Annotated in this window: 51 protein-coding genes and 4 tRNA genes (2 of these 55 running past the window's edge); 21 read left to right on the forward strand and 34 right to left on the reverse strand. The window is 69.0% G+C overall.

From position 1 onward, the window contains the following. The 3 genes in view from FBY40_RS10950 to FBY40_RS10960 are tightly spaced (at most 4 nt apart) and all read right to left on the reverse strand, a layout consistent with a single transcriptional unit that may run on beyond the window. A protein-coding gene (locus FBY40_RS10950) for an MFS transporter (RefSeq protein WP_200829977.1) crosses the window boundary here: on the reverse strand, nucleotides 1–520 show its 5' end (the start). It extends 803 nt beyond the left edge of the window; 520 of the gene's 1,323 nt are visible here — the first part of the coding sequence; the start codon lies at nucleotides 518–520; the stop codon falls past the left edge of the window. 4 nt (nucleotides 521–524) lie between these two features. Continuing rightward, on the reverse strand, nucleotides 525–734 hold the full coding sequence (locus FBY40_RS10955; protein WP_141938661.1) for a hypothetical protein: 210 nt from the start codon (nucleotides 732–734) through the stop codon (nucleotides 525–527). Beyond that, nucleotides 731–1,366, reverse strand: coding sequence for an ArsR/SmtB family transcription factor (locus tag FBY40_RS10960; protein WP_141938663.1), 636 nt, complete (start codon nucleotides 1,364–1,366; stop codon nucleotides 731–733). The genes FBY40_RS10955 and FBY40_RS10960 overlap by 4 nt, the downstream gene beginning before the upstream one ends. Nucleotides 1,367–1,457: 91 nt before the next feature. Between FBY40_RS10960 and FBY40_RS10965 the strand changes: the two genes are divergently transcribed. Then, nucleotides 1,458–3,509, forward strand: coding sequence for a M3 family metallopeptidase (locus FBY40_RS10965; protein ID WP_141938665.1), 2,052 nt, complete (start codon nucleotides 1,458–1,460; stop codon nucleotides 3,507–3,509). 58 nt (nucleotides 3,510–3,567) lie between these two features. Here the strand turns inward: FBY40_RS10965 and FBY40_RS10970 are convergent, their stop codons facing one another. From FBY40_RS10970 to FBY40_RS10995, 6 genes are all read right to left on the reverse strand, one after another. After that, nucleotides 3,568–4,554: a serine hydrolase domain-containing protein gene (locus FBY40_RS10970; protein WP_141938668.1), complete on the reverse strand. Its 987-nt coding sequence runs from the start codon at nucleotides 4,552–4,554 to the stop codon at nucleotides 3,568–3,570. A gap of 13 nt (nucleotides 4,555–4,567) precedes the next feature. Beyond that, complete coding sequence (gene clpX / locus FBY40_RS10975; RefSeq protein ID WP_141938670.1) at nucleotides 4,568–5,836, reverse strand: ATP-dependent Clp protease ATP-binding subunit ClpX; 1,269 nt, start codon at nucleotides 5,834–5,836, stop codon at nucleotides 4,568–4,570. Nucleotides 5,837–5,991: 155 nt separating this feature from the next. Continuing rightward, complete coding sequence (locus FBY40_RS10980) at nucleotides 5,992–6,675, reverse strand: ATP-dependent Clp protease proteolytic subunit (protein WP_141938672.1); 684 nt, start codon at nucleotides 6,673–6,675, stop codon at nucleotides 5,992–5,994. A gap of 29 nt (nucleotides 6,676–6,704) precedes the next feature. After that, the gene (locus FBY40_RS10985; protein WP_124293359.1) at nucleotides 6,705–7,295 is read right to left on the reverse strand and encodes an ATP-dependent Clp protease proteolytic subunit; all 591 of its coding nucleotides are present in this window, start codon (nucleotides 7,293–7,295) and stop codon (nucleotides 6,705–6,707) included. A 178-nt stretch (nucleotides 7,296–7,473) separates the two neighbouring features. Further along, the gene (gene tig, locus FBY40_RS10990) at nucleotides 7,474–8,907 is read right to left on the reverse strand and encodes a trigger factor (protein ID WP_141938674.1); all 1,434 of its coding nucleotides are present in this window, start codon (nucleotides 8,905–8,907) and stop codon (nucleotides 7,474–7,476) included. A gap of 70 nt (nucleotides 8,908–8,977) precedes the next feature. Beyond that, nucleotides 8,978–9,054 (reverse strand) — tRNA-Pro (locus FBY40_RS10995). Nucleotides 9,055–9,182: 128 nt separating this feature from the next. Here FBY40_RS10995 and FBY40_RS11000 point away from each other — a divergent pair. After that, nucleotides 9,183–9,256, forward strand: a tRNA-Gly gene (locus FBY40_RS11000). A 6-nt stretch (nucleotides 9,257–9,262) separates the two neighbouring features. On the opposite strand, the gene FBY40_RS11005 is transcribed toward FBY40_RS11000, so the two are convergent. Both FBY40_RS11005 and FBY40_RS11010 read right to left on the reverse strand, forming a co-directional pair. Beyond that, nucleotides 9,263–9,814: a gamma carbonic anhydrase family protein gene (locus FBY40_RS11005; RefSeq protein ID WP_141938676.1), complete on the reverse strand. Its 552-nt coding sequence runs from the start codon at nucleotides 9,812–9,814 to the stop codon at nucleotides 9,263–9,265. A gap of 32 nt (nucleotides 9,815–9,846) precedes the next feature. Further along, entirely contained in the window at nucleotides 9,847–11,982 is a 2,136-nt protein-coding gene (locus FBY40_RS11010; protein ID WP_141938678.1) for an acyltransferase family protein, read from the reverse strand. 153 nt (nucleotides 11,983–12,135) lie between these two features. On the opposite strand from FBY40_RS11010, the gene FBY40_RS11015 reads away from it, so the two are divergent. Next, nucleotides 12,136–12,621, forward strand: coding sequence for a Dps family protein (locus tag FBY40_RS11015; RefSeq protein ID WP_124293363.1), 486 nt, complete (start codon nucleotides 12,136–12,138; stop codon nucleotides 12,619–12,621). An 88-nt stretch (nucleotides 12,622–12,709) separates the two neighbouring features. Here the strand turns inward: FBY40_RS11015 and FBY40_RS11020 are convergent, their stop codons facing one another. From FBY40_RS11020 to FBY40_RS11040, 5 genes are all read right to left on the reverse strand, one after another. Then, nucleotides 12,710–14,215: an amidohydrolase gene (locus tag FBY40_RS11020; RefSeq protein WP_141938680.1), complete on the reverse strand. Its 1,506-nt coding sequence runs from the start codon at nucleotides 14,213–14,215 to the stop codon at nucleotides 12,710–12,712. Beyond that, nucleotides 14,212–14,859 (reverse strand): FMN-binding negative transcriptional regulator, encoded by a 648-nt coding sequence (locus FBY40_RS11025; protein ID WP_141938682.1) that lies wholly within the window; start codon nucleotides 14,857–14,859, stop codon nucleotides 14,212–14,214. The genes FBY40_RS11020 and FBY40_RS11025 overlap by 4 nt, the downstream gene beginning before the upstream one ends. Before the next feature lie 65 nt (nucleotides 14,860–14,924). After that, the gene (locus FBY40_RS11030) at nucleotides 14,925–15,923 is read right to left on the reverse strand and encodes an Fpg/Nei family DNA glycosylase (protein ID WP_141938683.1); all 999 of its coding nucleotides are present in this window, start codon (nucleotides 15,921–15,923) and stop codon (nucleotides 14,925–14,927) included. 5 nt (nucleotides 15,924–15,928) lie between these two features. Next, a complete protein-coding gene (locus FBY40_RS11035; protein WP_141938685.1) occupies nucleotides 15,929–16,489 on the reverse strand; it encodes a ribose-5-phosphate isomerase in 561 nt (186 codons plus the stop codon). 62 nt (nucleotides 16,490–16,551) lie between these two features. Next, nucleotides 16,552–17,757 carry a ferrochelatase gene (locus FBY40_RS11040; RefSeq protein WP_141938687.1) on the reverse strand — a complete coding sequence of 402 codons (1,206 nt, stop codon included), beginning with the start codon at nucleotides 17,755–17,757 and terminating at the stop codon, nucleotides 16,552–16,554. 122 nt (nucleotides 17,758–17,879) lie between these two features. Between FBY40_RS11040 and pepN the strand changes: the two genes are divergently transcribed. The 4 genes from pepN to FBY40_RS11060 all read left to right on the forward strand — a co-directional run bounded on the left by pepN (nucleotide 17,880) and on the right by FBY40_RS11060 (nucleotide 23,728). Then, the gene (gene pepN, locus FBY40_RS11045; protein ID WP_141938688.1) at nucleotides 17,880–20,426 is read left to right on the forward strand and encodes an aminopeptidase N; all 2,547 of its coding nucleotides are present in this window, start codon (nucleotides 17,880–17,882) and stop codon (nucleotides 20,424–20,426) included. Between the two features lie 67 nt (nucleotides 20,427–20,493). Next, nucleotides 20,494–21,603 carry a mechanosensitive ion channel family protein gene (locus FBY40_RS11050; protein WP_141938689.1) on the forward strand — a complete coding sequence of 370 codons (1,110 nt, stop codon included), beginning with the start codon at nucleotides 20,494–20,496 and terminating at the stop codon, nucleotides 21,601–21,603. Nucleotides 21,604–21,650: 47 nt separating this feature from the next. Continuing rightward, nucleotides 21,651–22,061: a globin gene (locus FBY40_RS11055; protein ID WP_141938691.1), complete on the forward strand. Its 411-nt coding sequence runs from the start codon at nucleotides 21,651–21,653 to the stop codon at nucleotides 22,059–22,061. Continuing rightward, nucleotides 22,061–23,728, forward strand: a complete 1,668-nt coding sequence (locus FBY40_RS11060; protein ID WP_141938692.1) for an FAD-binding dehydrogenase — start codon at nucleotides 22,061–22,063, stop codon at nucleotides 23,726–23,728. The genes FBY40_RS11055 and FBY40_RS11060 overlap by 1 nt, the downstream gene beginning before the upstream one ends. A gap of 24 nt (nucleotides 23,729–23,752) precedes the next feature. Here FBY40_RS11060 and FBY40_RS11065 read toward each other — a convergent pair whose 3' ends face one another. Continuing rightward, a complete protein-coding gene (locus tag FBY40_RS11065) occupies nucleotides 23,753–24,430 on the reverse strand; it encodes a hypothetical protein (RefSeq protein ID WP_141938694.1) in 678 nt (225 codons plus the stop codon). 144 nt (nucleotides 24,431–24,574) lie between these two features. Here FBY40_RS11065 and FBY40_RS11070 point away from each other — a divergent pair, with 144 nt between their 5' ends. Then, nucleotides 24,575–25,426, forward strand: a complete 852-nt coding sequence (locus tag FBY40_RS11070; protein ID WP_141940140.1) for an acyl-CoA thioesterase — start codon at nucleotides 24,575–24,577, stop codon at nucleotides 25,424–25,426. A 17-nt stretch (nucleotides 25,427–25,443) separates the two neighbouring features. Here the strand turns inward: FBY40_RS11070 and FBY40_RS11075 are convergent, their stop codons facing one another. The 4 genes from FBY40_RS11075 to ssb all read right to left on the reverse strand — a co-directional run bounded on the left by FBY40_RS11075 (nucleotide 25,444) and on the right by ssb (nucleotide 28,873). Continuing rightward, nucleotides 25,444–25,968, reverse strand: coding sequence for an acyl-CoA thioesterase (locus FBY40_RS11075; RefSeq protein WP_235014803.1), 525 nt, complete (start codon nucleotides 25,966–25,968; stop codon nucleotides 25,444–25,446). Then, the gene (gene ettA / locus FBY40_RS11080) at nucleotides 25,961–27,640 is read right to left on the reverse strand and encodes an energy-dependent translational throttle protein EttA (protein WP_141938697.1); all 1,680 of its coding nucleotides are present in this window, start codon (nucleotides 27,638–27,640) and stop codon (nucleotides 25,961–25,963) included. The genes FBY40_RS11075 and ettA overlap by 8 nt, the downstream gene beginning before the upstream one ends. Nucleotides 27,641–27,741: 101 nt before the next feature. Then, nucleotides 27,742–28,272, reverse strand: a complete 531-nt coding sequence (locus tag FBY40_RS11085) for a DUF6993 domain-containing protein (protein ID WP_235014805.1) — start codon at nucleotides 28,270–28,272, stop codon at nucleotides 27,742–27,744. A gap of 46 nt (nucleotides 28,273–28,318) precedes the next feature. Further along, complete coding sequence (ssb, locus tag FBY40_RS17325) at nucleotides 28,319–28,873, reverse strand: single-stranded DNA-binding protein (RefSeq protein ID WP_160141389.1); 555 nt, start codon at nucleotides 28,871–28,873, stop codon at nucleotides 28,319–28,321. Nucleotides 28,874–29,075: 202 nt separating this feature from the next. Between ssb and FBY40_RS17330 the strand changes: the two genes are divergently transcribed. After that, nucleotides 29,076–29,336: a hypothetical protein gene (locus FBY40_RS17330; protein WP_160141390.1), complete on the forward strand. Its 261-nt coding sequence runs from the start codon at nucleotides 29,076–29,078 to the stop codon at nucleotides 29,334–29,336. A 5-nt stretch (nucleotides 29,337–29,341) separates the two neighbouring features. Here the strand turns inward: FBY40_RS17330 and yczR are convergent, their stop codons facing one another. Continuing rightward, entirely contained in the window at nucleotides 29,342–30,766 is a 1,425-nt protein-coding gene (gene yczR / locus FBY40_RS11095) for a MocR-like transcription factor YczR (protein ID WP_141938700.1), read from the reverse strand. 61 nt (nucleotides 30,767–30,827) lie between these two features. Here yczR and yczE point away from each other — a divergent pair, with 61 nt between their 5' ends. Then, nucleotides 30,828–31,484 (forward strand): membrane protein YczE, encoded by a 657-nt coding sequence (yczE, locus tag FBY40_RS11100; protein WP_235014808.1) that lies wholly within the window; start codon nucleotides 30,828–30,830, stop codon nucleotides 31,482–31,484. Between the two features lie 43 nt (nucleotides 31,485–31,527). Here yczE and FBY40_RS11105 read toward each other — a convergent pair whose 3' ends face one another. After that, the gene (locus FBY40_RS11105) at nucleotides 31,528–31,740 is read right to left on the reverse strand and encodes a methyltransferase (RefSeq protein ID WP_141938701.1); all 213 of its coding nucleotides are present in this window, start codon (nucleotides 31,738–31,740) and stop codon (nucleotides 31,528–31,530) included. Between the two features lie 108 nt (nucleotides 31,741–31,848). On the opposite strand from FBY40_RS11105, the gene FBY40_RS11110 reads away from it, so the two are divergent. The 6 genes from FBY40_RS11110 (at nucleotide 31,849) to FBY40_RS11135 (ending at nucleotide 33,892) form a co-directional block, all read left to right on the forward strand. Further along, nucleotides 31,849–31,921: transfer RNA gene (locus FBY40_RS11110), tRNA-Arg, on the forward strand. Nucleotides 31,922–31,973: 52 nt separating this feature from the next. After that, complete coding sequence (gene orn, locus FBY40_RS11115) at nucleotides 31,974–32,600, forward strand: oligoribonuclease (protein ID WP_141938703.1); 627 nt, start codon at nucleotides 31,974–31,976, stop codon at nucleotides 32,598–32,600. Between the two features lie 37 nt (nucleotides 32,601–32,637). Then, nucleotides 32,638–32,713, forward strand: a tRNA-His gene (locus FBY40_RS11120). Nucleotides 32,714–32,748: 35 nt separating this feature from the next. Then, entirely contained in the window at nucleotides 32,749–33,099 is a 351-nt protein-coding gene (locus tag FBY40_RS11125) for a metallopeptidase family protein (protein WP_141938705.1), read from the forward strand. 8 nt (nucleotides 33,100–33,107) lie between these two features. Continuing rightward, a complete protein-coding gene (gene clpS / locus FBY40_RS11130) occupies nucleotides 33,108–33,392 on the forward strand; it encodes an ATP-dependent Clp protease adapter ClpS (protein WP_141938706.1) in 285 nt (94 codons plus the stop codon). Continuing rightward, nucleotides 33,389–33,892 carry a DUF2017 family protein gene (locus FBY40_RS11135; RefSeq protein ID WP_235014812.1) on the forward strand — a complete coding sequence of 168 codons (504 nt, stop codon included), beginning with the start codon at nucleotides 33,389–33,391 and terminating at the stop codon, nucleotides 33,890–33,892. The genes clpS and FBY40_RS11135 overlap by 4 nt, the downstream gene beginning before the upstream one ends. A 4-nt stretch (nucleotides 33,893–33,896) precedes the next feature. Here the strand turns inward: FBY40_RS11135 and FBY40_RS11140 are convergent, their stop codons facing one another. Genes FBY40_RS11140 through gatC form a run of 6 tightly spaced genes read right to left on the reverse strand, consistent with a single transcriptional unit; the run spans nucleotide 33,897 to nucleotide 39,416 of the window. After that, the gene (locus FBY40_RS11140; RefSeq protein ID WP_235014815.1) at nucleotides 33,897–34,490 is read right to left on the reverse strand and encodes a hypothetical protein; all 594 of its coding nucleotides are present in this window, start codon (nucleotides 34,488–34,490) and stop codon (nucleotides 33,897–33,899) included. After that, nucleotides 34,465–34,785, reverse strand: coding sequence for a hypothetical protein (locus tag FBY40_RS11145; protein WP_141938708.1), 321 nt, complete (start codon nucleotides 34,783–34,785; stop codon nucleotides 34,465–34,467). The genes FBY40_RS11140 and FBY40_RS11145 overlap by 26 nt, the downstream gene beginning before the upstream one ends. Before the next feature lie 25 nt (nucleotides 34,786–34,810). Next, the gene (dinB, locus tag FBY40_RS11150; protein WP_141938710.1) at nucleotides 34,811–36,049 is read right to left on the reverse strand and encodes a DNA polymerase IV; all 1,239 of its coding nucleotides are present in this window, start codon (nucleotides 36,047–36,049) and stop codon (nucleotides 34,811–34,813) included. A gap of 33 nt (nucleotides 36,050–36,082) precedes the next feature. Further along, entirely contained in the window at nucleotides 36,083–37,597 is a 1,515-nt protein-coding gene (gatB, locus tag FBY40_RS11155; RefSeq protein ID WP_141938711.1) for an Asp-tRNA(Asn)/Glu-tRNA(Gln) amidotransferase subunit GatB, read from the reverse strand. After that, nucleotides 37,597–39,120: an Asp-tRNA(Asn)/Glu-tRNA(Gln) amidotransferase subunit GatA gene (gene gatA / locus FBY40_RS11160; RefSeq protein WP_141938712.1), complete on the reverse strand. Its 1,524-nt coding sequence runs from the start codon at nucleotides 39,118–39,120 to the stop codon at nucleotides 37,597–37,599. Before gatA ends, gatB begins: the two co-directional genes overlap by 1 nt. Then, complete coding sequence (gene gatC / locus FBY40_RS11165) at nucleotides 39,117–39,416, reverse strand: Asp-tRNA(Asn)/Glu-tRNA(Gln) amidotransferase subunit GatC (RefSeq protein ID WP_124293389.1); 300 nt, start codon at nucleotides 39,414–39,416, stop codon at nucleotides 39,117–39,119. Before gatC ends, gatA begins: the two co-directional genes overlap by 4 nt. Before the next feature lie 85 nt (nucleotides 39,417–39,501). On the opposite strand from gatC, the gene FBY40_RS11170 reads away from it, so the two are divergent. Further along, nucleotides 39,502–41,229 (forward strand): long-chain-fatty-acid--CoA ligase, encoded by a 1,728-nt coding sequence (locus FBY40_RS11170; protein WP_141938715.1) that lies wholly within the window; start codon nucleotides 39,502–39,504, stop codon nucleotides 41,227–41,229. On the opposite strand, the gene ligA is transcribed toward FBY40_RS11170, so the two are convergent. From ligA to FBY40_RS11185, 3 genes are all read right to left on the reverse strand, one after another. Beyond that, on the reverse strand, nucleotides 41,230–43,476 hold the full coding sequence (gene ligA, locus FBY40_RS11175; RefSeq protein WP_141940143.1) for an NAD-dependent DNA ligase LigA: 2,247 nt from the start codon (nucleotides 43,474–43,476) through the stop codon (nucleotides 41,230–41,232). A gap of 104 nt (nucleotides 43,477–43,580) precedes the next feature. Continuing rightward, nucleotides 43,581–44,687, reverse strand: coding sequence for a tRNA 2-thiouridine(34) synthase MnmA (mnmA, locus tag FBY40_RS11180; RefSeq protein ID WP_141938717.1), 1,107 nt, complete (start codon nucleotides 44,685–44,687; stop codon nucleotides 43,581–43,583). 9 nt (nucleotides 44,688–44,696) lie between these two features. Then, nucleotides 44,697–45,896, reverse strand: coding sequence for a cysteine desulfurase family protein (locus FBY40_RS11185; RefSeq protein WP_141938719.1), 1,200 nt, complete (start codon nucleotides 45,894–45,896; stop codon nucleotides 44,697–44,699). Between the two features lie 72 nt (nucleotides 45,897–45,968). On the opposite strand from FBY40_RS11185, the gene glgX reads away from it, so the two are divergent. Genes glgX through glgB form a run of 3 tightly spaced genes read left to right on the forward strand, consistent with a single transcriptional unit; the run spans nucleotide 45,969 to nucleotide 52,387 of the window. Continuing rightward, nucleotides 45,969–48,056: a glycogen debranching protein GlgX gene (glgX, locus tag FBY40_RS11190; protein ID WP_141938721.1), complete on the forward strand. Its 2,088-nt coding sequence runs from the start codon at nucleotides 45,969–45,971 to the stop codon at nucleotides 48,054–48,056. Between the two features lie 57 nt (nucleotides 48,057–48,113). Beyond that, complete coding sequence (locus tag FBY40_RS11195; RefSeq protein WP_200829978.1) at nucleotides 48,114–50,201, forward strand: alpha-1,4-glucan--maltose-1-phosphate maltosyltransferase; 2,088 nt, start codon at nucleotides 48,114–48,116, stop codon at nucleotides 50,199–50,201. Next, entirely contained in the window at nucleotides 50,198–52,387 is a 2,190-nt protein-coding gene (glgB, locus tag FBY40_RS11200; RefSeq protein WP_235014817.1) for a 1,4-alpha-glucan branching protein GlgB, read from the forward strand. The genes FBY40_RS11195 and glgB overlap by 4 nt, the downstream gene beginning before the upstream one ends. A gap of 60 nt (nucleotides 52,388–52,447) precedes the next feature. Here glgB and FBY40_RS11205 read toward each other — a convergent pair whose 3' ends face one another. After that, entirely contained in the window at nucleotides 52,448–53,407 is a 960-nt protein-coding gene (locus FBY40_RS11205; protein WP_141938725.1) for a tetratricopeptide repeat protein, read from the reverse strand. Continuing rightward, nucleotides 53,404–55,287: a glycosyl transferase gene (locus FBY40_RS11210; protein WP_141938727.1), complete on the reverse strand. Its 1,884-nt coding sequence runs from the start codon at nucleotides 55,285–55,287 to the stop codon at nucleotides 53,404–53,406. Before FBY40_RS11210 ends, FBY40_RS11205 begins: the two co-directional genes overlap by 4 nt. Before the next feature lie 192 nt (nucleotides 55,288–55,479). Here FBY40_RS11210 and FBY40_RS11215 point away from each other — a divergent pair, with 192 nt between their 5' ends. Next, a protein-coding gene (locus FBY40_RS11215; protein WP_141938729.1) for an AI-2E family transporter crosses the window boundary here: on the forward strand, nucleotides 55,480–56,515 show its 5' portion. Its footprint extends 38 nt past the window's final position; 1,036 of the gene's 1,074 nt are visible here — the first part of the coding sequence; the start codon lies at nucleotides 55,480–55,482; its stop codon lies beyond the right edge, outside the window.

Below are 56,515 nucleotides of genomic sequence, written 5' to 3' on the forward strand. Positions count from 1 at the left end.
CCACCGGTTGCGCCAGGAAGCTGTCGATCGTGATCTGCGCGGCCTGGATCCTGCCGTTCGCGCGATCCAGGCCGTTGGGCGCCACGAGCGCGGGGACGACCGCGTTCGTGGCGTTGTCGAACAGGGTCTCCCCCAGTCCGAACACCAGCACTCCCGCGAACAGCGCCCAGATGGTCAGCTCATCGGTGACGGTGAGGATCGCCAGAGCGACCGCGGCACCTCCGCGGAGGATGTTCGCGCCTGCCATGATGATCCGCCGGTCGAAGCGGTCCACCAGCATCCCCGCCGGGAGGCCGAACACCAGCCAGGGCAGGAACGCCAGGGCGCCGACGGCGGCGATCGCGAGCGGATCGGTCGTCAGTGTCGTCGCGATGAGCGGAACCGCTGTGCGGCCCAGTCCATCGGCCAGGTTACTGAAGGCCGCCGCGGTCCACAGTCGGCCGAAGTCTCGGCCGAGGGGCGAGCGCCGCGGGGGGATCGGTCCGAGGTCGGGAATGATCTCGGACGTCGTATCGGTCACCGTTTCAGCCCGGGAAGAGGCCGATCACGCCGCGCGCGACCGCCCGATGACGGCGCTCGACGAAGGTGGCGAGCACGGCGGCGCTTCTTCGACCGACCGGACCGGTACGACGTTCGACACGGCGCGCCACCGCGCCCCGGGCGGCATCGGCAGCGACCAGGATCAGGCGTTCGATACCCGTGGTCGCGGTTACTGGGGTGGTGAGAGTGGTCATGAGACACCTCCGATGTCGGGAAGCGGAAAGACGTCGGCGCGGATCGTGACGGGTCGCACGTCCTCGCCCTCCTGGTTGCGGTAGCGGTCGACGGTCTCGTCGATGATCGCCATGATGCGGTGGGTGAGCTCCGCGCTCTGAACGGGAGTCAGACGCGCGGTCGCTGTCGAGATGAGGCTCGCGTCCTTCCACTCGTCCTCCTCCAGCCCGATCGCGTGGTCGTGGAAGTCCAGGAGGGCCTGCTGACGCAGACGGAAGAACTCGCCGGTGACCAGCTGAGTGACCGCTCGCGCAGCCGGCGTCTTCGCCGCGCCCGCGGCACTCATCGTCACTCCCCCGACCGGACGCTCCCACCAGCGTTCTCGGCCCGTCCCCTGACCGGGGCGCTCGCGGATGAGATCCTGCTTCGCCAGCGCGCGCAGGTGATAGCTCGTCGAGCCCGTCGACTCCCCCAATCGCTCTGCGAGCGAACTGGCCGTCTGCGGACCGTACTGACTCAAGATGTCGTAGATCCTCACCCGGAGCGGGTGCGCCAGAGCGCGAAGGGCCTGCGGGTCCAAAACCCGATCGTTCGCGTGGCGGGATTCGACCCGCTCGGCCGCATCCGATTCATGCTCGTCCGGAGTGCTCATGTTGCAAGAGTATCTTTGCAAAGACTGCTTTGCAAGCATTAGTTTGCAAACACTCGGTTGGACCCCGCTCCCCCTCACCTAGAGTGAAGGGATGACCGACGACAACCCGCTGCTCACGTCCTCGTCCCTGCCCTACGGATTGCCGGAGTATCGCCGGATCGCGGCGGCCGACTACCTCCCGGCGTTCCGCGCCGCGTTCGCAGCGCATCGAGACGAGGTCGCGCGCATCGCTGCGGATCCCTCCGAGGCGACATTCGCGAACACCGTCGTCGCACTGGAGGAGTCGGGTCATCTTCTCGGCGACATCGCCCGCACGTTCTACACCGTCTCTTCCGCCGACGCCACCGAAGACATTCAGGCGGTCGAGGAGGAGCTCGCTCCCCTCATGGCGGCGCATCAGGACGCCATCCAGCTCGACCCCGCCCTCTATGCCCGCGTGCGCCACGTTTACGACGGCCGTCAGAACGAAGACCTGACACCCGAAGACCTGTATCTGGTCGAACGGCGCTATCGCGAGATGACCCACGCAGGTGCGGCGCTGGGAGACGACGCGAAGGAGCGACTGACCCAGCTCAATCAGCGACTGTCGACTCTCACGACGACCTTCGAGAAGAACCTGCTGGCTGACACGAACGACCTCGCGGTGGTGTTCGACGACGAGTCGGAGCTCGCCGGCCTCACGGAGGGGGAACTCTCCGCGGCCGCTCGGGCCGCTGCGGACCGGGGTATGGAGGGGAAGTACGTCGTGACCCTCACCCTGTTCACGGGCCACCCCTACCTCTCGAGCCTGACCGATCGCGAGAGTCGGCGTCGCATCATGGCCGCGTCGCAGGCACGAGGCTCCCGCGGAAATGCCAACGACAATCGGGAGGTGCTGCGCGAGATCGTGCGCCTGCGCGCTGAGCGCGCCCAGCTCCTCGGGTACGACTCCCACGCAGCGTACGTCACAGCGGACGAGACCGCCGGGTCTCCCGAGGCCGTGCGCGAGCTGCTGTTCCGGTTGGCCGGACCGGCCGCCCGCAACGCTCGACAGGAGCAGGACGCCCTCCAGAAGATCATCGACGCGTCCGGCGAATCGTTCCCGCTGGCCGCGCATGATTGGGCGTTCTACACCGAACGCGTGCGCGAAGCGGAATACGACCTCGACCGGGCGGCGCTTCGACCCTGGTTCGAGGCCGAGCGGGTTCTGCAGGACGGCGTGTTCCGGGCCGCCACCGACCTCTACGGCGTGAGTTTCACCGAGCGACCCGACCTGCCCGCCTACCACCCCGAGGCGCGGGTGTTCGAGGTCCACGATGCCGACGGCACCCCCGTCGGGCTCTACATCCTCGATCTCTACACCCGCGACACCAAGCGAGGCGGCGCGTGGATGAACTCGATCGTGGTGCAGTCGCGCCTGCGAGGCACGGCGGCCGTGGTGGTGAACAATCTCAACGTCCCCCAGCCCTCCCCTGGGCAGCCGACTCTCCTCACCCTCGACGAGGTCACCACGCTCTTCCACGAGTTCGGCCACGCTCTGCACGGCCTTTTCGCAAGGGTGACCTACCCGTCCTTCGGAGGCACGAACGTCTTCCGCGACTTCGTGGAGTTCCCGAGCCAGGTCAACGAGATGTGGATCTACTGGCCCGAGATCCTCAGCTCGTACGCCCGTCACGTCGACACCGACGAGCCGCTGCCCGCAGACGTCGTCGAGAGACTGCACGCATCAGAGGCGTTCAATCAGGGCTTCTCCACCAGCGAGTACCTGGCCGCGTCCTGGATCGATCAGGCCTGGCATCGCCTCGGAGCCGAAGACGCGGCGGCGGGCCTCGATGTCGCGACCTTCGAAGCCCGCGCCCTGGCCGAGATCGGGCTCGACAACCCCGCCGTGCCGACCCGCTACTCCTCCGCCTATTTCGCCCACGTGTTCTCCGGCGGCTACAGCGCCGGGTACTACTCCTACATCTGGAGCGAGGTGCTCGACGCCGACGCGGTCGAATGGTTTCGCGAGAACGGGGGGCTCACCCGACAGAACGGGGATCGGTTCCGTCAGCGGCTGCTCGGAGTCGGTGGGTCGAAGGATCCGCTCGAGGCGTACCGCGACTTCCGGGGCCGGGATGCCGAAATCGCTCCGCTGCTGCGCCGACGCGGCCTCGCCGCGTGAGTTCAGCGCACGTGTGAGCTGGGGGCGGTGTCCGCGGGGTCAGCCCGCCGATACCGCCTCAGCCCGCGGCGGCCGCCGGCCGTCCGAGCACCTGGTCCATGAGGTCACGGGTGCGCGCGAAGGTGCGGACGGCGACATTCGCGAGGCCGGTGACCGTGGTGCCGGATGCGACGTGGCGTCTGCTCACCGCCGTGACGCCGTGGTCGCCTCCGGCCATGACGAGATCCTCGCCGTCGATCCACAGGCCACGACCGTAGCCGAGCCCGTCGCCGGTGTCGGCGGTCGTCGGCGTGATGAGAAGATCCACACCCGCCCGGCTCAGGATGCGTCCGGCGAAAAGCGCCTCCCAGAAGCGGTGGAGGTCGGCGACCGTGGAAAACGCGCCACCGTCTCCCGATCCCACGACGGGGAGCGCGAACACGTTCGTCCGTCCGTCGTCTCGGTACCCGGTCGCCGTGCCCGGCGGCAGGTGATCGGACCGAGGGAACCCTGAGTCCGTCATGCCCGCAGCCTGGAAGACACGAGTCTCGACGAGCTCGGCGAACGAGCTGCCGGAGACGCGTTCGGCGAGGACGGCAAGCAGGACGTAGCCGCTGTTGCAGTAGGAGAACCGCTCCCCCGCGGGGAACTTGGCGGGGTGCCCGTCGAGGAGGGGAAGGTAGGCCGGCGTCGAGTCCAGCTGCTGGACGGGAATCGGGAGCGGCGCCAGGGCGTCGACCTCTTCGTCGAGGTAGTCGCCTATCCCGGACGTGTGGGTCAAGAGGTGATCGACCGTGACGTCGGGCCCGACCAGCGGGAGGTCGCCTCCGAGGATGTCGCGTGCCCGCGTCTCCCGGGACAGCGAACCATCGTCGACCAACGCCAGGACGGTGGCCGCGGTGAACATCTTCGTGCCGCTTGCCAGCCCGAATCGGGTGGCGACGGTGTTCGGCGTCTGCGAGGTGCGGTCGGCGAGTCCCCCTGCCCACTCACCGAGTACCGCATCTCCACGTCGGAGACTGAGGACACCGCTGAAGTCGGCCAGCGACGGGGCGGGAAGACTCATCGCACGCGGCGGGTCAGGCGCTCTTCCGCTTCTCCCGGAGGACGAACGTCGGCGCGGCACGGTCCTCGACGGCGGCCCGCGTCACGATGACCTTGTCGACATCTTCGCTCGACGGGATCTCGAACATGATCGGTCCGAGGACGTCTTCGAGAATGGCGCGGAGCCCGCGGGCACCGGTCTTCCGCTCGACCGCGAGGTCGGCGATCGCCTCGAGGGCCTCGGTGTCGAACTCCAACGACACTCCGTCCAGCTCGAACATGCGCTGATACTGCTTGACGAGGGCGTTCTTCGGCTCGGTGAGGATCTCCATCAGCGCCGCCTGATCGAGCGGGTTGACCGACGCCACGACGGGGAGGCGGCCGATGAACTCGGGGATCAGTCCGAACTTGTGAAGGTCTTCGGGTCGAACCTCGCTGAACAGGTTCAGATCCTGGCCCTTGCTGTGCAGCGGCGCCCCGAACCCGACACCGTGCTTGCCGACCCGGGAGGAGATGATGTCCTCGAGACCGGCGAATGCCCCGGCGACGATGAAGAGCACGTTCGTCGTGTCGATCTGGATGAACTCCTGGTGGGGGTGCTTGCGGCCCCCCTGCGGAGGTACGGAGGCCACGGTGCCCTCGAGGATCTTCAGCAGCGCCTGCTGCACTCCCTCGCCGGAGACGTCGCGAGTGATCGAGGGGTTCTCCGCCTTGCGGGCGATCTTGTCGACCTCGTCGATGTAGATGATGCCGGTCTCTGCCCGCTTGGTGTCGAAGTCGGCCGCCTGCAGGAGCTTCAGCAGGATGTTCTCGACGTCTTCGCCGACGTAACCGGCCTCGGTGAGTGCCGTGGCGTCGGCCACCGCGAAGGGCACGTTGAGGCGCTTGGCCAGGGTCTGGGCGAGGTAGGTCTTCCCGCAGCCGGTCGGACCGAGCAGAAGGATGTTGCTCTTGGCGATCTCGACCTCGTCAGCGCGTTGCTCGGCGGGCTGAAGAGTGCCCTGGGCGCGCACGCGCTTGTAGTGGTTGTACACCGCGACCGACAGCGCGCGCTTGGCATCTTCCTGACCGACGACGTACTCCTCGAGGAAGGAGAAGATCTCCCGCGGCTTGGGGAGGTCGAACTCGGAGACGACACCGGTCGAGGACTCGGCCATCCGCTCTTCGATGATCTCGTTGCACAGCTCGACGCACTCGTCGCAGATGTACACACCGGGGCCGGCGATCAGCTGTTGCACCTGCTTCTGGCTCTTTCCGCAGAAAGAGCACTTGAACAGGTCGGCGCTTTCACCGATGCGTGCCATTGCGGCTCCTCTTCGTCGCCCCGGGGATGCCTCCCCCGTCGTCACCGTCGAGCCTAACCTCTGCCGGGGACATGCGCGGGGATTGAGTCGGCGTGAACGCGATGACGCCCCCGTCGCCGGAGCGCGGGGGCGTCATCGTCGGGTTCGTCAGCGCGTCAGCGGGTCAGCGCCGGCGTGCCGGCCGTCCGCTTGCGGGTGGTCAGGACCTGATCCACGAGGCCGTACGCCACCGCATCCTCGGCCGAGAGGATCTTGTCGCGGTCGATGTCCTTGTTCACCTCGTCGATGGTCTTGTTCGAGTGCGCTGCGAGGGTCTGCTCGAGCCAGGTGCGCATCCGCATGATCTCCGCCGCCTGGATCTCGATGTCCGACGCCTGGCCGTGGCCGGCCTCGCCCATCGCGGGCTGGTGGATCAGGATGCGGGCGTTGGGCAGGGCCAGACGCTTGCCCGGTGCACCCGCTGCGAGCAGGACGGCCGCGGCAGAGGCCGCCTGGCCCAGCACGACGGTCTGGATCTGCGGCGAGACGTACTGCATCGTGTCGTAGATGGCGGTCATGGCCGTGAACGAGCCGCCGGGCGAGTTGATGTACATCACGATGTCACGGTCGGGATCCTGACTCTCCAGCACGAGGAGCTGGGCCATGACGTCATCGGCGGACGCGTCGTCGACCTGGACGCCGAGGAAGATCACTCGATCCTCGAAGAGCTTGTTGTACGGGTCCTGTCGCTTGTAGCCGTACGCCGTGCGCTCCTCGAACTGGGGCAGAACGTAGCGGCTGCCGGGCATCTGAAGGCCCTGCGGCGCCGACGGGGCGCCTCCGAAGGTGGGGGTCTGCATTCCTACTTCTCTCTCTTTCGCCGTCGAGCTCAGCTGTCGGTGGCGGTTCCGCCGCCGCCGATGACGTCGGTGGCGGACTCGCGGATGTGGTCGACGAAGCCGTACTCGAGCGCCTCTTCAGCGCCGAACCATCGATCCCGGTCTCCGTCGGCATTGATCTGCTCGACGGTCTTGCCCGTCTGCTTGGCCGTGATCTCGGCGAGGCGCTTCTTCATGTCGAGGATGAGCTGCGCCTGCGTCTGGATGTCGCTCGCGGTGCCGCCGAACCCGCCGTGCGGCTGGTGGAGCAGAACACGGGCATTGGGCGTGATGTAGCGCTTGCCCTTCGTGCCCGCCGTGAGCAGCAGCTGCCCCATCGAGGCGGCCATCCCGATGCCGACGGTGACGATGTCGTTCGGCACGAACTGCATGGTGTCGTAGATCGCCATCCCGGCCGTGATCGAGCCGCCGGGTGAGTTGATGTAGAGGTAGATGTCCTTCTCGGAGTCCTCCGCGGCGAGAAGCAGGATCTTGGCGCAGATCTCGTTGGCGTTCTCGTCACGCACCTCCGACCCCAGCCAGATGATGCGGTCCTTGAGCAGCCTGTCGAAGACGCTCGTCGCGACAAGTGGTTCGGCCATGTGTACTCCTGTTTCCGTGGTCGTGTCCTCGAATCTACCGGCGCGTGAATCGCGCCCCGCCCGTGTTCGCCGTCGGCAGATCGAGCGCGTCGCGCCTGCGTCGAGCCGGCGCCGTCGGACAGAAGAGCGAGGGACGGATGCCGCGGCATCCGTCCCTCGCTCCTGTCGGCGTGTGCGCTTACTCGGCGGCGTCCGCCTTCTTCGCGCGGCTCTTGCGAGCGGGCTTCTTGGCGGCCTCGGCCTCCTCGGCGGCGACGACCTCATCGGCCTCGGCGGCGGCGTCCGCGATCTCCTCGGCCTCCTCGACAACCTCGTCCTCGGCGGTCTCCTCGTCCTCGAGCGCGACGAAGCCGGTCAGGTCGACCGTCTTGCCGTTGGTGTCGACGACGGTGACCTTGCCGAGTGCGACCGCGAGGGCCTTGTTGCGGGCGACCTCGCCGACCATGGCCGGGAGCTGGTTGCCCTGCTGCAGTGCATTGATGAAGTCCTGCGGGGACATGCCGTACTGCGCCGAGGACTGGATGAGGTACTGGGTGAGCTCGTCCTGCGAGACCTGCACCTCGTACTTCTCCACGACGGCGTCCAGCAGCATCTGGGTGCGGAACTGCTTCTCGCTGGCCTCGGTGACCTCGGCACGGTGGACGTCGTCCTCGAGGCGGCCCTCGCCCTCGAGGTGGTTGTGCACCTCGTCCTCGATGAGCTGCTGCGGCACGGGGATCTCGGCGCCGGCCAGGAGCGTCTCGATGAGCTTGTCGCGGGCCGCAGACCCCTGGGTGAAGACCGACTGCTCGCCGGCACGCTCGCGAAGGCTGTCGCGCAGTTCGGCGATCGTGTCGAACTCCGACGCCATCTGTGCGAAGTCGTCATCGGCCTCGGGAAGCTCGCGCTCCTTGACCGCCTTGACGGTGACGGCGACCTCGGCCTCCTGGCCGGCATTGTCGCCGCCGATCAGCGTGGAGCGGAAGGTCGTCTCCTCGCCTGCGGTCAGCGAGTCCACGGCCTCATCGATGCCTTCGAGCAGCTCGCCCGAACCGACCTCGTACGACACGCCGTCTGCACGATCGACCTCGTTGCCGTCGATCGTGGCGACGAGGTCGAGCTCGACGAAGTCACCCGTGGCGGCCGGACGGTCGACGGTCACCAGGGTGCCGAAGCGCGAGCGCAGTTTGTCGAGTTCGGCGTCCACCGCCGACTCGTCGACCTCGACGGCGTCGACCTCGATGGTCGTGCCCTCGAAGTCGGGAAGGTCGAACTCGGGCCGGACGTCGACCTCGACGTCGACCAGCAGGTCGCCGCTGAAGTCCTTGGCGTCGGGCCACTCCACGACGTCGGCGCTCGGGCGGCCCATGACCCGGATCTCGCTGGCCGTGACAGCCTCGCGATAGAACGTGTCGAGCCCTTCGCTGACGGCGTGCTCGAGCACCGCGGTACGACCGACGCGCTGGTCGATGATGGGTGCGGGCACCTTCCCCTTGCGGAAGCCGGGGATCTGCACGTCCTGGGCGATGTGCTCGTAGGCGTGGGTGATGCTGGGCTTCAGCTCTTCCGGGCTGACCGCGATACGGAGCTTCACGCGAGTCGGGCTCAGCTTCTCGACGGTGGTGGTGACCATGCCTTGTGTCTCTCCTCGTCTGCCACCGCACGCGGACGCGTGGGCGTAGGTCTTCGTGATGGGGGGCCGATGGTCGGGGCGACAGGATTTGAACCTGCGGCCTCCCGCTCCCAAAGCGGGCGCTCTACCAAGCTGAGCTACGCCCCGGGCGGGTGCGCACGCACGCGTGCGCCGATCGGGCCTGTTGCAGTCTAGCCGACACTCCCGGAAGCCTGATCGACAGGCGGCACCTCGCGCGTCCCTTAGACTGGACGGACCGCGGATGTTTCCGCCGCGGGGATGTAGCTCAATGGTAGAGCCTCAGTCTTCCAAACTGATGGTGCGGGTTCGATTCCCGTCATCCCCTCCATGGCCCTCACGGGCCGCTCTCCCCGATCGATTCGGCAGCCCGGTGTGTCTCCAGGTGCTGCAGGTAGATCGCCGCGTTCCGCCGGATGGCGTCGCGCTCGTCCTCGCTGAGGGGCCTGCGCACCTGGGCGGGTACGCCCGCCACGAGCGACCCGGGCGGCACGACCGTGCCCTGCAGCACGACGGCCCCGGCCGCGACGAGGCATTCTCCCCCGATCTCCGCGCCCGAGAGCACCACGCTTCCCATCCCGATGAGCGAGCCGTCGCCGATCGAGCATCCGTGCACGACCGCATTATGACCGACCGACACGTTCGCACCCAGCACGACCGGGTGGTCGGCATCGACGTGCACCGAGACGTTGTCCTGCAGATTGCTGCCCGGGCCGATGGTGATGGGGGCACTGTCCCCGCGCACAACGGCGTTGTACCAGACGCTGGCACCCTCCCCCAGCGTCACATCGCCGATCACCCGCGCGCCCGCGGCGATGAAAGCCGAATCGGGGAGCGACGGGCGCCGGTCGCCGAGGGAGAGGACGGATGCCGTGGGGTCGATGCTCATGCCAGGGAGCCTAGACGTCCCACCGCCCGCGATCACCGAGAGGCGAGGGCGTCGCGGATGGCCGCTTCGTACCAGGGTTCGAGGCTGTCGGCGAAGGTGACCGTCAGGTGGTCCTGGTCGCGGTAGACGTTGGCTCCGCCGATCACCGGGCGACACACCTCGTCATCGCAGAAGACATCGGTGAAGTCCAGCAGGGTCACCCCCGCCATCCCCTCCGCCGCCTCGCGGAGCGGATCGTCCGCCACGAGCACGTCGGCGCGCGGCCCGTCGCACTCGGCGGCGTCACGCGTGCGCAGGCACTTGTTCGGATCGGTCTCCCACACCGGGTTGTCCACCACCGTCACCACCGGTGTGCCGCGATCGATCATCTCGCTCCACGCCTCGCGGTAGCCCGCGACCGCGGCGTCGCGGGACGAGTCGAACCCCTCCGAGGCGTACGGCGTCGTGGCGAGGGCGGAGGTGAAGACGACATCGATCTCCCGGTCGGCGAGGGCCGAGGCGACGCCCTCCCGCCAGTCGGTGCACGCCGCGCCGAAGGCGCCCGGCGTCGAGAGGGGTGTGGTGTTCCAGGGGCACGCCCCCTTGAAGAACGTCGTCAGGTGCCAGCCGTTGCGCTGCGCCATCCGCTCGAAGGTGGGCAGGAGCTGGAAGGCGTGACTGTCGCCGATGAGTGCCACGCGCGGGGCGTCGGCGGCGTCGGAGCCGAACTCGCACGACACCGGGCGGGAGTCGTTCAGCTGCACGAAGCATTGATCGTCGGATGGTCGGTCCGCGCCCGCGAAGCCCGGCGCGGGCAGGATCGTGTCGGGGGTCGCGGCGTCATCGCAGGCCGGATCGAGAACCGATGCCGCGCCGAAGCATTCCGGCGGATTCTCGCGCAGCTCCGCGAGGGCCCGCACACCGGCGTTGTACGCGGGGGCGTTCACCGCCCAGGCGGCGCCCGCGGTGCTCGCCACCAGGAGCATCGCCACCAGCGACGCCCACAGGGTGACCCGCGGCGGACGAGAGGTCAGCACCTTCCAGCTGCGGAAGGGATCCTCGACGAAGGTCTTCGTCAGCCAGGCGAGCAGGAAGCAGAGGGCGAGCAGGGCGACGCGATGGTAGATCGTCAGTCCCCAGAACGGCACCGACGGCGCGATGATGATCAGCGGCCAGTGCCAGAGGTACAGCGAGTAGGAGATCCCCCCGATGAACTGCGCGGGCCGGACGGACAGCACGCGGGTCGGGTACCACCAGCGCTCGGTGTTCGATGCCGCGATGATCAGGCCCGCGCCGAGCGTCGGCACGAGGGCGGCGTACCCGGGGAACGGGGTCTGCCCGTCGTAGGCGAAGGTCGCCCAGAGGAGCGCGGCGATCCCGGCCCAGCCCGCCACGAAGCTCGCACCCGCGGAGCGCAGCCGCAGCATCGGCACGAGCGCGATGAGGGCACCGACGCCGAACTGCCACATCCGACCGAAGGTCACGAAGTAGGCCGGCGCGGGATCGGTGATGGTGAAGACGACGCAGAAGACGAAGGATGCCGCCGAGACGACCGCCAGCACCGCGATGACGCTCCGGCGCACCGCGCCGCGCGCCCATTTCACCGCGGCCCAGGCGGCGAGGAGCATCAGCAGCGGCCAGATGACGTAGAACTGCTCCTCGAGCGAGAGCGACCAGTAGTGCTGGACGGTGGTGGGGTCGCCGCCGTTGTTGAGATAGTCCGCGGACGTGATCGCGAGGTACCAGTTCTCGACATAGAAGGTCGACGCGAGGATCTCGCGCACCTCGTTCGGCAGTGCGGAGGTCGGGGTGAGGTACGGGGTCATCGCGACCAGCGCGCAGAAGAGCAGCACGAGCAGGGATGCGGGAAGCAACCGGCGTGCACGTCTGGCCCAGAACTGGCCGAGACGCACGGTGCCGGTGGCGGTGAGCTCCCGCATCAGGTGCGAGGTGATGAGGAATCCCGAGATGACGAAGAAGATGTCCACGCCGATGTAGCCGCCGGGGAACCGCCCCGGCCAGAAGTGGTAGAGCACCACGCACAGCACGGCGATGGCGCGCAGGCCCTGCACGTGCGGAAGGAATCGCGCGGGTTCGGCATGCTCGGGTGAGCCCTGTGCGCGACGGCTGCGCCGCCCTTCGGCGTCGCCGGGCAGGCGCGGCTCGAGGGCGGGATCAGCGGATGGCACGGTAAGACGCTAACCCCTGACGGCAGCCGTCTTGCTCAGCGACCTGCCAGTGTGACGGGTTAGCGGAGCCTTCTCTTGCTTGCGGAATAGGGGGCGCGCACTAGCGTTGGGTTCACTGGACCGCCGCGTGGCGGTTCGAAGGGAGCCGACAGAATGACCGACATTCAGACCACCCCCGCCACCGCCGCCGATCCCACGGTCGCCGCCGGCTCGGCGCAGTTCCTCACCCCGGTCGTGCTGGGACTGCAGGCTCTGGCCGTGAACGGCAAGCAGGCGCACTGGAACGTGCGGGGCGCGAATTTCATCGCCATCCACGAACTCCTCGATCAGATCGTCGACCACGCCCGGCAGGCAGCCGACGACGCTGCGGAGCGGATCGTCGCGCTCGGACTCCCGATCGACGCCCGCACGTCGACCATCGCTCAGAAGGTCGCGCCCACCGCGGTTCCCGCCGGGTTCACCCCGTGGCAGGAGATCGTCCGCGACATGATCGCCGACATGGACGCCGTGATCGTCGATGTCAAGACCGCCATCGAGGGACTCGACGAGGTCGACCTCACCAGTCAGGACGTGGCGCTGGCCATCATGCAGACGCTCGAGAAGGACCGCTGGTTCCTCTTCGCCCACCTCGCCGAGTGACCTCGCCGACGTGACGCCTCAGGGCCCCGAATCCTCTCCGGAGGATCGGGGCCCTTCGTCGAGGCCGGCGGTGCGCCCGCGTGTGCGCTCAGGCCAGATGCGTCAGCCGACCCGCGAGAAGCGTCGCTGACACCGTCATCTCGCGCAGCTCGCTGTCGGTCGCGGACAGCGGGTCGCCGTCGCACAGCACCAGATCACCCGGGGAGCCGGGGCGGATCGCCGCCGGATCGGTCGAACCACCCCTCGTCGACGCCGCCAACGCCGTCTGCGGGTCCAGGGCCTGTTCGGGGCGCCATGCCGGGCGACCCCCTCGGGTGCGGTGCACTGCGGCAGCCAGCGCGGCCCACGGATCCAGAGGTGAGACCGGGGCGTCCGACCCGAACAGCAGAGTGGCGCCGGCGTCGGCGAGGGCGCGAAGCGGATAGGCAGTGGCGGTCTGCGCCGCCCAGATCTCGTCGGTGAGGTCGCGGTCGTCGACGGCGTGCTCGGGTTGTACGCTCGCGCCGACGCCGAGCCGAGCGAATCGCGGGATGTCCGACGCGCCCACGAGCTGCGCGTGCTCGACGGTGCCGGTCGCTCCGCTGAGCGCGAAGGCGTCCAGGGCGTGGGAGTTGGCGACATCCCCGATGGCATGGATGGCGCACGACAGGCCCGCCGCGGTCGCCCGGGTCATCATCTCGACCAGCGCGGCCGGCGCGACGGTGAGCATGCCACGGTCGTCGGGAGAGCCGGCGTACGGGTGCGAGCACGCGGCGGTGCGAGTCCCGAGCGAGCCGTCGGTGATGACCTTGAGTGGTCCGACGTGGACGAGATCCGATCCCCCGCGGAGGGGATCACCCGTGCGAAGGCCCGCGGCGATCGCGCGATCGAGGTGCTCGGGGTAGATGCCGAACGACACCCGCATCGTGTCGAACCCGCCCGCCACGCGCCGGACCCACGCGTCCTCGTTCCAGGCCATGTCGAGATCCACCAGGCCCACGACACCCCGTCCGGCTGCGCGCCGTGCCATCGCCGCGACGAGGGCATCGGCGTGCGCGGCGGGGACGGCGTTCAGCCGGCGCGACACCTCGAACGCGGGCGCCTCCCGCAGGATGCCGCTGTCGTCGGCCGACAACGACTCTCGGCGCAGCGCGGCGGAGTTGAGCCACACGCTGTGGACGTCGGCGTTGATCAGGTAGGTGGGGATGTCTCCGGTGTGCTCGTCCAGCAGGGCCACACTCGGCGAGTCCGCCCACAGCGCGTCGCGGAAGCCGACCCCGACCCGTCGGCCGTCGGCGAGGACCGGCGACGCCGCCACGCGGCGTGCGGCCTCCACAGCGGTGGTCGCATCGACGACCGAGACACGTTCCGAGGCGAGAGCCCACTGTGTGACGTGCACGTGATGATCCCAGAGCCCCGGGACGAGGAAGCGTCCGTCGGCCTCGAGCACCGACCCTGTCGGACGGATGACGCCTGCCGGTGCGATGTCGACGATCGCGCCGTCCGAGAGGAAGACATCGACGCGGTCGTCAGCATCGGCGACCGGCAGAAGCTCGCGGCCAGGACCTCTGACCCGGGCGCCTCGGATGACGGCGACCTGCTCGCCGACGTTCACGCGATCCCTCCGGCGTCGGCTCGCGCCTGCAGCGCGCGCTCCATCTCTGCGGCGAGGGCGGGATTCTGGTGCGGGCCCTCGTGAGCGAGGCCGTCGATCACGGCGCGGACGACCTCGGCCGGCTTGTTCTGGCTGAGCTTGCGCTTCGCCACGATGCGGGTCGGGTTCAGCCGGAACCCGACGGTGCCGCGCTCCAGACGTTCGACGAAGGCGGCGTCGTTGGGCCGCTCCCACAGAAGTCGGGGCGCGGGCATGCCGGCCTCGAAGCGGGCCACGAGCCGGTCGAGGACCCGGAGGTTCTGTTCGGCATCGAGGATCTCGGGGACACCGGTGAGGTGGACCGAGGAGAAGTTCCACGTGGGAACCGAGGGCGTGTCGCCGTACCACCCTGGCGAGACGTACCCGTGCGGCCCCTGGATCACGACGAGCAGCTCGCGCGTGCCCAGACCGTGGATGAGGTCGTCCGGCTTGCCCACATGACCGACGATGGTGAGGTCGTCGCGGTCGTCGTCGAGCAGCACGACGTAGTGGGAGGCGACCAGCCCTTCGTCGCCGGCGCTCACGATCGTCGCCCACGGGTTGAGGTCGACCAGGCGGCGCAGCTCCGCGACATCCGTCATCGCGAAGCTCGGATTCTGACGCATGCTCCCAGCCTAGGACGAGCGCGCGGATCGCCTCGTCGCGCCCGATCGCCGGGCGGCGATGCCGTTCACGCCTGACAGGACGGGCACCAGTAGAGCTTGCGCGAGGCCGCCTCCTCCACCACAACGGAGGTGCCGCAGACTCGACACGGCAGTCCCGCTCGCCCGTAGACCCAGTGCCGGTGCTCACGGCGGGCCATCGCACTGCGCCGCTCCTTCGCGGTGAGTCCGTCGCGCGTCATCATCTGGCCCGTCTCGACGCCGATGACCAGGAGCCGCGACCAGTCGCGCCAGATCTCGCGCACCGTCTCCTCGGGGACCTCGCGGCCCGGGGTGTGGGGGTTGAGACTCGCCCGGAACAGCAGCTCCGCACGATAGACGTTGCCGATTCCGCTGACCACGCTCTGATCCATCAGCAGCAGTCCGATGGGCGTCACGGTGCGCCGCACACGCGCGACGAACCGTTCCTCCCCCTCGCGGGCGTCGTCGACGAGCGGATCGGGCCCGAGCTTCGCCAGGGACTCCTCCACCTCATCGGGAGTCTGGATCACGCACGCGGTCGGTCCGCGCAGATCCGCGCAGGTGAGATCCGTGAGCAATCGCAACCGCACCTGGCCGCGCACCGGGGGCGGCCACTCCTCGGAATCGGCCTCCCCTGGCAGACCCGTGGTCTGCTCCGACATCCGCACGCGGCCGCGCGCGCGACGAGGTGCGCCGATCGAGGTCAGAGAGTTCTCCCCGGCCGCATCCAGGATCGCCTCCGGCGTCCCGCGCTGATCGGTCTGACCCATCCGCCCGTTCGACGCGGCGATCGTCGGATCGGAGACGATCTCGCCGGCGAAGTCCCACGCGCCGTACAGACCGAGGTGCACGCGCAACCAGAGGTCGCCGTCGAACGCGACGAACATCTGCTTTCCGACCGCCCGGGATTCACGCGCTTCGCGCCCGTCGATGAGTGACGCGCCCTCGGCGAAGCGTCCCTGAGGGCTGGATGCCGCAACCGTTCGCCCGACGAAGTTCTGCGCGATCTGTCGGGCGATGCGGTGGACGGAATGGCCCTCGGGCACCGGTGTCAGCCGGCCTCGGGATCGAAAGAGCTCGTCTCGTCGGCCAGGACATCGGCCCGCGCGGCACCCGTCCCCGCTCCGGTCGCTCGCGGATCGGGGGCGAGGCTCCCGTCTCGCTCGAATGCGGCGATCTGCGCGATACGGCGTTCGTGCCGCTCCTCACGGGAGAACGGCGTCGCGATGAAGCGGTCGATGAACGCCGACGCCTCGTCGAAGGTGTGCTGGCGGGCACCGATCGCGATCACGTTGGCGTCGTTGTGCTCGCGCGCGAGTTCTGCTGTCGCGATGCTCCACACCAGCGCAGCGCGGATGCCCGCGACCTTGTTCGCGGCGATCTGCTCGCCGTTGCCCGATCCTCCGAACACCACGCCGAGCGACTCCAGACCCGCGGCCTGGTCTCGCACGACGGCCTGCGCCGCCCGGATGCAGAAGGCCGGATAGTCATCGAGCGCGTCGTACTCGATCGGGCCGTGATCGATGACCTGATGCCCCTGCGCGGCGAGGTGATGCTGCAGCTGCGTGGAGAACTCGAGACCGGCGTGATCGGTGGCGATGTGGATGCGCATGGCCTTCATCCTAGGGAGGCGGAAACGGACGGAACGGCGCCGGTCCTCGCGGCGCCGGCGGCTTACGGAGCGATGCCCGACGCCGCCGGCTTGAAGCCCGCCCGGACGTTCTCGCAGCAACCCGGTCGGCACACATCGAACCACGGCCCCAGATCGGTGCGATGCGGCCGGTCCGCTGCGGGAGTGCCCTTCAGCCTTTCCTCGATGAGGTCGACGAGCCCACGCACGTAGGCCGGGTCGATCCCCGGGGTCTGCGTCCGCACGGCACGCAGACCGGCCTGTTCGGCAGCCTCCATCGCCTCGGTGTCGAGGTCCCACATGACCTCCATGTGGTCGCTGACGAACCCGAGCGGAACGATCACCACCGCCTGCGCTCCGACCTCGGGAAGCCCTTCGATGACGTCGACGACGTCCGGTTCCAGCCAGGGCTGAGACGGCGGGCCCGATCGGGACTGGTAGACGAGCTGCCACGGTACGTCGGCTGCCGCCGGGATCTCCGCCGCGATGTCGGCCATCACCACCTCGGCGACCGCGAGGTGCTGGGCTTCGTAGGCACCCCCCGGACCGAAGTCGCGGTCTCGGGGGCCCGAACGCTCGGCATCGGCGGTGGGGATGCTGTGCGTGGAGAACAGCACGCGGATCCGCGACGGGTCGATTCCGTCGTCGAGCAGGCCCGAGATCGCGCCGTGCACTCCGTCGACGAACGGCCGGACGAAACCGGGGTGGTCGAAGAACTGACGCACCTTGTCGATGGTCACGGTGTCACCCAGACCCGTTTCGTTCAGAGCACGGGCGAAATCCTCGCGGTACTGCCGGCAGCTCGAGAAGGAGCTGTACGCGCTGGTGGCAAGTCCCAGGAGCGTCGTGTGTCCGGCGTCGGCGGCCTGGCGGACGGCCTCGTCGAGGTAGGGCGCCCAGTTCCGGTTGCCCCAGTACACGGGCAGATCGATCCCGCGGGAGGCGAGCTCCGTTTCGAGAGCGGCCTTCAAGGCTCGATTCTGCGCATTGATGGGGCTGACGCCTCCGAAATGGCGGTAGTGGTGCGCGACCTCTTCGAGGCGCTCGTCGGGGATCCCCCGTCCGCGGGTGACGTTGCGGAGGAAGGGGATGACATCGTCCTGACCTTCCGGGCCGCCGAAGCCGGCGAGGAGCACGGCGTCGTAGGCGACGGGTGTCTCGACGTGCGGCGCTCCCGAGGCGGCGGCCGGGGAGGCGAACAGAACCGTGGGGGTGTCGGAGCTGGTGTCCTGGGGGGCGAGATCGGTCACCCTGCCATCCTCGCACCGCGCGACGGCACTGGCGCCGGGCGTAGGCTGGTGCAGTTGTCAGCGGTGCCGGTGCCACAGGGCCGGGCCGCTCCGTCTACCCCCACGACCCCGGGAGAACAGCCGTGCCAGGAGAGAACCTCACCCGCCTCGAGGCCCAGGAGCGTCGAGCCGTCGTCGACACCGACTCCTACCAGGTCGATCTCGACCTCACGCGGGGTGCGGAGATCTTCGGTTCGCGGACGGTCGTCCGATTCCGCGCGCAGCCGGGGAGCTCGACCTTCATCGACCTGATCGCCCGCGACGTCCGGGAGATCACGCTGAACGGCCGTTCGATCGACCCTGCCACGGCCTTCGCCGATTCCCGCATCGCGCTGGACGATCTGGCCGAGGACAACGAGCTGGTCATCGACGCTGACTGCGCCTACACCAACACCGGTGAGGGGCTTCACCGCTTCGTCGATCCCGTCGACGGCGAGGTCTACCTCTACTCGCAGTTCGAGGTTCCCGACTCCCGGCGCATGTTCGCCGTCTTCGAGCAGCCCGACCTGAAAGCGACCTTCCGCTTCACCGTGACGGCTCCGGAGGCGTGGGAGGTCGTCTCCAACTCCCCCACGCCCGAGCCGGCCCGTCACGGGAACGGCACGGCGACCTGGGATTTCGAGCCGACGCCCCGCATCTCCTCGTACATCACCGCCCTCATCGCCGGGCCCTACGAGAAGACCTTCTCCGAGCTGACCAGCGCCTCGGGTCGGGTCATCCCGCTCGGTGTCTACGCTCGCAAGAGCCTGTGGAACCACCTCGACGCCGACTACGTCTTCGACAAGACGCGCCAGGGCTTCGCCTACTTCGAGGAGAAGTTCGACTACCCCTACCCGTTCGCCAAGTACGACCAGCTGTTCGTTCCGGAGTTCAACGCCGGCGCGATGGAGAACGCGGGAGCGGTGACCTTCACCGAGACCTACGTGTTCCGCAGCAAGGTGACCGACGCCGTCCGGGAGCGCCGCGTGGTCACCATCCTGCACGAGCTCGCCCACATGTGGTTCGGCGATCTCGTCACGATGAAGTGGTGGAACGACCTCTGGCTGAACGAGTCGTTCGCCGAGTGGGCGTCCACCATCGCCACCGCCGAGGCGACCGAATGGACCGAGGCGTGGACGACCTTCAACGCGATGGAGAAGACCTGGGCCTACCGCCAGGATCAGCTCCCGTCCACCCACCCGGTCGTCGCCGAGATCAACGACCTCGAGGACGTCCAGGTCAACTTCGACGGCATCACATACGCCAAGGGGGGCTCGGTCCTCAAGCAGCTCGCTGCCTGGGTCGGGATCGAGGCCTTCTTCGCCGGGGTGGCGGCCTACTTCAAGAAGCACGAGTGGTCCAACACCGAGCTGTCGGATCTGCTGACCGAGCTCGAGGCGACGAGTGGTCGCGAGCTGACCACCTGGTCGAAGAAGTGGCTCGAGACCGCCGGGGTGAACACCCTCTCCCCCGTCATCGACGAATCTCCCGACGGGACGATCCGGCGATTCGCGATCATCCAGACGGCGCCGGCGGACTACCCCACGATCCGCCCCCACCGCCTCGGCGTCGGCTTCTACACCCTCCAGGACGGCGCCCTGGTGCGCACCCACGGGGTGGAGCTGGACGTCGACGGCGACCGCACCGAGGTGCCGGAACTGGCGGGCCTGGTGCGCCCCGACCTGGTGCTGCTCAACGACGGAGACCTGGCTTACGCCAAGATCCGCCTGGACGAGCGTTCCCTCCAGACCGCCATCGACCACCTCGCGGGGATCGCCCACCCTCTCGCGCGTTCGCTGGTGTGGGGCGCCGCATGGGACCAGACGCGCGATGCCGAGGCATCGGCCACCGATTACGTCGATCTCGTGCTGCGCAACATCGCCTCCGAGACCGAATCGACCACGGTGCGCACGACGCTGGCACAGCTGCTCCTGGCCGCCACCTCGTACGTCGCCCCCGAGAAGCGGGATGACACCCGTCGTCGCGTGGCCGGGCACCTGTGGGCTCTCGCGCAGAACGCCACGGCCGGCAGCGACAGCCAGCTGCAGTTCGTCACCGCCTTCGCGGCGGCGGCCTGCACCCCCGAGCAGTGGGCGGCGGTGAAGAGCCTCCGAGACGGGGACATGGTTCTCGACGGTCTGCAGATCGACACCGACCTCTCGTGGCAGCTGCTGGTCTCCCTCGCCGCCGGTGGGGTCGCCTCGATCGGCGACATCGAAACCGCCCTGGCCGCGGACAACACCGCCAAGGGCGGCGAGTTCGCCGCCCAGGCCCGCGCCGCGTTGCCCTTCCCCGAGGCCAAGCGCGCCGCGTGGGCGTCGCTGGTCGACCGTGACGACCTTCCCAACACCGTGGTCCGATCCGCATCCCTCGGATTCGTCAACCCCGCCGGCCGCGACCTGCTCGCCGACTACGTGCAGCCCTACTTCGACATGCTGCTGCCGGTCTGGGAGTCGCGCACCTACAAGATCGCGGAGTACCTGATCGCGGGGCTCTATCCCTCCCCGCTGGCGAACACGGCGCTCCGCGACGCCACCCGCGCGTGGCTCGCTGACCATGCGGACGCACCGGCCGCCCTGCGCCGACTCGTGCAGGAGAACCTCGCCGGCGTCGAGCGGGCGCTGGCTGTGCAGGAGCGCGACGCGCAGTAAGCAGCATCCCTTCCGATCCGCGGCCCTCAGGAGATCCTGGGGGCCGCGTCGTTAGGATCTGAGACCGATGACTGCCATCCCTGTCTCCGCGTCCGCAGCGCCCGCACTCCCCGCACCCTGGGATGTCGTCCTGCCCGTCCTTCAAGAGGTCGGGTGGCGGGCGCTCCAGGTCGCGATCATCGTCGTGGCCGCCCTGCTCATCGCCATCATCCTTCGCGCCGTCATCCGCAGGGTCGTCGATCGCATCGTCTCGGGTGCGAAGAACCGCGCCCGCGTCGACGACACCCAGGCTCTGGAGCGCTCCCCCGTCGCACAGGTGCGCGTCGTCCAGCGCACCCGCACGCTCGGCTCGATCCTGCAGAACATCGTCGGGGTCACGATCATCGTCGTGGCACTGCTGCTCATCGTCTCGGTGATCAACCCGAACATCCTCGGGTCGCTCACCCTCCTCACCGCGGCCATCGGCGCCGGCCTCGGCTTCGGCGCCCAGAACATCGTGAAGGACGTTCTCAACGGCATCTTCATCGTCGCTGAGGACCAGGTGGGGATCGGCGACGTCGTCGATCTGGGACTCGCCACGGGCATCGTGGAATACGTCAGCGTCCGGGTCACCCACGTCCGTGACGTCAACGGCACGCTCTGGTACGTCCGCAACGGCGAGATCACCCGCATCGGCAACCTGTCGCAGGGATGGTCTCGGGTCATCGTCGACGTCGGGGTACCCGTCGACTCCGACATCGACGAGGTCGAACACGCGCTGCAGGATGCCGCGGCGGGCCTGGCGAAGGATCCCAAGTGGCGCTCCCGGATCGTCGACCGCCCCGAGGTCTGGGGATTGGAGGCGGTCACCGGCGAGACCCTGGTGCTCCGGGTGGTGATCCGCACCCGCGCCCACTCGAAGGACGATGTCGCCCGGGAGCTGCGTGTCCGCGTGAAGCGGGCGACCGATGACCTGGGGCTGAGCGCCACCATCTCCTCGGTGCGGCTCGAGGGCCATGACGGCGCCCACCGGGTGCGCGGCGCGAACCCGCCCAAGACGAAGCCGACCCCCGTGCCCATCGCCACCGAGCGACCGGTCTGGCGGCCGAAGCTTCGCCCCCGGCGGCCGCGCGAGACCCCGCCGCCGGGCACGACACCGCCCCCCGGGAGCACCACCTCGCCCGACGCGGACGCGTAGATTGGAGGCTGGCGCCGCGGCGGCGCCTGCGGAAGGAGCCCCGAGCGGTGAGTGACGCCGAGACATCGCCACGGTCGTTCTACGACGAGGTGGGCGGCCACGACACCTTCGTCCGCCTCGTGGACGTGTTCTATCGGGAGGTGGCCGCCGATGAGGTCCTGCGCCCGATGTACCCCGAGGAGGACCTCGGACCGGCCAAGGATCGCCTGACGCTGTTCCTCGAGCAGTACTGGGGCGGCCCGGCGACCTACAGTCTCCAGCGGGGCCACCCGCGGCTGAGGATGCGCCACGCCCCGTTCCACGTCAATCCCGACGCGCGGGACCGGTGGCTGCGCCATATGCGGACCGCCGTCGACGAGCTACGACTGCCTCCCCTGCAGGAGGAGACCCTCTGGGATTACCTGCACCGCGCGGCCTTCGCGATGGTGAACACCTTCGAGCCGACCAAGAGGTCGTGATGGCGTCGAGGGAGGTCCTGCAGGCCGATGTCCTCGTGATCGGGTGGGGCCTGGCGGGTCTTGTCGCGACCACCGAGGCGGTGAGCGCGGGAAAGCGCGTGGTTCTGCTCGATCAGGAGCCGCGCAGCAACCTCGGCGGTCAGGCCTGGTGGTCTTTCGGCGGCCTCTTCCTGGTGGACTCCCCCGAGCAGCGACGGATGGGAGTGCGGGATTCCCTGGCCCTCGCCGAGCAGGACTGGTGGGGCACGGCCGGCTTCGACAGACCCGAGGACCTCTGGCCCCGCCGGTGGGCCGAGGCCTACCTCGACTTCGCCGCGGGCGAGAAGCGGGCGTGGTTGCGCGGCAAAGGAATGTCGTTCTTCCCGGTCGTCGGCTGGGCCGAACGCGGAGGCTACGGCGCGACCGGACCCGGCAACTCCGTCCCGCGATTTCACATCACCTGGGGGACGGGCCCCGGCGTCGTGGCGCCCTTCCTCCGAGACGTCGAACGCGCGGAGGCGGAGGGGCGCGTGACGATCCTGCCCCGCCACCGGGTCACAGGGCTCCTCTCCCGTGACGGAGCGATCGGCGGTGCCCAGGGCCAGATCCTCGCGCCCTCCGGTGCCGCTCGCGGGCGTCCGAGTTCTCGCGAGGTGGTGGCCGACTTCCAGATCACGGCTGGGGCCACCATCGTCGCGTCGGGAGGAATCGGCGGCAACCACGAGCTCGTTCGCCGGGCGTGGCCGGATCGACTGGGCACACCGCCGGAGCGGATGCTCGCGGGGGTCCCCGCCTACGTCGACGGGTCGATGATGCAGACCGCGGCGGCCTCGGGAGCGCGCGTGATCAACGGCGATCGGATGTGGCACTACGTCGAAGGGCTGCACAACGTCGACCCGGTCTGGCCCGGCCACGGGATCCGTATCCTGCCCGGCCCCTCATCGCTGTGGCTGGACGCCCGAGGAACCCGCCTCCCCGTACCGCTGTACCCCGGTTTCGACACCCTGGGGACGCTCGCCCACCTGCGCCGGACCGGATTCGATCACTCGTGGTTCGTGCTCTCCTCCCGCATCGTGGAGAAGGAGTTCACGCTGTCGGGAAGCGAGCAGAATCCCGACCTGACCGGCAAAGACCTGCCGCTGCTGATCCGTTCCCGTCTCGGAAAGGGGGCCGCCGGGCCCGTGCAGGCGTTCCTCGACCACGGTGAGGACGTCGTGGTGCGCGACACCCTCGACGATCTGATCGCCGGCATGCGGGCCCTTCCGGGCGGCGACGTGCTGGACGGCGCGCAGGTACGACGCGAGGTGGAAGCCCGCGACCGCGAGGTGGAGAACCCCTTCACCAAGGATGCACAGATCGCGATGCTGCGTTCCGCGCGTGCATTCCGCGGTGACCGGCTGATCCGCACCGCCGCGCCGCACCGACTGCTGGACCCCAAGGCGGGCCCGCTCATCGCTGTGCGTCTCGGCGTCGTCACCAGGAAGACCCTGGGCGGCATAGAGACCGATCTGGACGGCCGTGCCCTGGGCGAGGCGGGCTCCGCTGTGCCGGGGCTGTTCGCCGCGGGTGAGGCGAGCGGCTTCGGTGGGGGCGGTGTCCACGGATACCGGGCGCTGGAGGGGACGTTCCTGGGCGGATGCCTCTTCAGCGGCCGCGCAGCGGGACGGGGCGCCGCTGCAGCGGTGTGAGCGGAGGCGGTCGACGCTGACCGTTCAGGCGTCCGTGCGACCGGTCGCACGGACCGCCGTGAGCCCCTCGCGGGGCGGGCGTCGGACCAGCACATGCCCGCGCCGAAGACTCAGCCGCGTCCACGACGGTGCGGTGAAGACGCGTACCGTCTCCTCGCCGCCGATGAAGCCCAGCCCGAATGCGGCGAAGGCGACGCCGAGCGGCAGATCGGCGAGCTCCTCCGCGGGTGCTCCCCAGACATCCGATCTGATCACGCGCACCACGTCCTCGCCGGCGTCGGCCGGGAGCTTGTTGGCCACGGCCGCCATCCCCCACTGCGCACGTGAGGCGAGATCGGATGCTGCGATCTCGCCGCCGGGCTCCCACCCACCCTGTGGCGGCGAGATACCCGCCCATGCGGGGGCGAGGGCCGTCGCGGGCAGAGCGAGGGCCCGGTCGTCGGCGGCGTCCACAGCGAGTGCCGCCGCGTCCACGACGAAGTCGCACTCCAGTTCGGGGTCGGCGCGGATCGCACGCATTCCGAGGATGGTGGGCGTGCTGTCGAACAGTCCTCGCGGCGCCAGCACAGCCGCCCACATCGTCAGGGTCCCCGCAGACGAGCGCAGCCGCACGGCACCGTCGCCGAGTCGGGCGGCGCGGCCGGCAAAGGTGAGGGCATCGGCGACAGCGTCGCGATCGGCGAGAAGGAGGCGCTCGGACATCCGACCTAAACTACCAACGAACGGGCGCCGCGCCCGGACAGGAGGAACAGGCGCGTGAGCGAGCCCGACCACCCCGCGCACTCCGCCCAGCCGGCGCACCCGGATGCGGAACACCGTGGAACCGACGCCGACCCGGTCGCGTCCATGCTGGCCGTCCTCGATCTGGAGGACTCCTCAGCCCGGACCACGGAAGACATCTTCACCGGGGTGTCACAGCGGATGCCGCTCGGCCGCGTCTACGGCGGTCAGGTGCTCGCGCAGTCGCTCGTCGCCGCCGAGCGCACCATCCCCGAGGGCCGGACGGTCCATTCGATGCACGGCTACTTCCTCCGTCCCGGCGACGCAGGTCAGGGGATCACCTTCTCGGTGGATCGCATCCACGACGGCAGATCCTTCTCCACGCGACGCACACAGGCGTTCCAGTCCGGCGTGCCGATCTTCTCTGCGATCGCCTCCTTTCAGGATGACGATCCCGGGCTCGAGCATCAGACAGCCTTCCCCGACGACCTTCCCGCTCCGGAGGATCTGCCCGACATCGAGGAGCAGCTGACCGGACTCCACCCGATGTCCAAGCGGCTGTTCACCGATCGCCCCGTCGACGTGCGCCACGTGCCGTCGTCGATCTACATGCGGGTCGAGGGCGATTGGGCCCCGCGGCAGGCGGTGTGGCTGCGCACCCGCCGCGCCCTGCCGGACGAACCCGGCCTGCACCGGGCCGTCCTCGCCTACCTCAGCGACCTGACCATTCAGGAATCGATCCTGCGAGCTCACGGGGTCGCCTGGGCGACACCGGGTCTGAAGGTGGCGAGCCTCGATCATGCGATGTGGTGGCATCGTCCGGCACGGGTCGACGAGTGGCTGGTGTACGTGCAGGAATCGCCGAGCGCCCGCGGCGGCCGCGGCCTCGCGCAGGGCAGGATCTTCACCCGCGACGGCGTGCTCGTCGCAAGCGTGGCTCAGGAGGTCATGGTTCGGGTTCCGGACACGGACGGCTGACGTGCCGTGGGGCGTGGCTATCGTCGGTGCGCGTAGATGAGCGGCGGGCCGACGTACGGCTCCCACGCCGCCCGCTCCTCGGCGCTCAGCCGGATCGGGGCGCCGGAGCGGGCGTCGACCTTGACCACGACCGTCGTCGCCCGCGCATAGACGGTCTGGGTTCCGTCGGGCGCGGCGGTCTCTCGCGGGCTGCACACTTCGTAGCAGACCTCGATGCTCGAGCCGCCCAGTCTCCCGAACCACATCTGCACGTCGAGGGGGTGGCGCTGGTACGGCACCGGCGCCAGGTACTCGATCTCCTGACGAGCGATGAGCGTGAGGACACCGGCGGAGATGCCGGAGGACAGCACCGCAGTGTCGGGAGCCGTCTCGCCGGGATCGGGCAGCCAGAATGCTCGGACGCGCGCCTCTTCCAGGAGCTTCAGCATCGCTGTGTTGTTGACGTGGTTGAACGCGTCGAGATCGCCCCACCGCAGGGGGATCGGTATGTGCAGCCGGAGGCCGAGGGGTGTCGCCTCGGCGGCGACGACGGGATCAGTCACGGGTGAGCTTGCGGTACGCCGAGCGGTGCGGGGTCGCGGCGTCGGGACCGAGCCGGTCGATCTTGTTCTGCTCGTAGGCATCGAAGTTGCCCTCGAACCAGTACCACTTGTCCGGGTGCTCCTCGGTGCCCTCGTAGGCCAGGATGTGGGTGGCGATCCGATCGAGGAACCACCGGTCGTGGGTGATGACCACGGCGCAGCCGGGGAACTCCAGCAGCGCGTTCTCCAGCGACTGAAGCGTCTCGACATCGAGGTCGTTGGTCGGCTCGTCGAGGAGGAGCAGGTTGCCGCCCTCCTTCAGCGTCAGCGCGAGGTTCAGGCGGTTCCGCTCGCCTCCGGAGAGCACGCCGGCTTTCTTCTGCTGATCGGGCCCCTTGAAACCGAACTTCGAGACGTACGCGCGTGAGGGGATCTCGGTCTTCCCCACCGTGATGATGTCCAGACCGTCGGAGACGACTTCCCACAGCGTCTTCTCGGGATCGATGTTGGCGCGGGACTGATCGACGTAACTGATCTTGACCGTCTCGCCGATCTTCAGCGATCCGCCGTCGAGCGGTTCCAAGCCGACGATCGTCTTGAACAGGGTCGTCTTGCCGACGCCGTTGGGACCGATGACGCCGACGATGCCGTTGGGCGGGAGGCTGAAGCTCAGCCCGTCGATGAGCGAGCGATCGCCGAAGCGCTTCTGCAGGTTCTTCGCCTCGATCACGATGCCGCCCAGACGCGGTCCCGGCGGGATCTGGATCTCCTCGAAGTCGAGCTTCCGGGTGCGATCGGCCTCGGCGGCCATCTCCTCGTAGCGCGCGAGGCGGGCCTTGGACTTCGCCTGCCGGCCCTTGGCGTTGGAGCGGACCCACTCCAGCTCCTCCTTGAGGCGCTTGGCGAGCTTGGCATCCTTCTTGCCCTGCACCTCCAGCCGCTCGCCCTTCTTCTCCAGGTACGTCGAGTAGTTGCCCTCGTACCCGATGAGGCGGCCGCGGTCGACCTCGGCGATCCACTCGGCCACGTTGTCGAGGAAGTAGCGATCGTGCGTGATGGCGATGACGGCGCCGGGATACTTCTGGAGGTGCTGCTCCAGCCAGAGCACACTCTCGGCGTCGAGGTGGTTGGTGGGCTCGTCCAACAGCAGGAGGTCGGGCTTCTGCAGCAGGAGCTTCGTCAGTGCGACCCGACGCTTCTCGCCCCCGGACAGCGGCGCGATCGCCGCCTCTCCCGGCGGGGTGCGCAGCGCGTCCATCGCCTGCTCGAGCTGGGACTCGAGGTCCCAGGCATCGGCGGCATCGATCTCCTCCTGCAGCGTGCCCATCTCGGCCAGAAGCGCGTCGAAGTCGGCGTCGGGATCGGCCATCAGCGCGGAGATCTCGTTGAACCGGTCGAGCTTGGCCTTGATCGCGATCCCGTCCTGGATGTTCTCCAGCACGGTCTTGGACTCGTCCAGCTCGGGCTCCTGCATGAGGATCCCGACGGAGAACCCGGGACTGAGCTTGGCCTCACCGTTGGAAGGCGTGTCCAGACCCGCCATGATCTTGAGGATCGTGGACTTCCCCGCGCCGTTGGGGCCGACCATTCCGATCTTCGCCCCCGGGAGGAAGGCCATCGTGACGTCGTCGAGGATCAGCTTGTCGCCGACCGCCTTGCGTGCCCGGACCATCGAGTAGATGTATTCAGCCATACCGTTCGCAGCTTCCCTTCGCGTCCCGACGTCAGCGTCCCAGCCTAGCCGGTCGGTCCTCCCGCCCCACGATCACTCGACCCCGGGGGTCGGTCTGCGACTCACCAATCGATCGGGCGCGTCTCCCCCAGAAGGCACGCTCCGTCCGGGAGGGCCCCGAGCACGGTCGTGACCGGCTCGCCGGTCGCCTCACCCACCTGACCGATCAGGCACTGCTCTCCCCATCGGACCGACACCTGGATGCTCTCGGCGGGGTTGCCCACGGTGGAGGTGTCCGCGGTGACCTGCATCGCGCCCTTGTCGAATCCGCCGCCCACCAACGCGTCGACGTACGCCCTGCCGGCGCCGCGGCCGTCGCTGTTCCACACCGATCGGATGATCTGGGAGAAGTACGGCAGATTGTCCTCCGCCGACCCCTCGGGGAGGAGGGCCGGGCCGGCCGGGGTGGGTTCGGCCGACGGCGTCGCTTCCGCGACCGGACCTGTCGGAGTCGGAGTGGGAACGGGAGTCGGCGTCGGGGTGCACGCTGTCAGCAGCAGCGCGACGGCGGCGCCGAGCGCGAGATCTTGAGGCCGAGGTCTCCGGCGCAGACGACGACGGCCGGCGTGGTGGTCCGGTTTCCGCAGAGGCACGCGCCGAGTCTACGTCGTGGCTTCACCGGCTCCTGGCGCCCCGATCTCAGAAGGGCGTCTCCCCGGCGCCCGACAGAACCGGAGCGGCGGAACCGGTGTCGTCGGCGTCGCCCTCGGCGGAGCCCTCGCCGGAACCCGGGACACTCGTCGCCCATCCATCGGTCGAGACCGAAGGGGTCGCGTCGGCCGAAACCCCGGGGGCGGCCCATCCATCCGCCGGAGCAGCGTCGCCCGCAGGTCGCGACGCCGTGGAACGGGTGAAGCGCGACGTGCCGAATTTCAAGTCATGCCCGATCGCATCGGCCTCGAGCTCGACCGTCGTCCCCCTGCGCGTTCCGTTGTCCCATTCGCGCACCTTCAGCCGGCCGGTCACGATGACGCGGTCGCCGCGGCTGAGAGAGAGCACGGCGTGTTCGGCCAGCTGCCGGAACAACTGGACGGTGTAGTAGCTGGTCTCGCCGTCCACCCACTGGCCTGTCGCCCTGTCCAGGCGCCGGTTCGAGGTCGCCACCCGGAACGAGGTCACCGCGACCCCGTCCAGGATCTTCTTGTGCTCGGGGATCGTGGCGATGTTGCCGGTGAGGGTGATCGTGTCGGTCATGATGCTCCTTCGTCGTGTGGATGTTCGGCTGTGCCGGTGTCCGGGTGCCCGGCGGACACCGGCACGGCTCCATGGTGACCACGATGACGTCGGCAGGGCTGAACACGCGGTCGATCGGTGGAGAACCGCCGAACGGACGCGGTTGTGCAGGAGAGGAGTGCGATGTCGGATGCCGTAACTATCTTCGATACAGGAGGTAGCCATGACCACTCTCACCGACCGTACGGGGCCCCTGGCAGAACCGACGTCGCACCACGGGCTGCGGCTCGTCGACGCAGGCGGTCGGATGTGGCGGGTCGTCGACCGTGGCGGACGCATCGTCGGGCACGTTCAGACCTTCCGCGATGCGGACGTTCTGCAATACCACGCCCTCCGCTACTCGACTCGGATCCGGCGCTTCTTCGAACTGGGGCGCTTCTGGACCTTGGACGAGGCGGTGTCGTGCCTCCACTACTCCCGGTGACGGACTCAGACCATCGCTTCTTCGCGCAGCAGAGTCGGGGGCGCGGCGCGCGAGACGGTCGACCACGATTCGACGAGGATGTCCGCCGCACGGAGCAGCGTTTCCGGAGCGGCGGTGAAGGGCATCCGGAGGTATCGATCGTGGCCGCCGTCGACCGAGAACCGAGGTCCCGACGTGAGCAGCAGGCCGCGATGACGCGCGTCCATGACCAGCGCCGCGCTGAGGGGGGCATCCATTTCGATCCAGAGGGAGACCCCGCCCTGGGGGCGGGGAACGGTGAAGCGCGGCAACCGCTCACGGAGAGCGGCGATGATCACGTCCCTTCCCTCCCGCAACATATGCCGGCGCTGGGTGACCACATCGCCGAAACGATCCAGGACAGCCGCAGCGATGACCTGCTCGAGCTCGGGCGTTCCGAGATCCTGTGCGCTGCGCAGCGCGACGAGACGGCGGATCAGCTCCGGTGCCGCACGAATCCACCCGACCCGGAGCCCGCCCCAGACGGTCTTCCCGAGCGAGCCGATGCGGATCACCAGACTCGGATCGATCCGGTCGAAGCCGCGGGCGAGGGGCCCTCGGTCGATGTCGAGATCCGCCGTGGTCTCGTCGAGGATCAGCGTGGTCCCCGCGCGCTCGGCTGCGCGGGCGAGGGCGTCGCGTTCTGCCGCACTCATCGATCGACCGGTGGGATTGTGGAAGTCGGGCATCACGTAGGCCGCCACGGGGAGCGTCCGTTGCGAGACCTGCGCCGCGCGTTCGATGTCCCATCCCTCGCGGACGGTGACCGGAACCGCGGTCAGCCGCGCGCCCGCCTGGCGGAGCGCCTCCGCCGCGTGCGGATAGGTGGGAGTCTCGACGAGCACGCGGTCGCCGCGGGTGATCAGTGCACGGGCGAGAAGATGAATCGCACTCTGCGCACCGGTGGTGATGAGGATCTCATCCGGGGAGGTCGCAAGGCCCCTCGCGGCATACTGCTCGGCCACCCGCAGTCGGAGCTCGTGCCGTCCCACGATGTCGTAGCCGGTTCGGGCGACGATCGCGGGTGCGTCGGCCACCGTCTCGGCGATGAGACCGGCCAGCCCCGGCCACGCGGCCGGACTCGCCTGCTGGAGATCGATGTCATCGCGGTGGACGCCGGAGGTGACGCCTGGGTCCCTTCTGAGAAGGGGGAGTGTGATGCTCCCTGATCCGCGAACGCTGTGGATGTGACCGGTGTCGCGCAGGCTCCGGTAGGCCGCGGCGACCGTGCTGCGGCTCAGGCCCAGCGCCCCCGCCAGTTCCCGCTCAGCGGGCAGAGATGTCCGCGGCGCCAGTCGGTTGTCCAAGCACAGGAGTCGGATGCCGTCGGCCAACGCCTCATAGGTGGGCTCTCGAGTGCGCCACCCCCCGAGGGCGTGGGAGAGCGAGCGCGCGGAGATGCGAGAGTCCATCCGTCCACTTTAGGTGAATTGGCTTGTCTGCTGCAGTCCAATGTGATGCTGAAATATCAGGGTGATCAATCGCGTGCTGCGGCTCCTCATCGGCCTCGTCCTGTACGGCGCCGGATGTGCGCTCACTATCGAGGCGGGTCTCGGCGTCGACCCGTGGACCGTGTTCGCCGAAGGGCTCTCCCGCCAGTCCGGCCTCGGGATCGGGTGGGTGACCAATCTCGTCGGACTCGGCGTCCTTCTGCTGTGGATCCCGCTGCGCCAACGACCGGGAGTCGGGACCATCGCCAACATCCTGCTCGTCGGCACGAGTATGCAGGTCACCCTCGGACTCATCCCGCCCGCGCCGGACCACATCGTGGCGCAGGCCGCCCTGCTCGTCGGCGGCATCCTCGTCGTGGCGGTCGGGTGCGGCCTGTACATCGGCGCCCGCTTCGGGCCGGGCCCGCGCGACGGTCTCATGACCGGCATGCACGCACGCTTCGGCTGGCCCATCTGGGCGTGCCGGGGCGGCGTCGAACTCAGCGTGCTGCTCATCGGCTGGCTGCTCGGGGGGACGGTGGGGGTCGGCACCGTGGTGTTCGCCGTGGCGATCGGACCGCTGGTCCACATCACGCTGCCGATGTTCGACACCGCCCGCGAAAGCCGTTCCGCGGCGCCGACCGCGGCCGCTGATCATGGCGCGCCGGTGACCCCCGTCGACCTCACGCGCGACGCGTGAACAGCAGTCGACGCGCGCGACGACGTCCCGAGGCCGTCGAGACTCAGTGCTCCTCGAAGGTCGGCCAGGCACTCCCCGGCCGCATCCGGGCGTGCAGGGCGTTCTTCGCGACATCCATGGTCGGATAGGTGCCGGCAGTCTCTTCGGCACCGGCCATCGTCACGGTGTAGCCGTCACGCGACTTGCGGATGCTTCCCACCACCCCGCCCGTCCCGTATGCCACCCAGAGGGTCGAGTGCGTGTCGGTTGTGCTCATCGTCGAACTCCTTCCGATGCTCCGACGCTACGCCACTGCCCGGTCCGCCGCCAGATGTCGGGAGCGATTCCCGCCCCTCTGTTCTCGGCCGCTACCCTTGTCTGGCGACCCCCAGTAGCTCAGTGGATAGAGCAGCGGCCTTCTAATCCGCCGGTCGCACGTTCGAATCGTGCCTGGGGGACCGACTTTCCGCGAATCGGAGCGGCGTCTGCGCCCGTCATTAGGATGGGCCCATGGTGGGTGCTTCCGAGAACGACCGGCTCGTATGGATCGACTGCGAGATGACCGGCCTCGACCTCGCGGTCGACGAACTGGTCGAGATCGCGATCGTGGTCACGGACTTCGAGCTGCGACCGTTGGACCCGGGATTCCAGGTCGTCATCAAGCCGGATGCCTCCGCGATGGAGAACATGAGCGATTTCGTGCGCACCATGCATGAGACCTCAGGCCTTCTGGAGGAGATCCCCGGCGGCGTGACGGTTGCCGACGCGGAGTTCCAGGCGTTGGAGTACATCCAGCGCTTCGCCCCCCAGGAGGGCAAAGCGCCGCTGGCCGGGAACACCATCGGAACGGACAGGATGTTCCTGGCGAAGTACATGCCGCGCGTCGATCGATGGCTGCACTACCGCAACGTCGACGTCTCCAGCATCAAAGAGCTCTCGCGTCGCTGGTATCCCCGCGCCTACATCCACGCGCCGGCGAAGAACGGCGGCCACCGCGCGCTCGCCGACATCCGCGAGTCCATCACCGAGTTGGCGTACTACCGGCAGGCGGTGTTCGTGCCCGAACCCGGACCCACCAGCGACGGAGCCCGCGCAGCGGCCGCATCCGTGGTGTCCGCGTTCTCCCCCGGTGTATGAGAGAATCGTTGGGTTGTCCCGCCGATGCGGGACCACGGTGGCTGTAGCTCAGTCGGTAGAGCACCTGGTTGTGGTCCAGGGGGCCGCGGGTTCAAGTCCCGTCAGCCACCCCAATCTCGCAGGCCCTCTGGGCCCGTATCGTGGAGTCATGCTCGAGATGGATGCGGACGCTTTCGAGCGTCTCGTGATCGAAGAGCTCGACCTCCTCCCCGACGACATGGTCGACGGCCTCGACAACGTCGTGTTCGTGGTCGAGGACCGGCCCGAGGACCCCGCGCAGGAGCTGTTCGGCCTCTACGAGGGGTGGGCGTTGACCGAGCGTGATCGGTACGGCATGGGAGAACTGCCCGACCGCATCGTGCTGTACCGCGAACCCCATCTCGCGGCATGCACCGACGAGCAGGCTCTGCGTCATGAGGTGCACACCACCCTCGTCCATGAGATCGCCCATTTCTACGGCATCGACGACGACAAGCTGCACGAGCTCGGGTGGGCGTGATGGCGTCCATGACGCAGACTCAGGAGCACCTCGATCGGATGATCGAGGAGACGACGATCGGTCCGTGGCAGACGGTGGTCTGGAATGATCCGGTCAACCTGATGAGCTACGTCACCCATGTCTTCCGAGAGTATTTCGGCTTCCCTGCCGCCACTGCCGAGAGGCTCATGCTGGCCGTCCACCACGTCGGTCATGCCGTTGTGGCGGAGGGCGCGAGGGAGCAGATGGAGTTGCACACCCAGGCGATGCACGACTACGGCCTGTGGGCAACCGTGAGAAGGGCTCCCGCATGAACACCGTCCCTCTCGTCATGCAGATCACGCGCCTGGAGGCGACCCACCTCGGTGATCTGGTCGACCAGTTCGCCGAGCTCGTCGGCGACCCCTCGGGTGACGACCCTGCCGTGCTGCGGCTCGTCCCCGATGCCTACACCGACGACCCCGAGGCGGCACGAGAGTTCCGCGACGTCACCGAACGAGACCTGCTTCGCCGTCGCCACCGTGATGCCCAGCTCGTGCGAGCCAGCCTGTCTCCTGCGGCGACACTCGCATCCGTCGCCACGGCCGGAGCCGAGGGCTGGGAAGAGGTCGATCTCGTTCTGGACCCCGAGACCGTGCAGGCCTGGATGCGAACCCTCGCTGCAGTGAGACTCGTCATCGCCTCCCGGCTCGGCATCACCGACGAAGATCAGCACGATGACGGCGATCCGAGATTCGGCGTGTACGACTGGTTGGGGTATCGCCTGGAAGGCCTGATCCGGGCCATCGACGACGCAAAGACCGCCGAGCGCTGAAAGCTCAGGGGATCGCGAACAGGTGCGTGGCCAGCTGAGCAGGCCGATCATCGACCAGGTGTTGCTCTTCCTGCCGGGCCCACCTGTCCCAATGGGGCCGGTACGTGTCACCGTCGCGCGTGAGGGCGCGGTCTCGGCGCGCTCGAGCGGGGGATTCGAGCCAGATGCGGATGTCGGCGAGCGGCGCGGTGCCCGCCGTCAGCAGCCCAGAGCCCTCGACGATCAGCGGCAGAGACGGATCGACGGCGTGCGCCTCGGCGTACTCCCCTCGCTCCCAGTCCCAGCGTTGCCAGACGCCGATGACACCTCTCGCGTGCGGTCGGAGTATCGCCTCCTGTGCCGTCCGCACACCCTCAGCCAGTCCGTCCCAGCCGGGATAGATCGCGTCGAGCGCCACCGATTGGACCCGACCGCGGAGCGGCCAGGCGCCGATGAGCTCTCGCGCGAGTGAGGTCTTTCCCGCGCCGCTGCGGCCGTCGATCAGGATCACCGGGTTGGCTGCGGCGACGGAGAGGACGGCGTCGCGCGCGAGCTCGACCGCCGCCCTCAGTGCCCGGCCGACCGGGTCGGACTCACTTCTTGAGCGCGCGGATGACACGGCTGAGCGCGCGACCGGCCACCCAGACGAAGGGGATTGCGACCGCCAGGAGCGACACGACATTCGGCTCGAACCGCAGGTCGTCGCCGCGGCGGATGTAGGCACCGAGCGGAATCGCGTACCCGCCGCCGCCACCGCCGCCGTTTCCGGCTTCGTCGGATCCTCCCCCGAAGGCGGTCCAGGTCAGGGCGACCGGGACCAGCCGGACACCGTCGACGTCCTGCTGCTCGCCGTAGACGGATGTGACGCCGAAGTCCGCGGACTGCTTGCCGAGGTCGAGTGCGATATTGGGCATGCCCCCACGCTACTCGGCACCACCTTCATTGCACAGTCTTGCCACGATGCTTGACCTGACCGTCGAGAAGTGTTGCACGGGTGATGCTTCCGCGTCCGAACTTCGCAGCAGCGCCATCGAGAACACCCTCGACCCGCCGCCAGTCGTCGTCATCGTCCCACAGTGTCGGCACGGCGGTCGCGGAGGGTCGGAGCTTTTCGGCCCGGACGCCGAGCAGCCGAATCGGGGCGCGTCGCTCGAGTGCGTCGAACAGGTCGATGGCAGCTGCCCCGATCCGCTGCCCGACCGCCGTCGTCTCCGGGAGGGACTGCGCACGTGTCACGGTGCTGAAATCGGCGAAGCGCACCTTGATCGACACCGTGCCGGCCTCCCATCCGGATTCCCTCAGACGCGCCCCGACCCGGTCGGCGAGACGGCGCAGTTCCACCCGCAGGACACCAGGGTCATCGATATCGTCGGCGAAGGTCTCTTCGTGTCCGACGCTCTTCTCGACACGTGTCGTCTCCACCTCGCGGGGATCCACACCGCGGGCCAGCTGGCGGACCCGTGCACCGAGCGCGGCACCGAGCACGCGATCGATCACCGCGGGAGGAGAGTCGATGATGTCGGCGACCGTGCGGATGCCACGCGTCGCCAGCGCATCAGTCGCCTTGGGTCCGACGCCCCACAGCTCACTCACCCTGCGACCGGCCAGAAAACGAGCCGTCGCTGCGTCGGGAACGATGAGGAGTCCGTCGGGTTTGCTCAGCGTGGACGCCATCTTCGCCACGTGCTTGGTCGCCGCGGCCCCCACCGAGCAGGGGAGTCCGACCTCGTCGCGCACCCGCGCACGCAGGAGGCGTGCGACATCGCCCGGGCTCCCCCACAGTCGCCGCACCCCGCGCACATCCAGGAAGGCTTCGTCGATCGACAAGGGCTCGACCAGCGGCGTGATCTCGTGGAAGAGCGCCATGACCTGGGCCGAAAGCTCGAGGTAACGCGGGAATCGCGGTGGGATCACCAACGCGGCAGGGCAGAGGCGGAGCGCCTGCGAGACGGGCATCGCCGAACGGACGCCGAAGCGCCGCGCCTCGTAGGACGCGCTGGAGACGACCGAGCGACTCTCGGGGGCTCCGATGATCAGCGGCTTACCACGCAGGGTCGGGTCATCCAGCACCTCGACGGAAGCGTAGAACGCATCCATGTCGACGTGGAGGATACCGGCCCCCGTGTCATCTGCACCCTCCGGTGAGACAAGCCGGCCGCTGCCGTCACCGCGACCCATGCATCCATTGTCGGCGAAGCCGCCGACATCCGGTCACTGAGACGCGCGCTCGAGGATCAGCTCGCGGACGCGCGCGGCATCCGCCTGTCCTCGCATCGCCTTCATAACCGCACCGATCACCGCTCCGGCGGCCTGGACCTTGCCGTCGCGGATCTTGTCCAGCACGTCCGGCTGCGCAGCCAGCGCCTCATCGATCGCGGCGATCAACGCGGTGTCGTCCGAGACGACCGCGAGTCCCCGCGAGGTCACGACCTGGGCCGGGTCTCCCTCGCCGGCGATCACACCCTCGAGCACCTGGCGCGCCAGCTTGTCGGTGAGCGTCCCCTCGTCGACGAGCCGCTGGAGCTCGGCGACCTGCGCGGGGGCGACGAGCTCTCCGGGCTCACGGCCCTCGGCGTTGGCGATGCGGCTGATCTCGCTCATCCACCACTTGCGGGCGGCGGCAGGAGCCGCGCCGGCTGCGACCGTGGCCTCGACTTCGCTCAAGAGGCCGGCGTTGACCACACCCCGGAATTCGATGTCCGCGAAACCCCAGTCCGCCTTCAGACGCCGCCGGCGCACGACGGGCTGCTCCGGCAGGGCCGCGCGCAGCTCCTCGATGAGCGACTCCGCGGGGGCGACGGGAAGCAGATCCGGCTCGGGGAAGTACCGGTAGTCGTCCGCGTCGGACTTCGGTCGACCCGGCGAGGTCGTGCCGGTGTCCTCGTGCCAGTGGCGCGTCTCCTGCGTGATCGTCCCGCCTGCGGCCAGGATCGCCGCCTGACGCTGGATCTCGTAGCGGACGGCGCGCTCGACCGACCGCATCGAGTTGACGTTCTTCGTCTCGGTGCGCGTTCCGAGCTTCTCCTGACCACGGGGACGCAGCGAGACATTGGCGTCGCAGCGGAGGTTCCCCCGCTCCATCCGCGCGTCCGAGATCCCCAACGCGAGCACGATGTCGCGGATGGTCTGAACGTAGGCCTTGGCGATGTCGGGCGCTCGGTGCTCCGCTCCGAAGATCGGCTTCGTGACGATCTCCACCAGGGGCACGCCTGCACGGTTGTAGTCGACGAGCGAGTATTCCGCCCCCTGGATGCGACCGGTCGATCCGCCGACGTGCGTGAGCTTGCCGGCATCCTCCTCCATGTGGGCTCGCTCGATCGGAACGGTCACGACCGTTCCGTCTTCCAGCTCGACCTCGACGGACCCCTCGAACGCGATCGGCTCGTCGTACTGGGAGATCTGATAGTTCTTGCCGAGGTCGGGGTAGAAGTAGTTCTTCCGCGCGAATCTGCTCGACGGTGCGATCCGGCATCCGAGGGCGAGCCCGAGGCTGATCGATGCGCGCACGGCCTCCTCGTTGACGACGGGCAGGGCGCCGGGAAGCCCCATGTCGACCGGCGCGACGAGCGTGTTCGGTGCGGCGTCATGGTTGGCGCTGTGCGCCGGGTTGGGTGCCGCCGAGAACATCTTCGTGCGGGTGTTCAGTTCGACGTGCACCTCGAACCCGAGCACGGGCTCGAAACGCTCCAGGGCCTCGTCGAATTCCATCAGCTTGTCGCGACCCATCAGGCGACCCCTCCCCGAAGCGGCATGCGGTCCAGCAGGGGACCACCCCATCCATCGACCAGCAGCGCCTCGACCGCAGCCCCCACCCGGTAGAGCCTGGCGTCCTCACGGGCAGGGGCCAGGAACTGGATCCCCACCGGCAGCCCGTCCTCGGGGGCGAGCCCCGCAGGGATCGAGATCCCGGGGACACCCGCGAGGTTCGCCGGGATGGTGGTGACGTCGTTGAGGTACATCTGCAGCGGATCGTCGAGCTTCTCGCCGAGCCGGAACGCCGTCGTGGGAGCCGAGGGAGTGGCCAGCACGTCGACCTGGGCGAAGGCGGCGTCGAAGTCCGACTGGATGAGGGTGCGGACCTTCTGCGCGCTGCCGTAGTAGGCGTCATAATAGCCCGCGGACAGCGCGTAGGTTCCGAGGATGACGCGTCGCTTCACCTCGTCGCCGAGCCCCGCCTCGCGCGTGGCCGCCATGACCTCTTCGACGGTTGCCCCGGCATGGGGGATCACCCGCATGCCGAACCGGACCGAGTCGAACTTGGCCAGGTTGCTCGATGCCTCCGCGGGGAGGATGAGGTAGTAGGCGGCGACCCCGTACTCGAAGTGCGGGGCACTGACGTCGACGATCTCGGCCCCCTGCGCCGCCATGGCGTCGAGGGTCTCTCGGAAGCGCGACGAGACGCCCGGCTGGAATCCGCTGTCGGGGAGCTCGGAGATGACACCGACACGGAGTCCGCGCAGGACGTCCCCCGATGCGCCGTCGCGCGCCGCGGCGGCGAAGGACGGCCAGCTCTCCTCGAGCGAGGTGGCATCGTGCGGATCGTGACCGCCGATGACGTCGTGAAGAAGGCCGGCGTCGAGAACCGTCCGCGTCACGGGGCCGACCTGGTCGAGGCTCGACGCGAGCGCGATGGCGCCGTAACGCGACACCCCGCCGTAAGTGGGCTTCATCCCCACGGTCCCCGTGACGTGCGCGGGCTGGCGAATGGAGCCGCCGGTATCGGATCCGAGCGCCAGAGGCGCCTCGAACGCCGCGACCGCGGCGGCCGAGCCGCCACCGGAGCCACCGGGAATCCGCTCGAGGTCCCACGGGTTGCGCGTCGGTCCGTACGCGGAGTGCTCGGTGGAGGAGCCCATCGCGAACTCGTCCATGTTGGTCTTGCCGAGTGGGACCATCCCGGCAGCGCGGGAACGGGCGACCACCGTGGCGTCGTAGGGCGACATGTAGCCCTCGAGGATCCGTGACCCGCTGGTGGAGGGCATGTCGGTCGTGACCAGGACGTCCTTGATCGCCAGGGGCACGCCCGCCAGCGGACCGAGCTCCTCACCTGCAGCCCGCCGACGATCGATGTCCTCGGCCACCTCGAGGGCACGGTCGTTGACGTGCAGGAAGGCGTGGACATCCCCGTCGACCTCGCGGATGCGGTCGAGGTGCGCACCGGTCGCCTCGACGCTGGACATCTCGCCGCTGCGCAGCCGCGACGCGAGGTCGGCGGCGGTGAGACGGATGATCTCGCCGGCCGCGCTCACTGTTCCTCCCCCAGGATGGCGGTGACCCGGAAGCGGTTGTCGGCGGCCTCGGGGGCATTCTGCAACACCTGCTCGACGGTCAGGACGTCGGCGGGGACGTCCTCACGGAACACGTTCTGCAGCGGAATGGGATGGCTGGTGGCCACCACGTCGGCGGTCGCGACCTCGGACACCTTGGCGATGTTGTCGACGATGACGTCGAGCTGGCCGGTGAGACGCGCCACCTCCCCTTCGCTCAGCTGGATGCGTGCGAGCACGCCGAGATGGCGAACGAGGTCGGGTGTGATTTCAGACACCCGAACAGTTTAGGTGCTCGCTTCGTCGACCTCCGGCCGTGCCCGGCGACGGGAGGAGCCTTCGCGCCGTCGTAGAGTGTCGGGCGTGACGACGTACGACCCGCCCCGTCCGTGGATCGCCAGCTACGCCGAGGGGGTTCCCTCGGACCTCCCCGAGGTATCGGGGTCGCTGATCGACATCATCGACACGGCGGCGCGTGAGAATCCGGATGCGCCGGCGCTGGAGTTCTTCGGACGAGAGACGACCTACCGGCAGCTCCACGCGCAGATCATCGCCGCCGCCGAAGGGTTGCGGCGCCGCGGCGTGAGGGCGGGCGACGCGGTGGCGATCGTGCTGCCGAACTGTCCACAGCACATCGTCGCCTTCTACGCCGTCCTGCGGCTCGGTGCGGTGGTCGTGGAACACAACCCGCTCTACACCGCGCGGGAGCTGCGCACCCAGTTCCAGGATCACGGAGCTCGTCACGCGATCGTCTGGAGCAAGGTCGTCGACACCGTTCGCGCGTTCCCCGACGATCTCGGGATCCAGACCCTGGTGTCGGTCGAAATCCGTCGCGCCATGCCGTGGCGCACCCGCGTCGCCCTGAGACTTCCGGTTGCGCGAGCCCGTGAGGCGCGGGTGGCACTGGACTCCCCCGTCGCTCGGCGCGCAGCGTCGGTGGAACGATGGGAAGACCTGACCGCCGACGGCCCGCTCGCCCCCGAGCACGCAGGTCCCGACACCGACGATCTCGCGATCCTGCAATACACCAGCGGCACGACCGGCTCGCCCAAGGGCGTGCGACTCACCCACCGCAACCTTCTCGCCAACGCCGCGCAGGCCCGCTCCTGGGTGCCGGGGATCACGCGCGGAGAGGGATGCGTCGTCTACGCCGTCCTCCCGATGTTCCACGCGTACGGTCTCACGCTGTGTCTCACCTTCGCCATGTCGATGGCCGCCCGGCTCGTTCTGTTCCCCCGCTTCGATCCCGAGCTCGTGCTGGCGGTGACGAAGAAGCGGCCCGCGACCTTCCTGCCCCTCGTTCCCCCCATCGCCGAACGGCTGCTCTCCTCCGCCGAGGCCGCCGGGGTCTCTCTGGAGGGGACGCAGGTCGCCATCTCGGGCGCGATGGCGCTCCCCCATGAGCTGGTGGTGCCCTTCGAGCGGGCCAGCGGCGGCTACCTCGTCGAGGGCTACGGACTCAGCGAGTGCTCTCCAGTCCTCATGGCCAACCCGGTCGCGACCCACCGCAAGCCCGGGACCGTCGGTCTTCCCCTGCCGGGCACCGAGTGCCGGGTGGTGGATCCGGATGACCCTCACACCGACGTGCCGCAGGGCGAGCCCGGGGAACTCGTCGTGCGGGGACCCCAGGTGTTCGACGGCTACCACGGGCGCCCGGAGGAGACCGAGCAGGTGTTCGTCGACGGCTGGTTCCGCACCGGTGACATCGTCACGATCGACGACGAGGGCTTCGTCAGGATCGTCGATCGGATCAAAGAGCTCATCATCACCGGCGGTTTCAACGTGGCTCCCACCGAAGTCGAGAACGTCCTGCGCCAGCATCCCCGAGTGAGCGACGCAGCCGTGGTCGGTCTCCCCTCGCGTCATTCGGGCGAGGACGTCGTCGCCGCAGTCGTCGTGTCGGGCACAGATCCGGTCGATCCCGAAGAGATCCGAGGCTTCGCCCGCGGGATCCTCACGGCATACAAAGTGCCGCGCCGGGTGCTCGTCGTCAACGAGCTGCCGCGTTCGTTGATCGGCAAGGTGCAGCGACGTCAGGTGCGGGCGCAGCTTCTCGAGAGGCCGGATGCGGGCCGGGCAGACGCCGACTGATCACGCCGAGGAGTCGTCCACGTCCGCGATTGCGGAAGGACCCTCGGTCACGAGGAGATGGAACTGCGCGGCATCGATGATCCGAACGCCGAGTTCCTCCGCCTTCGCGAGCTTCGACCCGGCCCCTGGCCCGGCGGCAACGAAGTCGGTCTTCTTCGACACCGACGACGCCGCCTTCCCCCCGGCGCGGAGGATCGCTTCCTGGGCGCCCTCACGGGTGTAGCCCTCGAGGGTGCCGGTGGCGACGACGGTGACACCGTCGAGGACGCCGCCGGCAGCGGCTGCCGCTCCCGGACCGGGATGACCCGGGGTCGCCAGCTGGGCACCGGCCGCCTCCCACCGCTCGACGATCTCGCGATGCCAGTCGACGGCGAACCACTCCGTCACCGCATCGGCGATGATCCCGCCGACGCCGTCGACGGCGGCGAGGTCGTCCCGCGAGGCAGCCCGGATCGCGTGGATGGAACCGAACCACTGCGCCAGGGCGCGCGCCGCGACCGGACCCACGTGGCGGATGCTGAGGGCGACGAGAAAACGCCACAGCTCTTTGGTCTTGGCGCGTTCGAGATTGGTCAGGAGCTCCTGGGCTGCTCGCGAGACGATGTGTGCGGCGTCGCCGTCGAATTCGCCGTCGGGGTCGAACGGCGGGTCGGACTTCTTGCGCTGGCGGCGGAACGGCGAGCGGGTGTCGGCCGTGCCGTCTTCCAGGAGGCGCGGCAGCCCCGTCTCGGCATCACGCACGACGACGTCGATCGGGAAGAGATCGGCAGCGGTGAGCTCGAACAGACCCGCCTCGGTGACGAGCGGGGGGATCTCGGGCCGGACGGGCTGCGTGAGCGCGGCCGCCGACACCTCCCCCAGCCCCTCGATGTCGAGGGCTCCCCGTGACCCGATGTGCTCGACACGTCCCCTCACCTGCGCGGGGCAGGACCGCGCGTTCGGGCAGCGCAGATCGATGTCGCCTTCCTTGGCGGGGGCGAGCGGCGAACCGCACTCGGGACACCGGTGCGGCATCACGAACTCCCGCTCGCTGCCGTCGCGGAGCTCCACGACCGGCCCGAGCACCTCGGGGATGACGTCCCCCGCCTTGCGCAGCACGACGGTGTCGCCGATCAGCACGCCCTTCGCCTTCACGACATCCTGGTTGTGCAGCGTCGCCTGGCGAACCACCGAGCCGGCGACCTGTGCCGGCGCCATCACGGCGAAGGGCGTCGCACGACCGGTGCGGCCGACCGAGACCACGATGTCGAGCAGCGTGGTGTTCACCTGTTCGGGAGGGTACTTGTATGCGATGGCCCAGCGCGGTGCGCGACTGGTGGCACCCAGCTCGTCGTGGAGCGCGAGGTCGTCGACCTTGACCACGATCCCGTCGATCTCGTGCTCCACGTCGTGGCGGTGCTCGCCGTAGTGCCGGATGAACTCGGCCGCCTCCGCGGCGCCGTCCACTACCCGGAAGTACCGGCTGACGGGGAGCCCCCAGCCCGCCAGCAGGCCGTAGACCTCGCTCTGCGCGTCCACCGGCGGGTTGGTCCAGGCGCCGATGCCGTGAACCGTCATCCGCAGTCGGCTCAGTCGCTCGGTCATGGCGCGCAGCTGTCGTTCGGACTTCCCCTCGGCCTTCTGGCGCAGCGATCCCGATGCCGCATTGCGGGGGTTCGCGAAGAGGCGATCGCCCTGCGCCTGCTGGAACGTGTTGAGCGCGGTGAAGTCGGCGACGGTGAAGAACACTTCGCCGCGCACCTCGACGAGGTCGGGATGCCCGCTGCCGGCAAGCACGGCCGGGATCGTGTCGATGCGGCGCACGTTCTCGGTGACGTCCTCGCCGACACGTCCGTCGCCCCGGGTCGCGGCGCTGGTGAGTCGGCCGCGCTCGTACCGGAGCGACAGCGCGAGGCCATCGATCTTCAGCTCGCAGAGGTAGCGCACACCGCGAGCGGCGTCGCGCTCGACCCGCGTCGTCCAGGCGAGGAACTCCTCCTCGCTGAACACATTGTCCAGACTCAGCATGCGTTCGGCATGGGTGACCGGCGCGAACAGGGTCGCCGACGCCGCACCGACGCTCTGCGTGGGGGAATCCTGACCCTGGAGCTCGGGGTGGAGCCGCTCGATCTGCTCCAGCTCGTGCATCCACGCGTCGTACGTGGCATCGTCGACGATCTGGGCTTCCTCGCCGTAATAGGCGTCGCGTGCACGGAGGATGCGATCGGTCAGCTCGTCGGCCCGCGCCCGTGCCGCCGCCGGCGTCATCGACACCTGATCCTCGGCGACACGGAGGGGGTCTGCCGAGCTTCTCACCGCGTCTGTCACGCCGTCAGTCTAGGCAGTGCCTCCGACACCGCAGCGGAGCCCGTTCAGGAGACGACCGTCTCGACGGGAGCCGCCGACACCGTACGCGCGATGGTGAACTGCCCGATGACCCGGGTGCCCTCGTAGAGGACGGCGGTCTGTCCGGGGGCGACGCCATCGAACGGCTGGTCCGGGGTGATCTCGATCTCGGTGCCGTCGAACCGTCCCTCCGCCGGCACAGGCTCGGCGTGGGCGCGGATCTGGACGTGGCACGAGAACAGTCCGACCGCCGGCGGCTGCGTGGTCCAGCTGAACCGATCGCCGGCGATGCGCGCGGTGGCCAGCGCCTCTTTCGGACCGACCACGACGGTGTTGGAGACGGGCCGGACCTCGAGGACGAAGCGGGGCTTGCCGTCTGCAGCCGGGACACCGAGCGCCAGTCCACGGCGCTGCCCGACCGTGTAGGCGTGGGCGCCGTCGTGCCGGCCGACGACGTCGCCGGCGCGGTCGACGATGTCGCCGGGGGTCGCACCGACGCGCTCGGCGAGCCAGCCGCGGGTGTCGCCGTCGGGGATGAAGCAGATGTCGTAGCTGTCGGGCTTGTTCGCCACGGTCAGACCGCTGCGCTCCGCCTCGGCCCGCACCACGGCCTTGGACGGGGTGTCTCCCAGGGGGAAGAGCGAATGCGCGAGCTGGTCGGGAGTGAGGACTCCGAGCACGTAGGACTGATCCTTGGCGGCATCCGACGCCCGGTGCAGTTCGCGCCCCGCGGCGGTGTCCACGATGCGCGCGTAGTGCCCCGTGCACACCGCGTCGAACCCGAGCTCGACGGCCCGCTCGAGCAGCGCGGCGAACTTGATGCGCTCGTTGCACCGCATGCACGGGTTCGGGGTGCGACCGGCCCTGTACTCGGTCACGAAGTCCTCGATCACGTCGTCCCGGAAGCGTTCGGAGAAGTCCCACACGTAGAACGGGAACCCGAGCACATCCGCGGCGCGACGCGCATCCATCGCGTCCTCGATGGTGCAGCATCCCCGGCTGCCGGTGCGCAGAGTGCCCCCCGCCCGCGAGAGCGCCAGGTGCACGCCGACGACGTCGTGACCCGCATCGACCATGCGGGCCGCCGCGACGGCCGAATCCACGCCGCCGCTCATTGCCGCCAGTACTCGCATCCGTCCAGTCTACGAAGGGGTCGCTGGACGGATTCCGGATGCCGCACGCGCGCGTCGGACGGCCTCCGGCAGATGCCGGAGCACCGCGTCGACGTCCGACGACGTACTGGTCCGCCCCAGCGAGAATCGCAGCACCTGTCGCGCCTCGGCCGGGGTCCGGCCCAGCGCGAGGACGACGTGGGACGGCTCGGCGACCCCCGCCTGGCAGGCCGACCCGGTCGACACCGCGATCCCCGCCTGATCCAGGAGGAACAGCAGCGTCTCCCCCGCGGCCCCTGGGAAGAGCACGTGGACATTGCCCGCGAGACGCGCCGTCGATCCGTGCGCGGGCGGGCCGAGGACCTCGGCGCCGGTCACCGTCTCCCGGATGCCGCGGATCAGACGGTCCGACAGTCCGCCCAGACGCTCCTGCTCCCGCTCGCGCTCGGCTTCGGCGGCGTCCAGCGCGGCCGCGAACGCGACGCTGCCGGCGACGTCCTGGGTACCGGCCCGGAGTCCGCGCTGGTGCCCGCCGCCGTGGAGGAGAGGCTCGATGCGCGCGTGGCGCGAGACCACCAGGGCGCCCACGCCGACCGGTCCCCCCACCTTGTGCGCGGCGACGCTGAGGGCCACCAGGCCGGCGGATCCGGTCGCCGACCCGCGCCAGTCGCGGAAGGAGACCGGCACGCGCCCGAGGGCGGCGATGGCGTCCACGTGGAACGGGATGCCCGCGGCGGAGGCAGCGGCGGCGAGAGCGGGGATGTCGTTGACCGTGCCGATCTCGTTGTTGGCCGCAAGCGCCGTCGCCACAGCCGCCCCTCTCGCGGCGGCGGCGAACTCCGCCACCCCGATGCGCCCGATCTCGTCGAGCGGCACGGACCGCGCCTGTGCTCCCGCGAAGCGCGACAGCCATTCGACGACGTCCAGGGTCGCGTGGTGCTCGCCGTCGGGAAGCACGATCGCCTCCGCCCCGGCCGACCGGGCCCACCACAACCCCTTCAGAGCGAGATTGACCGCCTCGGTCCCTCCCGACGTGAACACGATCTCGATGGGATCGGCGCCGAGCAGAACCGCCAGGCGCTCCCGGGCGTCCTCGAGGAGGCGACGCGCGGACTGTCCGGCGCCGTGGATCGACGAGGGATTGCCGACGACCTCGTGGGCGCGGATCCACGCCTCGCGGGCTTCGGGGCGCAGGGGGCTCGTCGCCGCGTGATCGAGGTACGCCGTCATCGCCGAGCACCTTCCTCCCCGTCAGGACGAGCCGTCATCTCCGGGATACACGCGCTCACTATCGTAGTTCGCATGGTCAGCACCGACCCCCTCGCCCCCACCTCCCTCTCCGCCTCACTGCTGAGCCCGCACCTCGACGACCTGGGCGTCAGGCAGGGCCCCGCCGGAGGCACCCTCCGGGTCTGGTCCGCCCACGCCGAAGCCATCGAGCTCGTGCTCTTCGACCGCGATGACATCGACTGGATCGTCGCAACCGCTTCGCTCGTCCCGGAAGGCGGTGGTGTCTGGGCGGTGACCACCCCGCTGCTGCACCCGGGCGCCCGGTACGCGCTCCGCGTCGACGGTCCCTCCGGCCCCGGCAGCGTCTTCAACAGCGCGACGCTTCTCACCGATCCCTATGCGCGCGGAGTCGTCGGAAGCGGCCTGGAGGACTGGCGCTGCGTCGTCATCGACGGCGGGTTCGACTGGGGCGGTGTGCCCAAGCCCGGCGTCCCGCTGGATCGCACCGTCATCTACGAGGGACATGTCAAGGGCCTCACGAAGCGTCACCCGGGGATCCCCGCCGCCCTCCACGGCACATATGCGGGACTCGCCCACCCCGCGATGATCGAGCACCTGCTGAGCCTGGGGGTGACCAGTGTCGAGCTCCTCCCGATCCATGCCTTCGCCTCCGAGCCGCGCCTGCTGCAGCACGGACTTTCGAACTACTGGGGCTACAACACCGTCAACTTCTTCAGCCCGCATGCCGCCTACGCCACTCTGGAGGCTCAGCGGCAGGGCCCCGAAGCGGTGCTCCGCGAAGTGAAGGGAATGGTGCGCCTGCTGCACGAGGCCGGCATCGAGGTGCTTCTCGACGTCGTCTACAACCACACCGCCGAAGAAGGAATCGGCGGCCCCCGCTCGAGTCTGCGCGGCATCGACAACCGGTCGTACTACCGGCAGCAGGACGACGGCACCTACATCGACGTCACCGGGTGTGGAAACAGCGTCAACACGGCGACCGACGCCGCGGCGCGGCTGGTGCTCGATTCCCTCCGGTATTGGGCACGGGAGGTGCAGATCGACGGCTTCCGCTTCGATCTGGCGGTGACCCTCGGACGTGATGCCGGGCACGCCTTCACCCCGGATCATCCGCTCCTCCAGGCCATCGTCGACGATCCGGCGCTGGCGGATGTGAAGAAGATCGTCGAGCCCTGGGACGTCGGTATGGGCGGCTGGCAGACGGGGAACTTCGCGCCCGGCTGGCACGAGTGGAACGATCGCTACCGCGACCGGGTCCGCAACTTCTGGCTGAGCGACATCGACTACGCCCGACGGGCCTCGACGTCGCCGGTCGGCATCGGTGGTTTCGCCACGCGCCTGGCCGGATCGTCCAACACCTTCAGCGAGGAACGCGGACCCCTCGCGAGCGTCAACTTCGTCACCGCGCACGACGGCTTCACCCTCCGCGACCTGGTGTCGTACGACGTCAAGCACAACCTCGGCAACGGAGAGCAGAATCGCGACGGCGCCGACACGAACCGCTCGTTCAACCACGGTGCGGAGGGGCGCACCGACGACCAGGCGGTCCTCGCCACCCGCCGCCGCGCGATGCGCAACCTCCTCGGCACCCTGCTGATGTCAGCAGGGATTCCGATGCTGACGGCGGGCGACGAGTTCGGCCGCACCCAGCGGGGCAACAACAACGCCTACTGCCACGATTCGCCGCTGACCTGGTTGTCCTGGGAGCACGCACCCTGGCAGCAGGATCTTCTCGCCCATGTGCAGGCCCTCACCCGGCTGCGTCGAGAGAACCCCGCCCTTCGTCCCATCCGATTCGCCCGTCTGGGCGAGCGGATCCCCTCGGCCTCGGTGATGCAGTGGTACGACGAGAACGGCCAGACCATGTCGCCCGACCGGTGGACCGACCCCGGCCACCGGACGCTCCAGTACGTCGCCGCCTCGACCCCCGAGAACGAGCCGTTCAACCGGGTCCTCCTCGTCATCCACGGTGTGGAGCGCCCGACGACGGTCACCCTTCCCGAGCTCGAGGAGGCCCACCGCTTCGTCTCGCTGTGGTCCAGCGCCGATGAGAATCCGTCCGCGCACGAGGGTGTCTTCGCACCCGGCGACGACCTGGATGTCCCCCCGACGAGCATGCGGCTGTTCCGCGTGGAGTGATCGACGGCCTGTGCGCAAGCCCTGCGGTCGTCCGATGGTGCGCGGTAGGTTCGAGTGGTGGCCACGACGACTCGTTCCCCCCGCCCCCGTCCCTGGCGCTCGGCATCGGCGATCCCGGTGCGCGCCGTCCGACCCACCACCGCACCCGCGCCCACGGTGACGCCGCGCATCCCCCTGACCCTCCCCTCTCCCAGCGTGCCCGGCGGCCGCTATCGGCCCTCGGCGTACGTCGGCGATGCCGTCCCCTTCACCGTCACGGCATTCCGCGAAGGACACGATGCGATCGGCGTGCAGGTGCGGCTCTTCTCCCCTTCGGGTGATGAGTCCCTTCACCGGCTCACCCCGCTGAACGACGGCTTCGACCGCTGGACGACCACGGTGGCTCCCCTCGAGACCGGGGTGTGGCGCTTCCGGTTCGAGGCCTTCAGCGACGATTTCGCCACGTGGCAGCACGCTGCCGACATCAAGCTCGCCGCCGGACTCGACCCCTTCGTGATGCGCGAATCCGGAGCCCGCCTGTTCGACACCGCGATCGCGGAGAAGGGTCGGAGTGCGGCCGAACGCACCCTGCTGGCCGCCGCCGCCGCACAGTTGCGCGATGCCGATGTCACCGATGCCTCGGCTTTGGACATCGTCCGCGATGAGCGGATCGCGGCGCTGTTCGCCGCGCGTCCGACCTCGGCGATCGTCAGCGCGGGAGAAGAAGCCGAACTGCTCGTCGAGCGCGAGCGAGCCGGCGTCGGATCCTGGTACGAGTTCTTCCCGCGCTCCGAGGGCGCCACGCGCAACGACGACGGCTCGGTCAGCAGCGGGACGCTGCGAACCGCCATCGACCGGCTTCCCGGCGTCGCGGGGATGGGCTTCGACGTCATCTACCTCCCGCCCATCCATCCGATCGGAACCACCAACCGCAAGGGCAGGAACAACAGCCTCACTTCCGAACCCGGCGACCCCGGCTCCCCCTACGCCATCGGCTCCCACGAGGGCGGACACGACGCCATCCACCCCGACCTCGGCACCGAGGCGGACTTCGTCGCCTTCGTCGACGCCGCCCGCGGCCACGGGCTCGAGGTCGCTCTCGACCTCGCGCTGAACGCCTCTCCGGATCATCCGTGGGTCACCGAGCACCCGGAGTGGTTCACCACCCTCCCCGACGGGTCGATCGCGTTCGCCGAGAATCCGCCGAAGAAGTACCAGGACATCTATCCGCCGAACTTCGACAACGATCCGGCCGGGATCTACGCAGAGATCCTGCGGGTGGTCCAGCACTGGGTGGGCCTCGGGGTCAAGATCTTCCGCGTCGACAATCCCCACACCAAGCCGGTGCAGTTCTGGGAGTGGCTGATCAGGACGGTCAACGAGGCGGACCCGGACGTCATCTTCCTCTCCGAGGCCTTCACCCGCCCGGCGATGATGCGGGGCTTGGCGATGGCCGGATTCCAGCAGAGCTACACCTACTTCACCTGGCGCAACAGCAAGGCGGAGCTGGAGGAGTTCTTCACCTCTATCTCGCATGAGACGTCGGACTTCATGCGGCCGAACCTCTTCGTCAACACCCATGACATCCTCACCGAGTACCTGCAGTACGGCGGCCGGCCGGGATACCGGATCCGCGCCGCGCTCGCCGCGACGGCGTCGCCGACGTGGGGTGTCTACGCCGGGTACGAACTGTTCGAGAACGTCGCCCGTCCGGGCTCGGAGGAGAACATCGACAACGAGAAGTACGAGTACAAATTCCGCGACTGGGACGGCGCCGAGGCCCGCGGCGAGTCCCTCGCGCCGTGGCTGCGGCGCCTCAACGAGATCCGGCGCGCGCACCCGGCGCTTCGACAGCTGCGAAACCTCGACGTGCACTGGAGCGATGACGAAGCCATCCTCGTCTACTCCAAGCACCTGGATGCCGCGCTGTCGCCGACCGGCGAATCCGACACCATCCTCGTGGTGGTCAACGTCGACCCGCACTCGACCCGTCAGACGATGGTCCACCTCGACACCCGCGTGTGGGGTGTGACGCCCGGCGAACCCTTCGAGGTCGAGGACCTCGTGACCGGGGCGCGCTGGACATGGTCGGATCACAATTTCGTGCGCCTCGACGCCTTCACCGAACCCGTGCACATCCTCCACATCGCAAAGGACCGCGCATGACCGCCACGCCTCCTCCCCTCGACGCCGGCCTCCTCGACGCCGTCTCCCATGGCGCGCATCACGATCCGCACGCGGTGCTCGGCATCCACGCACCCGGCGCCGAGGGAACGGGGTGGGTCGTCCGCACCCGTCGGCCGCTGGCCGACAGCGTCGTCGCCGTGTTCGACGACGGCACTCGGGTGCCGCTGAGCCATCGGCATGCCGGCATCTGGGAGGGCGTGCTCACCTCGCGCCCGAGCGGCGGATACGTCATCACCGCCGTCTACCCGGACGGATCGGAGTACACCGCCGACGACCCCTACCGGCACGGTCCGACGATCGGCGAGCTCGACCTCCATCTCGTCGGAGAAGGCCGCCACGAGGAACTGTGGAACGCCCTGGGCGCGCATCTTCGCACCCATGATGGCGTCGCCGGAGCATCCTTCACCGTGTGGGCGCCGAACGCCCAGGCCGTCCGTGTGGTGGGCGACTTCAACAGCTGGGACGGAACCGGCCACTCGATGCGGTCGATGGGCGGCAGCGGGGTCTGGGAGCTGTTCGTCCCGGGCCTCGAGGCCGGCGCGCGCTACAAGTTCGAGATCCTCTCGCGTCATGGCGCGTGGGTGATGAAGGCCGATCCGATGGCGCGCCGTGCGGAGGTCGCTCCCGGCACAGCCTCGGTCATCGAGGACTCATCCTTCTCGTGGGGCGATGGCGCGTGGATGAAAGAGCGTGCCGCGTCCCGGCCCGCGGAGAGCGCGATGTCGATCTACGAGCTCCATTTCGGCTCGTGGCGCCCCGGGCTGTCTTACCGGGACGCCGCCGATCCGCTGATCGAGTACCTCACCGACCAGGGCTTCACGCACGTCGAGTTCATGCCGCTCGCAGAGCACCCCTTCGGCGGCTCCTGGGGTTATCAGGTCACCGGGTATTTCGCTCCCACGGGTCGCTTCGGGACACCGGACGACCTGCGGTATCTGATCGACCGCCTGCACCAGGCGAACATCGGCGTCATCATGGACTGGGTCCCCGGTCACTTCCCCAAGGACGAATGGGCTCTGGCTCGCTTCGACGGCGAGCCCCTGTACGAGCACGCCGATCCCCGCCGCGGCGAACACAAGGACTGGGGCACCTACATCTTCGACTACGGCCGACGTGAGGTGCGCAACTTCCTCGTCGCCAATGCGCTGTACTGGCTGCAGGAGTTCCACGTCGACGGCCTCCGTGTCGACGCCGTCGCGTCGATGCTGTATCTCGACTACTCGCGCAATGAAGGCGAGTGGCTCCCCAACATCTACGGCGGTCGCGAGAACCTCGATGCGATCGCGTTCCTGCAGGAGGTCAACGCCACGGCCTACCGGCGCTACCCCGGTATCTCGATGATCGCCGAGGAGTCCACCAGTTTCCCGGGCGTGACCGCGCCCACCAGCCACGCCGGTCTCGGCTTCGGCTTCAAATGGAACATGGGCTGGATGAACGACTCGTTGCAGTACATCGCCCGGGATCCGATGTACCGCAGCCACCACGAAGGCGAGATGTCCTTCTCGTTCGTGTACGCGTTCAGCGAGAACTACATCCTGCCGATCAGCCACGACGAGGTCGTCCACGGCAAGGGCAGCCTCTTCCAGCGCATGCCGGGCGATCACTGGCAGAAGCTGGCGAACATGCGTGCCTATCTGGCGTACATGTGGGGCCACCCCGGCAAGCAGCTGCTGTTCATGGGCCAGGAGTTCGGACAGCTGTCGGAGTGGTCGGAGTCCCGCGGCCTGGACTGGTGGCTGCTGGAGCAGCCCCCGCACCGGCAGCTGCAGGACTTCGTCGCCCAGCTGAACCGGCAGTACCGTGCCCACTCCGCCCTGTGGTCGCGGGATGCCGACGGGTCGGCGTTCCATCGCCTGGGGGCGCCGTCATGGGACCCGAACGTCATCGCGTTCTCGCGTCGCGATCACCACGGCAACACCGTCGCCGTGATCGCCAACTTCTCCGGCGTGCCGATTCAGCCGTTCACCCTCGACCTCCCCGCTGCGGGGGTGTGGGACGAGGTCCTCAACTCCGACGCCGGTGAGTACGGCGGCTCGGGCGTGGGGAACATGGGCATCGTGCACGCCGACGACAACGGCCGCGCGACCATGGTCCTCCCCCCGCTCGGCGTGCTGTGGCTGCGCCACCGCACACCCGCGCACATCCCCTCGCCGACCCGGGGCTGACGTGACGGAGGGGGCGGGCCCGAGCCCGCCCCCTCCGTCACGTCGAGGAGATCGCGTCCCTCAGAACAGCAGCGACGCGAGGCGCCCGCGCGCGCGGATGACGCGGGGGTCGGCGTCACCGATCACGCCGAACAGTTCGAGCAGCCGCTCGCGCACCGGTGCGCGCTCATCGTCGGAAAGGACCGCGAACAGATCCAGCAGGCGCGCGAAGGCGTCATCGACGTGGCCGCCGGCGACATCCAGGTCAGCCACGGCGAACTGCGCGTCGAGATCCCGCGGAGCAGCTGCCGCGGCGTCGCGGGCGGCGGCGAGATCCACGCCCTGCACACGCTGGAGAAGGCGCACCTGGCCGAGTGCGGCTCGTGCATCGGCATCGCGCGGGTTCTCAGCCAGAGCCCGCTCGTACGCGCTGACGGCCGTAGCGTAATCCCCCGCTTCGATCGCGGCAGCCGCTTCGGCGTGCAGCGGCGGAAGCTCCGGCTCGACGGGGCCGTCGGAGTCGGCGGCATCGGCGTCGGCCGCAACAGTTCCGGTGACCCCGTTCTGGGCCGCCAGCTGCAGGAACTGTGCGAAGACCTCGCGCACCTGCTGCTCGGGCACCGCGCCCGTGAACAGCGGCACCGGCTGACCGGCGACGACGCCCACGACCATCGGGATGGACTGCGCTCGGAACGCCTGTGCGAGTTGTGGGTTGGCGTCGACGTCGACTTTGGCGAGCACGATGCGACCATTCAGCTCACGGACGACGCGCTCCAGCGCCGGGCTCAGCTGTTTGCACGGTCCGCACCACTCCGCCCACAGGTCCACGACGACCGGAACCGTCCGCGACAGCTCCAGCACTTGACCGAATGTCGCGTCCGTGACGTCCATGACGAGAGAGGGCACCCGCCCGGACGGAGCCGGTGCGGCACCCTCGGTGGGCGGTCCGGCCGACCCGGCGGGCGCCGCAGCAGGGCGATTGCGGAGCGAGGACAGATCGACGGCGCCACGCAGCGTCGCGCCGGGAGAGACGTCGGTCACGGAATCACCTTCGCGTTGAGGATGTCGGATGCATAGCCGAGCAGTCGGATCTTCTCCGTCGATCCCTGGCCGGGCACGTAGAAGAAGAGCTGGTCGGTGTAGGTCGTGGTGAAGCCCGTCGAGGACTGTTCGGCACCGGAGAGCGTACGCACCGTGGGGTTGTTCTCGAGCTTGATCACCGCGTCGGGGTTGGTGGGCTTGACGGTGTCGATCTCATCGATGTTGACCGCAACGATCGCACCGCTTTCCAGAGTAGCGAGAGCCAGCGGGTCGTACGCGCCGGGTGCGGCCTGGAAGGTCAGCTCCCCCGTGGAAGCACCGGTCTGGTTGAACTCGTCCAGGCGCTTCTGGCGGTCCCCGGCCACACTCACTCGGAATTGGTCGCTCGCGACATCGAACAGATCGAAGTACTGGCTCTCTTCTCCGCTGTTCAAGATGTCGGCATAGGCCTCGGCGAGCTGCGCGGGGGGCAGGAGGAGGAACGGGGAATCCGGCGCCGGCTGAATGGCGCCGATGTATGCCGGCGCCACGACCGGGAGCTCGGTAGCTGCCTCGAGGCTCGCCAGATAGGTCAGCCTGTACGGTGACCACTGGTCCTGCTGCGTGAGCATCATGATGCTCGAGGTGTTGGAGTCGGTGTCGTCGACGACGCCCACGATCGAACGCGGCCACTCGTCGTACGCCTGGGGCAGCACGAGCGTCAGCGGCTCGGCCGGCAGCGGGGCGGGAGCGGGATAGTCGCCGATCGCCCCGCGCAGCGCGTAGTTGGTCGAACGCGCCGCGAGCACGGCACCGTCGAGCCGTGTGGCGGCCAGAGCCTCGTCCGCGGTCTCGTCGGCGGCGGCAACCGTCTCGGCCACCCGCGTCCAGATGCGATCAGCCTGGGCTTCCGTGACCGCGGGGGCCTGCTGACCCTCGGGAACGATCACCGACGCAGACGGTGAGGGCGTCGGCGAAGGGGCGAACTGCGGCCACGCCTCCGACGAGCATCCGGCGAACAGGAGGGCGGACACGGCGACGGCCGGAACGACGATGAGGCGGCGGCGGCCCCCGGTGAGTGCGCGACGACCACTCGCGCTGATCACGCCCTTGCGCTTCCCTTCGACGGCGAGGTCGATCGGCTCTGTGACCGGGACGGGGAGGCCCTTCCGGCGGGGGCCGCGCGAACGCCGCAGATGGCGGATCGCGAGGATGTACAGGAACACGCCCACGGCCATCATGAGACCGCCGGCGACGATGAGCGGCCCAGCCCACGGCGTGGCGTTCGCGATCGGCCACGACACCGTGATGTCGGCCGGCGCCGGCTCGACCCCATCCGCCGCGACGAGCACGCTCATGTCCTCGGGCAGCTGAAGCGGGGCGATGAGGACATCCTCCTGCTGGAACTCGTCCAACCAGAGATCCGAGCCCACCGGGCTGCGGACATCGACCGCGCCCGCGTCGTCGCCGGTGGAGGCGTCGGCGGCTGGCGCCTCGGCCTCGGTGCCCTCTACGGCGGCGGCGGACTCCTCGGGCGCCGGCGTGGACTCCTCGCCGGACTCCTCCGACACGGCAAGGCTCGGGGTGATCTGTTCCGCCTCGAGCGCCCCCTCCTCGTCGACCGTCACGCGCGTGTACGCGGTGTCCGAGAGCCAGGCCTCGAGGTCGGCCGTCCGACCGTACGCCGCGAAGATGGTCCCCTCACTCTGGGCACGAAGGGTCTGGGCGCCCGGGCGGCTGTTGAGCACGTCGCCCTCGACCAGGACGTAGGGCGTGTCCTCCTCGAGCGCGACCGCGGCGGTCTCGGTGTCCGGCCCCTGGAAGACCGTGCGCTGGGCGATGCCCGCGCCGATCATCAGCGCGGCCAGAACGAAGGCCGCGACGGCCCACACGAAACGCACGAATGCCTCACCTCTCCTCGCTCCGATACCGTTCCAGGACGCGGTGGAGCGCAAAACTCGACATTCCAGACTACCGAAGGGCGCCTGGATGTCGCCCGGGAGCGAGTGATGCCGGGAGGGACGACCGCCTATCAGTATCCTGACAAGGCCGGACGTCGATGCGCCGGTTCAGCCAGGAGAGGGCGCGCGCCGATGAAGATCCACAATCCGTTCCGCGTGGCGCTCGTCGCCACTCTCGGGGTGGGTCTGGGACTCCTGCTCATCGCGAGCATTCAGACTCTCTCGACGATCCTGCTCTACGTCGGCACGGCGCTGTTCCTGTCGTTGGGGCTCGATCCGATCATCTCCTGGCTGGAGCGACGCGGGCTCCCCCGTTGGGCGGCCGTGCTCATCACCATCCTCGGAGTGCTCGGCATCTTCGCCGGCATCGTGTTGATGGTGGTCCCGATCATCGTGGCCCAGGTCGCGCAGTTGATCGCCGCGATCCAGGATCTCTTCTCGACCATGACGTGGGAGGAGTTCATCGGCGGCGTCCTCACCTGGGCGCAGGACACCTTCCCGGGTATCCGGGTGGACGAGGTGTGGAGCTACATCGAGGACTGGTACACCTCGCTGGATCTCGGGTCCATCGGCAGCACGATCGGCGAGGGTGTCCTCGGAACCGTGGGCGCCGTGATCGCCGGGTTCGGCGGCGCATTCATCGTCCTCATCCTGACGATCTACTTCACCGCCTCCACGCCGAATCTCAAGAAGGCCGTGTATCAGCTGGTGCCGGCCTCCAAGCGTCCCCGCTTCATCGATCTCGCCGAACAGATCACCGCCTCCGTGGGTTTCTACGTCATCGGACAGCTGAGCTTGGGCGTGACCAACGGCGTGCTGAGCTTCATCTTCCTCTCGATCATCCAGGCCCCCTTCCCCGCCGTCCTCGCCGTCATCGCCTTCTTCTTCTCGCTGATCCCGCTCGTGGGCACCCTGACCGGATCGACCATCATCGTGCTCACGTGTCTGATCCCGGGGCTCGGTTCGCCGACGACAGCGCTCGTCGCCGCGATCTACTACCTGATCTACATGCAAATCGAGGCGTACATCATCTCCCCCCGCATCATGAACCGTGCGGTGTCGATCCCGGGAGCCGTGGTGGTCATCGCCGCCCTGGCCGGGGGGTCCCTCCTGGGTCTGCTCGGTGCCCTCGTGGCGATCCCCGTCGCGGCCAGCATCCTCATCATCT

The organism is Microbacterium sp. SLBN-154, assembly GCF_006715565.1.
Classification (GTDB): domain Bacteria; phylum Actinomycetota; class Actinomycetes; order Actinomycetales; family Microbacteriaceae; genus Microbacterium.

Bases quoted from the DNA above. Each gene is read 5' to 3' on its own strand.
- FBY40_RS10955 (WP_141938661.1), bottom strand. From the start codon at position 734: ATGACCACTCTCACCACCCCAGTAACCGCGACCACGGGTATCGAACGC.
- FBY40_RS10960 (WP_141938663.1), bottom strand. From the start codon at position 1,366: ATGAGCACTCCGGACGAGCATGAATCGGATGCGGCCGAGCGGGTCGAA.
- FBY40_RS10965 (WP_141938665.1), top strand. From the start codon at position 1,458: ATGACCGACGACAACCCGCTGCTCACGTCCTCGTCCCTGCCCTACGGA.
- FBY40_RS10970 (WP_141938668.1), bottom strand. From the start codon at position 4,554: ATGAGTCTTCCCGCCCCGTCGCTGGCCGACTTCAGCGGTGTCCTCAGT.
- clpX (WP_141938670.1), bottom strand. From the start codon at position 5,836: ATGGCACGCATCGGTGAAAGCGCCGACCTGTTCAAGTGCTCTTTCTGC.
- FBY40_RS10980 (WP_141938672.1), bottom strand. From the start codon at position 6,675: ATGCAGACCCCCACCTTCGGAGGCGCCCCGTCGGCGCCGCAGGGCCTT.
- FBY40_RS10985 (WP_124293359.1), bottom strand. From the start codon at position 7,295: ATGGCCGAACCACTTGTCGCGACGAGCGTCTTCGACAGGCTGCTCAAG.
- tig (WP_141938674.1), bottom strand. From the start codon at position 8,907: ATGGTCACCACCACCGTCGAGAAGCTGAGCCCGACTCGCGTGAAGCTC.
- FBY40_RS11005 (WP_141938676.1), bottom strand. From the start codon at position 9,814: ATGAGCATCGACCCCACGGCATCCGTCCTCTCCCTCGGCGACCGGCGC.
- FBY40_RS11015 (WP_124293363.1), top strand. From the start codon at position 12,136: ATGACCGACATTCAGACCACCCCCGCCACCGCCGCCGATCCCACGGTC.
- FBY40_RS11025 (WP_141938682.1), bottom strand. From the start codon at position 14,859: ATGCGTCAGAATCCGAGCTTCGCGATGACGGATGTCGCGGAGCTGCGC.
- FBY40_RS11035 (WP_141938685.1), bottom strand. From the start codon at position 16,489: ATGCGCATCCACATCGCCACCGATCACGCCGGTCTCGAGTTCTCCACG.
- FBY40_RS11050 (WP_141938689.1), top strand. From the start codon at position 20,494: ATGACTGCCATCCCTGTCTCCGCGTCCGCAGCGCCCGCACTCCCCGCA.
- FBY40_RS11060 (WP_141938692.1), top strand. From the start codon at position 22,061: ATGGCGTCGAGGGAGGTCCTGCAGGCCGATGTCCTCGTGATCGGGTGG.
- FBY40_RS11065 (WP_141938694.1), bottom strand. From the start codon at position 24,430: ATGTCCGAGCGCCTCCTTCTCGCCGATCGCGACGCTGTCGCCGATGCC.
- FBY40_RS11070 (WP_141940140.1), top strand. From the start codon at position 24,575: ATGCTGGCCGTCCTCGATCTGGAGGACTCCTCAGCCCGGACCACGGAA.
- ettA (WP_141938697.1), bottom strand. From the start codon at position 27,640: ATGGCTGAATACATCTACTCGATGGTCCGGGCACGCAAGGCGGTCGGC.
- ssb (WP_160141389.1), bottom strand. From the start codon at position 28,873: ATGACCGACACGATCACCCTCACCGGCAACATCGCCACGATCCCCGAG.
- FBY40_RS17330 (WP_160141390.1), top strand. From the start codon at position 29,076: ATGACCACTCTCACCGACCGTACGGGGCCCCTGGCAGAACCGACGTCG.
- yczR (WP_141938700.1), bottom strand. From the start codon at position 30,766: ATGGACTCTCGCATCTCCGCGCGCTCGCTCTCCCACGCCCTCGGGGGG.
- FBY40_RS11105 (WP_141938701.1), bottom strand. From the start codon at position 31,740: ATGAGCACAACCGACACGCACTCGACCCTCTGGGTGGCATACGGGACG.
- orn (WP_141938703.1), top strand. From the start codon at position 31,974: ATGGTGGGTGCTTCCGAGAACGACCGGCTCGTATGGATCGACTGCGAG.
- FBY40_RS11125 (WP_141938705.1), top strand. From the start codon at position 32,749: ATGCTCGAGATGGATGCGGACGCTTTCGAGCGTCTCGTGATCGAAGAG.
- clpS (WP_141938706.1), top strand. From the start codon at position 33,108: ATGACGCAGACTCAGGAGCACCTCGATCGGATGATCGAGGAGACGACG.
- FBY40_RS11135 (WP_235014812.1), top strand. From the start codon at position 33,389: ATGAACACCGTCCCTCTCGTCATGCAGATCACGCGCCTGGAGGCGACC.
- FBY40_RS11145 (WP_141938708.1), bottom strand. From the start codon at position 34,785: ATGCCCAATATCGCACTCGACCTCGGCAAGCAGTCCGCGGACTTCGGC.
- dinB (WP_141938710.1), bottom strand. From the start codon at position 36,049: ATGGGTCGCGGTGACGGCAGCGGCCGGCTTGTCTCACCGGAGGGTGCA.
- gatB (WP_141938711.1), bottom strand. From the start codon at position 37,597: ATGGGTCGCGACAAGCTGATGGAATTCGACGAGGCCCTGGAGCGTTTC.
- ligA (WP_141940143.1), bottom strand. From the start codon at position 43,476: ATGACGCCGGCGGCGGCACGGGCGCGGGCCGACGAGCTGACCGATCGC.
- mnmA (WP_141938717.1), bottom strand. From the start codon at position 44,687: ATGCGAGTACTGGCGGCAATGAGCGGCGGCGTGGATTCGGCCGTCGCG.
- FBY40_RS11185 (WP_141938719.1), bottom strand. From the start codon at position 45,896: ATGACGGCGTACCTCGATCACGCGGCGACGAGCCCCCTGCGCCCCGAA.
- glgX (WP_141938721.1), top strand. From the start codon at position 45,969: ATGGTCAGCACCGACCCCCTCGCCCCCACCTCCCTCTCCGCCTCACTG.
- glgB (WP_235014817.1), top strand. From the start codon at position 50,198: ATGACCGCCACGCCTCCTCCCCTCGACGCCGGCCTCCTCGACGCCGTC.